This is a genomic window from Micromonospora sp. AMSO31t, from assembly GCF_008868175.1.
Lineage (GTDB): Bacteria > Actinomycetota > Actinomycetes > Mycobacteriales > Micromonosporaceae > Micromonospora.
Window position 1 is genome coordinate 1 of the sequence record NZ_WBKT01000029.1, and the last position, 49,434, is coordinate 49,434.

A 49,434-nucleotide genomic window follows, 5' to 3' on the forward strand; every position below is an offset into this window, starting at 1 on the left:
CGGGGGCGGTGGCGGGTGCGGCGGATGACCGCCGGACCGTCCGGTGTGGGCATCGGGTGGCGGCCGGAGATCGCCGGCTTCGTGGCCGGCCTGCCCGGCCTGCGCTTCGTCGAGGTGGTCGCCGAGACGGTCGCCCCGGGCGGGCCCCTCCCCGACGGCCTGGCCGAGCTGCGCGGGCGGGACGTCACCGTCGTACCCCACGGGGTGAAGCTCTCCCTCGGCGGCGCGGAGCCGGTCGACCCGGCCCGGGTGGCGCACCTGGCCGGTGTGGCCGCGGCGCTGGACGCGCCGCTGGTCAGCGAGCACATCGCGTTCGTCCGGGCCGGTGGTCTGGAGGCCGGTCACCTGCTGCCGCTGCCGCGCAGCCGCGAAGCGGTGGCCGCGGTGGTGGCCAACGTGCGCCGGGCGCAGGCGGAGCTGCCCGTGCCGCTGGCCCTGGAGCCGATCGCCGCGCTCTTCGACTGGCCGGACGACGAGCTGGACGAGGCCGACTTCCTCACCGAGATCCTCGACGCCACGGGGGCGCTGCTGCTGCTCGACGTCGCCAACGTGCACGCCAACGCGCGCAACCGGGGCGGCGACCCGGCCGACCTGCTGGACCGGCTGCCGCTGGACCGGATCGCCTACGTGCACGTGGCCGGCGGCGCCGAGCAGGGCGGCTTCTACCACGACACGCACACCGACCCGGTCCCCGCCGAGGTGCTCGACCTCGTTCGCGAGCTGTGCGACCGGCGCCGGCCTCCGGCGCTGCTGCTGGAACGCGACGGCCACTATCCGCCCGCCGCCGAGCTGCGCGGCGAGCTGGACGCCCTGGCCGCCGCCTCCTCGTACCCGGTGGTCACGTGACCGGCGGCGACCTGGCCGCGCGCCAGGCGGAGCTGGTCGCGGCGCTGGTGGCCGGCGGGCCGCTGCCGCCCGGGTTCGCCGCCGCGCCCGTCGAGGCGGCCCGGCGGGCGCTGCTGCGCAAGCGGGCCGGCGACGTGGCCAGGCACTGGCCGCTGCTCGCGGCCGGCCTCGGCGGCGCCTGGCCGGCCACCTTCGCCGGCTGGGCGGCCGGCCGCCCCACCAACGGCTCGCTGCGCGACGGCTGGGACCTGGCCCGGGAGCTGCGCGACCGGGGCACCCTGCCGCCGCTGGGCGCGGAGGAACTGGCCGCCCGCGAGGCGGCGAGCCGCTACGACGGCCGCACCGCACCCCGGCCCCGCCGGCTGCCGGCCGTCGCCCGGGCCGGCGGCGCCGTCGCGGCCCAGCTCGCCGGCCGGGTACGCCTGCTCCGGCCCGCGCCGCGCTGAGAGCGGGTGGCAGGCGCCCCCGGGGTACGGCAGGATCGGCGGCATGGATCTCGGACTCGCCGACCGGGTGTACGTGCTGACCGGCGCCTCGGGCGGCCTCGGCTTCGCCACCGCCGAGCAGCTCGTCGCCGACGGCGCCCGCGTGGTGATCTCGTCGCGCGTCCCGGAACGGGTGGCCGCCGCCGTCGACGCGCTCGGCGGGCCGCAGCGGGCCATCGGGCTGACCGCCGACCTCACCGACGCGGGCACCCCGGAGCGGCTCATCGCGGCGGCGCGCGAGGAGTTCGGCCGGCTCGACGGGGCGCTCGTCTCGGTGGGCGGCCCGCCCCGCGGCACCGCCGCCCAGATCACCGACGAGCAGTGGCGCGAGTCCTTCGAGACGGTCTTCCTGGGCAGCGTCCGCACCGCGCGCACGGTGGCCGCCGCGCTCACCGACGGGGGCGCCATCGGGCTCGTGCTGTCCACCTCGGTCCGCAGCCCGCTGCCCGGGCTGGGCATCTCCAACGGCCTGCGCCCCGGCCTGGCCGGGGTGGCCAAGGACCTGGCCGACGAACACGGTCCCCGCGGCGTACGGGTGGTCAGCCTGCTGCCGGGGCGGATCATGACCGACCGCAACCGGGAACTCCTGGCCGCGAGCGGCGACGCGGAGCGGGCCCGCGCCGAGGCCGAGGCGTCGATCCCGCTGCGCCGGGTCGGCGACCCCGCCGAGTTCGGCCGGGTGGCCGCCTTCCTGCTCTCCCCCGCCGCCGGCTACGTCACCGGGGTGACCGTGCCGGTCGACGGCGGCGCGCTGCGCGGCCTGTGACACGGTGAGCCGGTGAACGAGCGACGGCGCCGACCCGGGGACACCCGGCCCGGGGCGGCCGCGCCCGGCGCAACGCGGCCCGGACCGGCCGAGCCGGACCCCACGCCGGCCGGGGCGGCCGGGCCGGACCCGGCGGCGGCCGGGCGCCGGTATCCCCGGCCGACCAAGGAGCAGCTCGCGGAGGCGGCCGACAAGCTGCTGCCGGACCTGATCGTGCCCGGGCTGGACGTGCTCTTCGTCGGCATCAACCCGGGCCTGTGGTCGGCGGCCACCGGCTGGCACTTCGCCCGCCCGGGCAACCGGTTCTGGCCGGCGCTGCACCGGGGCGGCTTCACCCCGCGCCAGCTCCACCCCAGCGAGCAGGACGAGCTGCCCGGCCTCGGGCTGGGCATCACCAACATGGTGGCCCGGGCCAGCGCCCGCGCCGACGAGCTGACCGCCGAGGAGCTGGTCGAGGGCGCGCGGGAGCTGACCGCCAAGGTGGCGCGCTACCGGCCGCGGTGGGTGGCGGTGGTCGGGGTCACCGCGTACCGGATCGGGTTCGCCCGGCCCAAGGCGGGCTTCGGGCCGCAGCCGGAACCCCTCGCGGCGGCCCGCCTCTGGGTGCTGCCCAACCCGAGCGGGTTGAACGCCCACTTCACCCCGGAGACGCTCGGCGCCGCCTTCGGTGAGCTGCGCGCCGCGGTCACCGCCTGACCGGAGGTCAGCCGGGCCGCTCCGCCAGCCGCTCCATGCGGTTCCACCCGCCCCACCCGCGCTCGCGCAACAGCGCCACGAGCCGCTCCACCCGCGGATCGGCCTCCACGGCGAGCGTGTCCAGCAGGTCGTGCGGCAGATCGTCGTACGCCTCCTCGCCGAGGCTGTTCTCGCCGCAGGCGTACGCCTGCTCGGCCAGGCCGGCCATCAGGTCGGCGGCTTCCTCCAGACGCGGGTCGTCGCCCGCGTCGTCGTCGTCGAAGATCTCCGACAGGACCCGGTAGAGCCGAACGACGTGCGGGTCGTCGAGCTGCGCGAACTTCCCCGGGATGAACTCGCGGACACGATCGGGCCAGCGGGCCGCCAGCAGGATCCACCCGTCCCGCTCACCCTCCACCATCCGCTCCGACACCCCCAGCTCCCGCAGCCGATCGAGATAGGCGATCACCTCCGGCGGGAGCGCCAGGGCGTCCCCGGCGGCGAGCTGCGCGATCTGCCTGCGGCTGGTCTCCAGCCGTTCGATCTCGTCCCGCAGGTGGCTGTCGATCCGCTGCACCGCCTCGGCGAAGGCCGCCGCCTCGGCGTCGAGCATCTGAGCGATCCGGGACAGCGGCACGCCGGCGTCGGCCAGAGTGCGGATCTTGATGAGGGACACGACCGCCGCGGCGCGATACCGCCGGTAACCCGACGCGTCCCGCTCCGGCTCGGGCAGCAGCCCGATCTGGTGGTAGTGCCGCACCGCCCGCACCGTGACGCCGGCGTACGCCGCCAGTTGCCCGATCGTCAGCATGCTCTGATCCTGCCCCCGACCGCCCGACGCCGGCTCAGGAGATCCTGCGACGGTAGGTGATGTCGGCGAACACGTAGGCCACCACGAGGATGCCGACGCACCAGCCGAGGGCGATCCAGATGTCGGTGCCGACCTCCTGTTCGGTGAACAGGTCCCGGATCGCGTTGACGATGGAGGTCACCGGCTGGTGCTCGGCGAACGCGCGCACCGGGCCGGGCATGGACCCGGTGGGCACGAAGGCCGAGCTGATGAACGGCAGGAAGACCAGCGGGTAGGAGAACGCGCTCGCGCCGTCCACCGACTTCGCGGTGAGTCCGGGGATCACCGCGATCCAGGTCAGCGCCAGGGTGAACAGGACCAGGATGCCGGCGACCGCCAGCCACCCCAGCACGCCCGCCCCGGTGCGGAAGCCGATGAGGAGGGCGACGCCGACCACGACCACGAGCGAGATCAGGTTGGCGACCAGCGAGGTGAGGACGTGCGCCCACAGCACGGCGGACCGGGCGATCGGCATGGACTGGAACCGTTCGAAGATGCCGCCCTGCAGGTCCAGGAAGAGCCGGTAGGCGGTGTAGGAGATGCCCGAGGCGATCGTGATGAGCAGGATGCCGGGCAGCAGGTAGTTCACGTACGAGTCGGATCCGGTCTCGATCGCGCCACCGAAGACGTAGACGAACAGCAGCAGGAAGGCGATCGGCATGATCGCGGTCGTGATGATGGTGTCCGGGCTGCGGGCGATGTGGCGCAGCGAACGTCCCAGGAGCACGGCGGTGTCGCCGAGGAAGTGCTTGTTCATCGCTGTTCCTTGTCCGTTCCGGCGCCGACGAGGGTGAGGAAGACGTCTTCGAGGGTCGGCTGCTTCTCGACGTACTCGATCTCGGCGGGTGGGAGGAGCCGCTTGAGTTCGTCGAGGGTGCCGTTCACGATGATCCGACCCTCGTGGAGGATCGCGATCCGGTCGGCGAGCTGCTCCGCCTCGTCGAGGTACTGGGTCGTGAGCAGCACGGTCGTGCCGCCCCGGGCGAGTTCCCGGACGGCCTGCCACACCTCGATGCGCGCCTCCGGGTCCAGCCCGGTCGTCGGCTCGTCGAGGAAGATCACCGGCGGATTCCCGATGAGGCTCATCGCGATGTCCAGCCGGCGGCGCATGCCACCGGAGTACGTCGCCACCCTCCGGTTGCCCGCGTCGGTCAGCGAGAAGCGCCGCAGCAGGTCGTCCGCGATGGCGCCCGGGTTCTTGAGGTGCCTCAGCCTGGCGACCAGGACGAGGTTCTCCCGCCCGCTGAGGATCTGGTCGACCGCCGCGAACTGCCCGGTGAGGCTTATCGACTCGCGTACGTCGGCGGCCTGCGTCGCGACGTCGAAGCCGTTGACCCGGGCGGTCCCGGCGTCGGCCTTGAGCAGCGTGGACAGGATCCTCACCACGGTGGTCTTACCCGCCCCGTTCGAGCCGAGCAGGGCGAAGATGCTGCCCCGTGCCACGTCGATGTCCACGCCACGCAGCACGGTGAGCTGCTTGAACGACTTCTCCAGGCCGCGCACGCGTATCGCGGGCTGCTCGACCTGATGGTCCGTTGGGGGAATGCTCATGACGGCAGCATGGAGGGTTGACGCAGCGTCAGGGTCAAGCCCGCGGGGCGGATTGCCCGACGACAGTCGGTCGGACCGGGCTGGTTGGTCGGCGGCCGGGCTAGTTGGCGGCGGCCGGCGGTAGCGCCTCCTGCGCCACGTAGGTGCCGACCGGCACCGTGGTGACCACCGGCTCCGGCTGCTCCGGCTCCGCGTAGAGGGCCGGCGAGTCAGTGACCGCGAACTGGGTGCGGTAGAGCTCGGCGTAGAGGCCGCCGACGGCGACCAGCTCGTCGTGCCGGCCGCGCTCGACGATCCGCCCCTCGTCGAGGACGAGGATCTGGTCGGCGTCGCGGACCGTGGAGAGCCGGTGCGCGATGACCAGCGCGGTGCGCCCGGTCAGCGCCACCGACAGCGCCCGCTGCACCGCGGCCTCGCTCTCCGAGTCGAGGTGCGCGGTGGCCTCGTCGAGGATCACGATCGACGGGGCCTTGAGCAGCAGCCGGGCGATGGCGATGCGCTGCTTCTCGCCGCCGGAGAAGCGGTAGCCGCGCTCGCCGACCGTCGTGTCCAGCCCGTCGGGCAGGGCGCGGACCAGGTCGGCGACCTGCGCGCCGGCCAGCGCGGCCCAGATCTCGTCGTCGGTGGCGTCCGGCTTGGCGTAGCGGAGGTTCTCCCGGATGGTCTCGTGGAACAGGTGCGAATCCTGCGTGACCACGCCGATCTCGTCGCGGAGCGAGGCGAGCGTGGCGTCCCGCACGTCGACCCCGCCGACGAGCACCTGGCCGTCGCTCACGTCGTAGATCCGCGAGATCAGCATGGAGAGCGTCGACTTGCCGGCGCCCGAGGGGCCGACCAGGGCCACCATCTGGCCGGGCTCGACGGCGAACGAGACGCCCTTGAGCACCGGCTCGTTGACCGTGCGGTCGAGCGCGGCGACCTCCTCCAGGGAGGCCAGCGAGACCTCGGCGGCGCTCGGGTAGCGGAACCGCACGTCGCGGAACTCGACCCGGCCGTTGCCCCGCGGCACCGGCTGGGCGCCGGGCTTCTCCTCGATGCCGGGGCGCAGGTCGAGCACCTCGAAGACCCGGTCGAAGGAGACCAGCGCGCTCATCACGTCGACCCGGACGTTGGAGAGCGCGGTGAGCGGGCCGTAGAGGCGGGTGAGCAGCAGCGCCAGTTTGACCACGGTGCCGGCGCTGACCGCGCCGGTGACGGCCAGCCAGCCGCCGAGCCCGTAGGTGAGGGCCTGGGCGAGGGAGGCGACCAGCAGCATGGCCACGAAGAAGGTGCGCGAGTACATGGCCGACTGGATGCCGATGTCGCGGACCCGCTCGGCCCGGCCGGCGAACCGGGTCGCCTCCACCTCGGGCGAGCCGAAGAGCTTGACCAGCAGGGCGCCCGAGACGTTGAACCGCTCGGTCATCGTCGCGTTCATCTTGGCGTCGAGGTTGTACGACTCGCGCGTGATCTCGGCCAGGCGCCGGCCGACCCGGCGGGCCGGGATGATGAAGATGGGCAGCAGCACCAGCGCCAGCACCGTGATCTGCCAGGACAGGATGAGCATCGCCCCGGCGGTGAGCACGAGCTGGATGACGTTGCTGACCACGCCGGACAGCGTCGAGGTGAACGCCCGCTGGGCGCCCAGCACGTCGTTGTTGAGCCGGCTGACCAGCGCGCCGGTCTGGGTGCGGGTGAAGAACTGCAGCGGCATCCGCTGCACGTGGTCGTAGACCCGGGTGCGCAGGTCGAGGATGATGCCCTCGCCGATCCGCGCCGAATACCACCGCTGGGCCAGCGAGAAGAGCGCGTCGGCCACGGCCAGCACGGCGATGATCAGGGCGAGCCGGACCACGGTGGCGCCCGCGTCGGAGCCGCCGCCGGCGATCGCGTCGATCACGTCACCGGCGAGCAGCGGCGTGGCCACCCCGATCACCGCGGCGATCACCACGGTCACCAGGAAGACGAGGATGTCGCGCCGGTAGGGCTGGGCGAACGCGACGATCCGCCGCGCCGTGCCGCGCTTGAGCTGGTGGGTGGAGATCTCGTCGCGGTTGCGCATCGACCGGAGCATGCTCCAGCCGCCCATGCCGCCACCGGCCATCGGGTTGGACACTCGTCACCTCCGGGTCGTCGGCAGCCGTGGACCGTCGGAATCAATTCTCCCGACGACTACGACAACCTCGCGAGTAACCCGGATCTTCCCGAACGGTCCTTACTATTCGCCCCGCCCGGCCAGGTCGCGGATCCGCCGCGTCTGCGCCTCCCGCTCGGCCCGCTGCTGCTCGGCGTGGGTACGCCCGCCCGCGCCGGCGAGCAGCGCCTTGATCTCCACGATCGCGTCACGGTTGTTGGCCAGCAGGCCCGCCGTCAGGTCGCGCACCGCGCCGTCGAGCTCACCGGCCGGCACCACGAGGGTGGCCAGGCCGATCCGGTCCGCCTCGGCGGCGTCCATCCGGCGGCCGGTGGCGCAGATCTCCAGCGCGCGGGAATAGCCGACCAGCTCGGCGAGGCGCTTCGTGCCGGCCAGGTCGGGGACCAGGCCGAGGGTCACCTCGGCCATGGAGAGCCGGGCATCCTCGGCGAGCACCCGCAGGTCGCAGGCGAGGGCGAGCTGGAAGCCGGCGCCGATGGCGTGGCCCTGCACGGCGGCGATCGAGATGACGTCCGGCCGGTGCAGCCACGTGAAACCGCCCTGGTACTCGGCGATCCGGTCGGCGCACTCCTGCTCGGGCAGGGTGGACAGCTCGGCGAAGGAACCCGGGCCCGAGGAGCCGGCGACCGAGAGGTCGAGGCCGGCGGAGAAGGCCCGCCCCTCACCGCGCACCACGACGACGCGGACGTCGCCGGGCAGCTCCCGGGAGAAGTCGCTCATCGCGCGCCACATGGCCGGGGTCTGCGCGTTGAGCACGTCGGGCCGGCACAACGTCACCGTCGCGACCGGCCCGTCGCAGTCGAGTCGTACTCCGGTCGTCTCGGGGGTCACCGGACCGCCCGGAGCACAGCGCTGATGGACGACGCTGGGGGGCGGGTCACGCCTTCTTGCGGCGCCGGGCGCCGCCACGCTGCCGCAGCTGCACCCCGGACTCGGTGAGCACCCGGTGGATGAACCCGTAGGAACGGCCGGTCGAGGCCGCGAGCGCACGGATGCTCTCACCCGAGGTGTACCGCTTTACCAGGTCCTTGGCGAGCGTCTGCCGCTCGGCCCCGACGATCCGGCGACCCTTCTCAGTGCTGGTGGCTGTGCCGGTGGCTGCCATGCTGATTCCTCACGTCCCAGACTGTGCGGTTCGGATACGGTCCCACCTATTAGACCGCCTCGGACGATCATGCGCCAGATATCAACTATTCGCCAACCGACACGCTATGCAATGTCAGCTTCCCGATAGAGTGATCCTTCTGACCGGCCCAGCCGGCGTCGGCCGGCCGGATCATGAGAGGCCGACCGGCCGGCCCACCCGTACGCTCCTCGGGTGATCGACCTGCTGCCCGCGGCGGCCGCCGCCGCGGGCGTCTTCGCCGCCACCAACGTCGACGACATCGTCGTGCTCACCGTGTTCTTCGTGGCGGCCCGGGCCACCGGGCGGCCCCGCCCCTGGCAGATCGTCGCCGGCCAGTACGCGGGCATCGGCGCGCTGGTCGGGGTCGCCGTCGTGGTCGCCGCCGGGCTGCTCGTGGTGCCCGACCCGTGGACCGGCCTGCTCGGGTTGCTGCCGATCGCGCTGGGCGTCCGCGCCCTGCTGGCCCGCCGGAGCGACGACGAGCCGCCGGCCGTGGTCGGCAGCCTGCCGTGTTCATCGCGCTCGGCGCGATCATCCTGACCACCTCCGGCGTCCTCCCCCACCTGCTCCCCTGACCGGGGTCAGGCCAGTTCGACCAGTTCCAGGAGGTCGTCGGACCAGGCGTCCTCGTCGCCGTCGGGGAGGAGGATGGCGCGGTCGGGCTTCAGCGCGAGGACGGCGCCCGGGTCGTGGGTGACCAGCACGATGGCGCCCGGGTAGCGGGCGATCGCGTCGAGCACCTGCTCGCGGCTGACCGGGTCGAGGTTGTTCGTCGGCTCGTCCAGCAGCAGCACGTTGGCGCCGGAGCAGACCAGGGTGGCCAGGGCCAGCCGGGTCTTCTCACCGCCGGAGAGCACCCCGGCGGGCTTGTCGACGTCCTCGCCGGAGAAGAGGAACGCGCCGAGGATGCGGCGCAGGTCGGTGTCGGTCTGGTCCGGCGCGGCGCTGCGCATGTGCTCCAGGATGGTCCGCTCGACGTCCAGCGTCTCGTGCTCCTGGGCGTAGTAGCCGAGCCGCAGCCCGTGCCCGGGGCGCACCTCGCCGGTGTCCGGTTCGAGCAGGCCACCGAGCATCCGCAGCAGCGTGGTCTTGCCGGCGCCGTTGAGGCCCAGGATGGCCACCCGGGAGCCGCGGTCCACCGCCACGTTCACGTCGGTGAAGATCTCCAGCGACCCGTACGACTTCGACAGGCCGGAGGCCGTGAGCGGCGTCTTGCCGCACGGCGCCGGGGTGGGGAACCGCACCTTCGCCACCTTGTCGGCGACCCGGACGTCCTCCAGGCCGGACAGCAGCTTCTCGGCCCGGCGGGCCATGTTCTGCGCGGCGACGGTCTTGGTGGCCTTGGCGCGCATCTTGTCCGCCTGGGCCATGAGCGCGCCGGCCTTCTTCTCGGCGTTGGCGCGCTCCCGGCGGCGGCGCCGCTCGTCGGTCTCCCGCGCCTCCAGGTACGCCTTCCAGCCCAGGTTGTAGACGTCGACGACGGAGCGGGTGGCGTCCAGGAACCAGACCTTGTTGACCACGGCCTCCAGCAGGGACGCGTCGTGGGAGATCACGATGAGGCCGCCCTTGTGGTTGCCGAGGAAACTGCGCAGCCAGGTGATCGAGTCGGCGTCGAGGTGGTTGGTCGGCTCGTCGAGCAGCAGGATGCCGCCGCCGTTCTCGCCGGCGTCGCGGAACAGGATCCGGGCCAGCTCGATGCGGCGGCGCTGGCCGCCGGAGAGGGTGCCGATGGTCTGTGCCAGGGCCCGGTCGGGAAGCCCGAGGTTCGCGCAGATCCGGGCCGCCTCGGCCTCGGCCGCGTAGCCGCCCAGGGAGGCGAACTGGTCCTCCAGCGCGCCGTAGCGGCGGACCAGCCGCTCGTCGTCGGCGCCCTCGGCGAGCTTCTCCTCCAGCTCCTTCATCTGCGCCATGAGCACGTCCAGGCCGCGGGCGGAGAGCACCCGGTCCCGGCCGGTGACGTCCAGGTCACCGGTGCGCGGGTCCTGCGGCAGATAGCCGATCGCGCTGCGCCGGTCGATCTGCCCGCCGTACGGCTGCCCCTCCCCCGCCAGCACCTTGAGGGTGGTGGTCTTGCCGGCGCCGTTGCGGCCGACCAGGCCGATCCGGTCACCCGGCTGCACCCGCAGCGTGGTGTCGGACAGCAGGATCCGGGAACCGGCGCGCAGCTCCAGGCCGGTGGCGTTGATCATGTCGGGGTACTCGCTCTCGGGGTTCGGCGAAGGGCTGACTCAGGGCACGCGAAAGCGCCGGCGGGTCATCAGTTCCCGTCGGCGCGGGGCCGTTCAGCCTTCGCAGCGCAGCACGCGCCAATTGTACCGGGCGCTCCCCGGTCGGCCTCCCGGATTACCGCACAAGATCATCGGGTACCGAAAACCCCGTCCGGACCCGGTCCGGTACCGCAACCACCACACACGGACTAATCGGTGATCGGGGTCAACATGGAGCTGAACGAGAACGCGCGGGTCGACACCAGCCAGGTGGATGACCGGCGAGGGTCCGGCGGAGGCGGCGGGATGGGCATCCCGATCCCGATCGGCGGCGGCCGGGGCGGGATCGTGGGCATCATCATCGCCGTCCTGGTCGCCCTGGTGGGCGGCGGATTCGGCCTGAACGCGGCCACCAACGGCGGCGGCTCCGAGCAGGGCGACAACACCTCGCTGGAGCAGAAGTGCTCCGCGCAGGACGCGCTGAAGCAGCTCGACTGCCGCAACACCCTCTACGTCAACTCGATCCAGGCCTACTGGCGGACCGCCATGCCGGAGGTCTTCGGCGACCAGTACCGGCCGTCCAAGACCGTGTTCTTCAGCCAGAACGTGAACACCGGCTGCGGCGCGGCCGACTCCGGGGTCGGCCCGTTCTACTGCCCGGCCGACGACCTGGTCTACATCGACCTCACCTTCTACCGCCTGCTCGCCGACCAACTCGGCGCCGAGGGCGAGTTCGCCCAGCCGTACGTGCTGGCCCACGAGTACGGGCACCACGTGCAGGACCTGCTCGGCACCGAGGCGCAGATGCGCCGCCAGCAGCAGCGCGACCCGCAGAACGCCAACACCCTGTCGGTGAAGCTGGAACTCCAGGCCGACTGCTACGCCGGCGCCTGGGCGAAGAACGCCACGGGCACCTCCGACGAGCAGGGCCAGAAGATCTTCAAGAGCATCACCGAGCAGGATATCCAGCAGGCGATCGACACCGCCGAGAAGATCGGCGACGACGCGATCCAGCAGCGCTCCGGCCGGCCGGTGAACCCCGACGAGTTCACCCACGGCACCTCCGAGCAGCGCAAGCAGTGGTTCACCAAGGGCTTCTCCACCGGCGACCCGAAGGCCTGCGACACCTTCGGCGCCGCGCAGTAGGCCGGGACAGCTCCCGCCCTCGGGCCGTCGGCCTGCACGCCGAGACATCCGGCGGGCAGGACGACGGCCCGATGTCGTGACCCCGGCGGGTCAGGCCGGCAGGGTCACCTGGCCCGGGGTGGGCCGTTGGGTGGTGGAGCCGTCGCCCAGCTGCCCCCCGCTGTTGTCGCCCCAGCACCACAGGCCGCCGTCGGTGCGGATCGCGCAGCTGTGGTCGGCGACGGCAGGGCCGCCCGTCCAGGTGGTGGCGTCACCGACGCGGGTCGGCGCGGTCGGGTGGGTGGTGGTGCCGTCGCCCACCTGACCCGTCATGTTCTTGCCCCAGCACCAGAGGCTGCCGTCGGTGCGGGACGCGCACGACGTGTCGCCGCTCGCGCCGGCCCGGCTCCACGTGGTGGCCGTGCCGACCTGGACCGGCGCGGTCTGGTAGCTGCCGCTCGCGCCCAGTTGCCCGTACCCGTTCTCGCCCCAGCACCAGAGGGTGCCGTTCCGGACCCCGCAGGTGTGGGCGTAGCCGGCCGTGACGCCGGTCCAGGTGGTCGCGGTCCCGACCTGCGCGGGCGTCGTCTGCGAGCCCAGGGTGCCGAGACCGAGCTGCCCGTCCGAGCTGTAGCCCCAGCACCACAGCGTGCCGTCGGTGCGGACGCCGCAGGTGTGCGCGAAGCCGGTCGAGACGCTCGCCCAGTTGGTCGCCGTGCCGACCTGCACCGGGGTCGTCGCGACATAGGGCGAGCTGCCGACGCCCAACTGCGAGGTCCGGTTGAATCCCCAGCACCACAGCGTGCCGTCGGTCCGCACCGCGCAGGTGTGCGCGGGGCCGGCGTCGACCCTGGCCCAGGAGTTGACGGTGCCGACCTGGACCGGGGTCCTGCGGCTGGTGGTGGTCCCGTCACCGAGCTGGCCCCGGAAGTTCGAGCCCCAGCACCACAGCGTCCCGTCCGTCCGGACCGCGCAGGTGTGCCCGGAGCCGGCGTCGACGCCGGTCCAGGTGGCGGTGCCGACCCGCGTCGGGGTGCTCCGGTTCGTGGTGGTCCCGTCACCGACCTGACCACTGTAGTTCGAGCCCCAGCACAGCAGTCCCCCGTCGCTACGGATCGCACACGTGTGTGCGGCGCCCGCGGTGACGCTGGTGACCGCCGGGGCGGCGAGCGCGCCACGCTGGGGGGGCGGGGCTCGCGGCCGCGGCGCCCGTCGTCAGCGCGGCGGTGAGCACGGCACTTCCGATGGACATCGCCGCCACAGCGGCGAGAAGCCTTGTCGCACGGCGCCACCGGGTCCGCAGCCGTCCGTCCTGATGTCCGCTCATGGAGTTGTTCTCTCCCAACGATGTCGGTGCCTGAGTAGCGGAGACGAAGCTGCCCCGGTGGGTCGCCCGGAGACCCACCACTTCGTGGCACCGACCCTATGCATCGCTGCGCTTCAATGCACCATCGGCGAGCCGGACTGACCGTCTCGATGGGATCTTTCGCGTTCAGCGGACCAGGATGTGGACCGCCCGGGCCGCCGAGACGGCAGCGACCAGGACCGCGTGTCGAGGCTCGGGCACGTCGAGGAGGCGGCCGGCGCGCAGCGTTGTGAGCGGGGCGAGCCGGCGGTCGGCCAGCACCGTGTCCACCGCCCGCCGGTCACCGCCGCAGACCAGGGCCGTCAGGGTCGACGCCTCCGGCAGCAGCAGGCGTACGGCCAGCTCGGCCGCGTCGCCCAGGGCCGCCTTCGCCTGGTTGTCGCGCCGCCGGGCGAACCGCTGCTGGGACCAGCCGCCGGCCGCGGTGCGGCCCTGCACGTACCGGGTGTCCACCTTGGAGACGACCAGCTCGGTGCCGTCGGCGACGCCGAGCGCCACCGCACCCTTGCGGGCCAGCAGCAGACCGATCCGGCGGGGAGCGGCGGCGACGCCGACGAACGCGGGCAGGTCCGGTGTGGGACGCGCGCCGGGCGGGGTGTGCAGTTCGGCGGTGGCGCCGTCCGGGGCGGTGAGCAACAGCCCGTACCCCTGGACGGTCGTCACGGGCGGGCCATGCCGGTCGGCGAAGCCCTCGACCCAGCGGGTGACGCGGGCCGGGTCGACCTCGACCCACCGGCCGCCCCCGGCTGCGGGTCGGCTGCTCATGGTCCGACCGTACGACACCGCCGGATCGAGCGCGCCGCGCGGCCCGGCTCAGCCGGACAGCAGGGTGGCCGTCGCGAGGCCCGCGATCAGGGCGCTGGAGACCAGGCCGGTGACCAGGCGGCCGCGCGGCCCGGCCAGCGCCCGGCCGACCATGGTGCCGCCACCGGCGACGACCAGCTGCCAGCTCGCCGAGGCCAGGAACGCCCCCGCCACGAAGAGCGCTGCGGTGGCCGCGTCCGCGTCGGCGGTGTCCTGGCGGCCGAGCACCAGCGCGGCGAAGTAGAGCACCGTGGCCGGGTTCAGCAGCGTGAGGCCGAGCAGCGCGGCGTACGCGCGCCCGGGGCTGTTCAGACCCCGCCCCACCGGCGCCTCGGCGACCTCCCGGGTCCGGCGGGCGGACCAGGTCCGCCACAGCCCGTGGCCGGCGAGCCCGAGCAGGACCAGCGCGGCCACCACCCGCAACGGGCCCGCGACCGGCGCGATGAGCCCGGCCAGGCCGGCGCCGCCGAGCGCGGCGACCGCCGCGTAGAGCCCGTCGGCGGTGGCCACGGCGAGCGCCGCGGCCGCGCCGACCCGGAAGCCGGTCCGCGCGCTGAGCCCGAGAATGAGGATCGCGATCGCGCCGACCGGGACGGCGACGCCGTAGCCGGCCACCAGGCCGGCGAGGAACGCCCCGGTCACGACGGTGGGCGGCGGGTCGAGGCGGCCGGCGGCAGGGTGCGCTGTCGGCGTGCGGCAGTGGCCGCACGGACAGGGACCTGCTTCGGGTACGCCTCGATCACGCGCCCATCCTGCACCCGCTCCCCCGGGACCGCCACCGGATTTCCCGCCCGCGATCCTGGACGCATACTGGTGCGCCATGGACCTGGATGCGTATCAGCGCGGCGCCCTCCGGACGGCCGCTCCCCGTGACAAGAGGAACGAGCTGCTCCACCTGGTGCTCGGGCTGGTCGGCGAGTCAGGTGAGATCGCCGAGAAGTTCAAGAAGTGGGTCCGGGACCTCGACAGCGACGAGTCGCGGATCGACCGGGCCGACATCGCCAGGGAAGTCGGTGACGTGCTCTGGTACGTGGCGGTGCTCGCCGACTACCTCGACCTGTCGCTGGACGACATCGCGGCGGCCAACCTCGCCAAGCTGGCCAGCCGCCAGGGCCGTGGCGTGCTGGGCGGCAGCGGCGACAACCGCTGAAACGAGTCGAGCGCGGCACCCCCAGGGGGTGTCGCGCTCGACGGGGACCGGGAATCGGTCAGACGTTGAAGCCGAGGGAGCGGAGCTGGTCCCGGCCCTCGTCGGTGATCTTGTCCGGGCCCCACGGCGGCAGCCAGACCCAGTTGATCCGGATGTCGTTGACCAGGCCGCCGCCCGGGCCGGTGGTCAGCGCCTGGCGGGCCTGATCCTCGATCACGTCGGTGAGCGGGCACGCCGCCGAAGTCAGCGTCATGTCCAGGGTGGCGACGTTCTGGTCGTCGACGTGGACGCCGTACACCAGGCCGAGGTCGACCACGTTGATGCCCAGCTCGGGGTCGACGACGTCCTTCATCGCCTCTTCGATGTCGTCGATCGCGGCCCTGCCGCCGCCGGCCGGGGCCGCGCCGTTGGCCGTCGCGCCGTCGGTCGCCACGGCGCCGGTCTCTGGCGTCGAGGTGGTCTCTTCGCTGCTCATGCCTTCACCTCCGGGCTCACGCCCACCCCGGCGCGTGTCGCGGCGTCCTTGAACGCCATCCACGACAGCAGCGCGCACTTCACCCGGGCCGGGTAGCGCGCGACACCCGCGAACGCCACCCCGTCTCCGAGCACGTCCTCGTCCGGCGTGACCTGGCCACGCCCGGACATCAACTCGACGAACGCCTCGTGCACCACGGCGGCGTCGTCGGCGGCCCGCCCGCGCAGCAGCTCGTGCAGCACGCTGGCCGACGCCTGGCTGATCGAGCAGCCCATCCCGTCGTACGAGATGTCGGTGAACACCTTGCCGTCGGTGGTCACCCGCACGGTGATCTCGTCGCCGCAGGTCGGGTTGACATGGTGCGCCTCCCCGACCCGGGCGACCGGGTCCGTCGCGTCCCGCAGGCCGCGGCCGTGCGGGTGCTTGTAGTGGTCCAGGATGATCTCCTGGTAGAGCTGGTCGAGCTGCATCAGTCGAACACCTTCCGCACCTGTTCCAGACCGGCCACCAGCGCGTCGATCTCCTCGGTCGTGGTGTACAGGTAGAACGACGCCCGGGTGGTGGCCGGCACGCCGAACCGGGTGCACACCGGCTTGGCGCAGTGGTGCCCGACCCGGACCTGCACGCCGAGCGAGTCGAGCACCTGCCCGACGTCGTGCGGGTGCACGTCGCCGAGCGCGAAGGAGATCGTCCCGCCCCGGCCGACCGGCACGTTCGGGCCGAAGACGCGCAGCCCGGGCACGGTGGCGAGGGCGTCCAGCGCGTACGCCGTCAGCTCCTTCTCGTGCCACTGGATGGCCGGCATCCCGATGCTCGTGAGGTAGTCGACCGCCGCGCCGAGCGCGACCGCCTCGGCGATCGGCGGCGTGCCCGCCTCGAACCGGGCCGGCGGCGCGGCGAACGTCGAACGCGCCATCGTCACGGTCTCGATCATCGAGCCGCCGCCGAACACCGGGGGCATCGCGGCGAGCAGCTCGCCCCGGCCCCACAGCACACCGATGCCGGTCGGGCCGCACATCTTGTGGCCGGTGAAGACGATGAAGTCCGCGTCGTAGTCGACCACGTCCATGGGCAGGTGCGGCACCGACTGCGAGCAGTCGAGCAGCAGCAGGGCGCCCACCTCGCGGACCCGCTGGGTGATCCGCGAGGTGGCGTTGACCGTGCCGAGGATGTTGGACATGTGCACCAGCGAGACGATCTTCGTCCGCTCGGTGACCAGGTCGTCCAGCCCGGACTCGTCGAGCCGGCCGTGGTCGGTGACCGGGAACCAGCGCAGGGTCGCGCCGGTCCGCTCGGCGAGGAGCTGCCACGGGACGATGTTCGAGTGGTGCTCCATCTCGGAGATGACGATCTCGTCACCGGGGCCGATCCGGAACCGGGGGTCGGCGTCCGGACGCAGCGAGGCGTTGGAGAACGCGTACGCCACGAGGTTGATCGCCTCGGTGGAGTTCTTGGTGAAGACCACCTCGTCGACGCTGGGCGCGTTGATGAACGCGGCGATCTTCGCCCGGGCCCCCTCGTACGCCTCGGTCGCCTCGGTGCCCAGCGTGTGCACCGAGCGCGACACGTTGGCGTTGTGCCGCGCGTAGTGCTCGGCGAGCACGTCGAGCACCTGCCGGGGCTTGTGCGAGGTGTTGGCGCTGTCGAGGTAGACCAGCGGGTGCCCGTTGACCTCCCGGTCCAGGATCGGGAAGTCGGCCCGCACCCGTGCCACGTCGTAGCGGGGCACGTCGTCGTACTGCGGCATGCCCGACGGGATCGCGATGGAGGTCATCGGTGCTCAGGCCCGCGCCGAGCCGGCCCCGGCGACGTACCGCTCGTAGCCCTCTTCCTCGAGCTTGTCGGCCAGCTCCGGGCCGCCCTGCTCGACGATCCGGCCGGCCACGAAGACGTGCACGAAGTCGGGCTTGATGTAGCGCAGGATCCGCGTGTAGTGGGTGATCAGCAGCAGGCCCGTGTCGCCGGTGTCGCGCACCCGGTTGACGCCCTCGCTGACCACGCGCAGCGCGTCCACGTCGAGACCGGAGTCGGTCTCGTCGAGGATGGCGATCTTCGGCTTGAGCAGCTCCAGCTGCACGATCTCGTGCCGCTTCTTCTCACCGCCGGAGAAGCCCTCGTTGACGTTGCGCTGGGCGAACGCCGGGTCCATCTGGAGCTTCTCCATGGCGCCGCGCAGCTCGCCGGCCCAGGTGCGCAGCTTCGGCGCCTCGCCGTCGATGGCGGTCTTGGCGGTGCGCAGGAAGTTGGCCACCGAGACGCCAGGGACCTCGACCGGGTACTGCATGGCCAGGAAGAGGCCGGCGCGGGCCCGCTCGTCGACGGACATGGCCAGCACGTCCTCGCCGTCGAGGGTCACCGAACCGCCGGTGATCTCGTACTTGGGGTGGCCGGCGATCGAGTACGCCAGGGTCGACTTGCCAGAGCCGTTCGGGCCCATGATCGCGTGGGTCTCACCCGACCGCACGGTCAGGTCGACGCCGGCCAGGATCGGCTTGAGCTCACCCTCGGGCAGCTTGACCGACACCTTCAGGTCGCGGATCTCCAGGGTGCTCATCAGCGGGTCACTCCATTGCTCGGCATCGGGCGGCCGTCGTCGCCCACAGGAAGGAAGATGTCGCCGTCGCGGACTTCGACGGGATAGACGGGAACGGGTTCGGTGGCGGGCAGCCCGGTGGGCTCGCCGGTCCGTAGGTCGAAACGGGATCCGTGCAGCCAGCATTCCAGCGTGCACCCGTCGACCTCGCCCTCGGAGAGGGCCACGGCGGCGTGCGAGCACTCGTCGTACACGGCGTAGAACGCGTCGTCCTCGCCGTGCACGATCGCGATCTGCGTGCCGTCGACGTCGGCGCTGATCGCGGTGCCCTTGGGCACGTCCTCGGTCGAGCAGATCCTGATCATCAGGCGCCGGCCTTGGTGAGGCGGGCCTCGATGGCGTCGCCGAGCCGCTCGCGCAGCTCCTCGACCGGGATCTTGTTGATCAGCTCGGCGAAGAAGCCGCGGACCACCAGGCGGCGGGCCTCGCCCTCCGGAATGCCCCGGGCCATCAGGTAGAAGAGCTGCTCGTCGTCGAAGCGGCCGGTCGCGCTGGCGTGCCCGGCGCCGGCGATCTCGCCGGTCTCGATCTCCAGGTTGGGCACCGAGTCCGCCCGCGCGCCGTCGGTGAGCAGCAGGTTCCGGTTGATCTCGTACGTGTCGGTGCCGGTCGCCTCGGCCCGGATCAGCACGTCACCGACCCAGACGGTGTGCGCGCTCGCGCCCTGCAGGGCGCCCCGGTAGCCCACGTAGCTGCGGCAGTCCGGCACGGTGTGGTCGACCAGCTGCCGGTGCTCCAGGTGCTGGCCCGAGTCGGCGAAGTAGACGCCGTACAGCTCGGCCTCGCCGCCGCGCTGCGTGTACTCCACCGAGGTGTACTGCCGGACCAGGTCGCCGCCGAGGCTCACCTGGACGTGGATCACCTTGGCGTCGCGGCCCAGCCTGACCTTGAGGTGCTGCGCCTGCACCGCGTCGTCGGCCCAGTCGGCGACGGTGACCAGGGTGAGCTTCGCGCCGTCGCCCACCGCCACCTCGACGTTGTCGGCCAGGGTGGCCGACCCGACGTGCTCCAGCACCAGGGTCACCTCGGCGAACCGGCCCACCTCGACGAAGGTGTGGCCCAGCGCGAGCGCGTCGGCGCCCCCGCCGACCACCCGCAGGCTCACCGGCGCCTCCACCACGGCGTCCCGGGCGACCTGCACCAGCAGCGCCTCGTCGACCCCGCCGTACGCCAGCGCGCTGATCCGGTCGACCGGGGTGAGCACGCTGCCCACCCGCGGGTCGTCCTTGCCGATCCGGCCGACGGTGACGCCCTCGGGCAGGTCGCCGTGCTCGTGGCGGACCGTGCCGGTCGCGGCCTGCGCCTCGCCAGCAGCCAGGCCGCGCAGGCGCTTGAGCGGGGTGAAGCGCCACTCCTCCTCCAGGCCGGTGAGGGCCGGGAAGTCGGCGACGTCGTACGAGCGGAGCGCCTGCGACTTGGTCGTGGGCGGCGCGGAAGCCTGGGTAGTCATCTCGTCCTTGGTCTGTTCTGCGACGACGGTCTGGTGCGGGGCGGGCGGGGCGGCGTCAGCCGACCGCACCCTCCATCTGGAGCTCGATCAGGCGGTTGAGCTCCAGGGCGTACTCCATCGGGAGCTCCTTGGCGATCGGCTCGATGAAGCCGCGCACGATCATGGCCATCGCCTCGTCCTCGCTCAGGCCCCGACTCATCAGGTAGAAGAGCTGGTCATCGCTGATCTTGGAGACGGTCGCCTCGTGCCCCATCGACACGTCGTCCTCGCGGATGTCGACATAGGGGTAGGTGTCGGAGCGGGAGATGGTGTCGACCAGCAGGGCGTCGCACTTGACCGTGCTCCGGCTGCTGTGCGAGCCCTCCAGCACCTGCACCAGACCCCGGTAGGAGGTGCGGCCGCCGCCCCGGGCGATCGACTTCGACACGATGGTCGAGGAGGTGTGCGGCGCGGCGTGCACCATCTTGGCGCCCGCGTCCTGGTGCTGGCCCTCGCCGGCCATGGCCACCGAGAGCACCTCGCCCTTGGCGTGCTCGCCGGTCATGTAGACCGCCGGGTACTTCATGGTGACCTTGGAGCCGATGTTGCCGTCGACCCACTCCATGGTCGCGCCCTCGTGACAGACGGCGCGCTTGGTCACCAGGTTGTAGACGTTGTTCGACCAGTTCTGGATGGTCGTGTAACGGCACCGGGCGTTCTTCTTGACGATGATCTCCACGACCGCGCTGTGCAGCGAGTCCGAGGAGTAGAGCGGCGCGGTGCAGCCCTCGACGTAGTGCACGTACGCACCCTCGTCGACGATGATCAGCGTCCGCTCGAACTGGCCCATGTTCTCCGTGTTGATCCGGAAGTAGGCCTGCAGCGGGATCTCCACGTGCACGCCCTTCGGCACGTAGATGAACGAGCCACCGGACCAGACGGAGGTGTTCAGCGCGGCGAACTTGTTGTCGCCGACCGGGATCACCGTGCCGAAGTACTCCTTGAAGATGTCCTCGTGCTCGCGCAGCGCGGTGTCGGTGTCCAGGAAGACGACACCCTGCTCCTCGAGGTCCTCACGGATCTTGTGGTAGACGACCTCGGACTCGTACTGCGCCGCGACGCCGGCGACCAGCCGCTGCTTCTCCGCCTCGGGGATGCCCAGCCGGTCGTAGGTGTTCTTGATGTCCTCGGGCAGGTCCTCCCAGCTGGTGGCCTGCTTCTCGGTGGACCGCACGAAGTACTTGATGTTGTCGAAGTCGATCCCGGTGAGGTCCGCGCCCCACGCTGGCATCGGCTTGCGGCCGAACAGCCGCAGGCCCTTGAGGCGCAGGTCGAGCATCCAGGCCGGCTCGTTCTTCTTGGCCGAGATGTCCCGCACCACCGCCTCGTTGAGGCCGCGCTGGGCGGACGCCCCCGCGACGTCGGGGTCGGCCCAGCCGTACTCGTAGCGACCGAGGGCGGCGAGCTGCTCCTCCTGGGTCAGGGGCTGGACGATCTGCTCGGTCATCTATCTGTCCTCACAGTGGTGACGGTGTTACCGGACTGGGCACGCGGCTGGGTGGGGATGTGCGTGGTGCACACCCCGTCGCCGTGCGCGATGGTGGCCAGGCGCTGCACGTGGGTGCCGACCAGACGGGAGATCACCGCGGTCTCGGCCTCGCACAGCTGGGGGAACTCGGCGGCCACGTGCGCCACCGGGCAGTGGTGCTGGCACAGCTGGCCGCCGGAGGCGATCGTGGACGCGTTGGCAGCGTAGCCCTCGGCGGTCAGCGCCCCGGCGAGCGCCTCCGCCCGGGCGAGCGGTTCGTCGCCGGCGTCCTCCATGGCCGCGCGGCAGCGCTCCTCCAGCGCGGTCACCTGCTCGGCGGCGAACGCCTCGACGGCCCGCGAGCCGCCCGTGCGGGCGATCCAGCGCAGGGCGGCGGTGGCGATGTTGTCGTAGTGGTGGGTGCCGCAGCGGACCCGGGCCGCCTCGGTGAGCACGAAGACCTTGGCCGGCCGGCCGCGGCCCCGGCTGCCCCGCACGACCTGCTCGCGGGCCTCCACGTCGCCGTCGGCCAGCATGGCGTCGAGGTGCCGGCGGATCGCGGCCGGGCTGAGCCCGAGCGCCGAGCCGAGCTGGGCCGCGGTGGTCGAGCCCCGCTCCAGCAGCAGCTGGGTGACCCGGTCACGGGTGGAGAGGTCGGTGGACGCGGCAGCACCGGCGACCGGGACGGTCGCCGACTCGTGCCCGGGGAGGGCCGCCGCGTTTTTCACAACAGCAACGTTACGTAATTCGCCGGAGGCCCGCAAACCCGGGGTCCGGTGATCCCGACCACCGGTGTGGCGGAGTCACCCGATCGGGTTCCACTACGGTGCGTAGGATTCCCCCCGTGAAGGCTTCCGTCCGGTTTCCGGTGTCCCCCACGCTGCTGCGCCGCCTCGCGTACACCTCGATCATCGCGAACGTGGCGATCGTGGTCACCGGCGGGGGGGTCCGGCTCACCCGCTCCGGGCTCGGCTGCCCGACCTGGCCCCGGTGCACCGACGAGTCGTACACCACCACCCCGGAGATGGGCATCAACGGGGTGATCGAGTTCGGCAACCGGCTGCTCACCTTCGTGGTGGGGATCATCGCACTGGCCGTGGTGCTGGGCGTGCTCGCACAACGCCCCCGCCGGCGCGGGCTGCTGCCGCTGGCGATCGGCGTGCTGTTCGGCATCCCCGCCCAGGCCGTGATCGGCGGCTTCACCGTGCTCACCAACCTCAACCCGTGGGTGGTCGGCCTGCACTTCCTCGCCTCGATGGTGGTGATCGGCGCCGCGTACGCGCTCTGGAAGCGCACCACCGAGCCGGACGGGCCGGTGACCCCGACCGTGCCGGCGCCGCTGCGTACCCTCGCCCTGCTCACCACCGTGGTGAGCGCGGCCGTGCTGGTGGTCGGCACCTGGGTGACCGGCAGCGGGCCCCACGCGGGCGACCAGGGCGCGGCCCGCAACGGCCTGGACCCGGAGGCGATCTCCCAGGTGCACGCCGACGGCGTGTTCCTGCTGGTCGGCCTCTCGGTGGCGCTGCTCTTCGCGTTCCGCGCGGTGGGCGCCACCCGGGCGGCCCGGGCCGCCGGGATCCTGGTCGCGGTCGAGCTGGGCCAGGGCCTGATCGGCTTCGTGCAGTACTTCACCCACCTGCCCGCCGCGCTGGTCGCCGCGCACATGCTCGGCTCCTGCCTGGTGCTGCTGGCGACCCTGGGCGTGCTCTGGGCCACCCGGGAGCGGCATCCGGCCCCGCCGGCTCCGGTCGCCGCCGCGCCGGCCGGTCAGCCGGTCACCACCGCCGCCTGAGCCCCGCCGCCTGAGGCGCGCTCCCCCGGCGTTACCCCCGGCCGGCAACGGGAAAGCGGTCCGCCACGGATCGTCCGCCCGAGGGGAGCCGCCGGTGTCGCGCAAGGGCCTGTCCACGACCGTCCCGCAGCGGCTGACGCCGGTGGCCGGCGCGCCGCTGTGGTGCGACGCCCTCGACTTCGGGCTCACCGGCGACGGCGTGACCAACGACCAGCCGGCGCTGGCCGCCCTGGTGGACCGGCTCGGTGACGGGTACGCCGCCGACGGCCGGGCGCGGGTCATCCACTGCCCGCCGGGCATCTACTCGATCCGGGACGCCGGCACCGTCTGGCGCAGCGGCGTGTCGCTGATCGGCGCGGGGCCGGCCGCGACCCGCTTCCTGCTCAGCAACGAGGGCAACCGGAACGATCCCGTCCCGCTGGCGTTCTGGACCACGGTGCAGCACGGCGCGGACCGGGACCGGCACATCGCCGACTGCTCCTTCGCCGACTTCGAGATCGACGGCTCCGGTGTCGGCATGACCCAGTACAACTACCTGGCCAAGGGCCTCGGCCTCCAGTACGTGGTGCGCGGTGTCTTCCGGAACCTCTACATCCACCACACCGGCGCGACCGGGCTGGGCTGCGACTTCCTCCAGGACAGCCTCATCGACGGGGTGGTCGTGGTCGGCTGCGGACGGCTGGACAACGGCGAGCAGATGGGCGGCGCGGGCATCGGCGTCGGCATCGGCGGCTGGGGCGACGTGGAGCGGCTCACCATCGCCAACTGCACCACCCTGGGCAACGGGACCAACGGGATCTTCCTGGAGCTGCAGAAGGACTACTGGGCGCCGCCGCGCGGCTTCCGCATCGTCGGTTGCCACAGCCAGGCGAACCGGTTCGGCATCTCCGACTGGGGGGCCGACGGGCTGATCGTCTCGGCCTGCACGCTGACGAACAACCTGGAGGCGGGCTTCGACGTCTCGGCCAACGGCACCGCCGGGATCGCCGGCCGCGGCGGGCTGCTGACCGACTGCGTGATCGACCGCAACGTCGGCGACGGGATCAGCATGGGCAACACCCCCGGTCCGTACGTGATCCGGGGCAACCGGATCAGCCGCAACGGCGGCTACGGCTACCACGAGCACGACCTGGGCCACGGGTACCGGGGCGCCGCGGAGGACGTGGTGATCCAGGCGAACCACATCTGGGACAACGCGTTGGACGGGATCCGGATCGACCGGCCGATGACCGACGCCGCGGTGGTGGACAACCGGATCCGGGACAACGGGCGCCGGTCCGCGCCCGCGTGCCACGGTTCCGGTGCCACCGTGCGCTACGCCCTGCGCCGGGTCACCGACGGGACGGCGGACTGGCCGCCCGGCGGGCACCGGGGCAAGGTCCTGCGGGTCGACTCGCGGACCGCGGTGGTGGCCGACAACACCGGCAACGAACTGTCCCTGGCCGAGGTGCGGCCCGACGGGGCCACCGGCTGGAACGAGGCCACCCCGGCGCCCGGGACGCCATACGAGCTGCCCGCCGGCCCGGCGGAGCGCGCCGGGATCGCCATCAACGCCCCGTTCGACTCGGCCACCGTGCGGGGCAACCGGATCTGGCACCGCGACGAGCACACCCAGACCTACGGGCTGTGGATCACCGAGGCGGGCAGTTGCGTGTCCTGCCGGGTGGCGGACAACGACGTCACCGGGAACGAGGCGGCGATCCGGCTGGACACCCCGCCCATCGGCGGCCGCTGGGAACGCAACCACTGCGACGAGGAGTGACGCCTGCCCCGGCCCGCGCGGTGCGGGCCGGGGCGCGACGTCAGGCCCGCCGGGCCAGGTGGGTGGCGATCGCCGCCGCGAGCCGGTCCGGGGCGCCGTCGGCGTGGCCGACGAACAGGCTCGGCTCGGTCAGCTCCAGCTCGACCAGGACGGGCGAGGTGTCCGGGCCGGGGATGAGGTCCACCCGGGCGTAGAGCAGCCGCTCGGTGCCACCGGGCACGACGGCCAGGGTCTTCTCGGCCGTGTCCAGCTGCTCCGGGGTGGCCGTCCGGGCCTCGATCCGCTCCTCCCGGTACAGCTCGGCCACACCGCGGTCGGGGCCGGTCAGCATCGGCCCCTTGCGGATCGCGTGGCTGAACGCCAGGCCGTCCGGCCCGGCCAGGAAGAGCAGCGCCGTCTCCCCGGCGGTGTCCACGGCCGTCAGGTACGGCTGGACCATGGCGACCCGCCCGGCGGCGGAGAGCCGCCGCACGTGGGCCACGGCCAGCTCCCGGTGCTCCGGGTCGGCCAGGTCGTACCGGCCGGTGTCCTGGCTGCCGGCGCTGACCGCCGGCTTGATCACGTACTCCCCGGCGTCGGCCGGCGGCGCCCAGTCCGCCCCGGGCTCGACCCAGGCGGTCGGCACGGTGGGCACGCCGGCCGCGGACAGCTCGGCCAGGTAGCGCTTGTCGGTGTTCCAGGCGACCACGTCGGCCGGGTTGACCAGGGCGGGCACCGTGCGCGCCCAGGCGACGAACTCGTCGCGGCGCAGCGCGTAGTCCCAGGGCGAGCGGAGCACGGCCAGGTCGTAGCGGGACCAGTCCACGGACGGGTCGTCCCAGACGACCGCCTCGGCGGCGACGCCGCGGGCAGCGAGCGGGGCGAGCACGAGCCGGTCGTCCGGGTCGAGGTCGGGAAGGGCGGTGCAGGTGACGAGAGCGACCCGGGGTTTCCCCCGGGTCGACTGGTGGTGGTTGGTCAATTTATGTCAACGGGCCATCGTGCGCCGGGCCATCGACCGCCAGAGGTCGTTGCTCGGACGCATCTGGTCCATCAGCTCACGCTCCCAGGCGTTCTCGACGGTCACTCCTGCCTTGGCGCAGGCCTGCCGCGCGACGTCGGTGCCGTCGGCGAACTGGTCGGCCCACGCCCCGTCGGAACCCACGAGGACGATCCGTGCGCCGCGCTTGCCGACGTACTCGATGACCGCCTTCGCTCCGCCGTGTCCGGCGGCGAACGACTTGATGCCCGCGACCAGGCCGTTGGGGGCCTGCTCGGCGGTCTTGTCAGCCGTCAGCGTCGTATCGGAACCATCTGCCATGACGCGAAGCCTAAGCAGACATCCACTCGGATGTGCGAGAACGATGAACTGAATGTGATGCCAATTACCTACTCGTTTAAGGAAGACCACAGGTAATTCGACCGGCTATGTCGCCTATGCCCGCCCAAAACGGGCGAGGGAGATCGCCCCGCTCTGTCCGGGTTGAGCCCGTCCGGCTCAGGCCGAAAAAATTTCTGATGAAATCCGCGACACGGGGAACCCATCCACTCCGGTGAGCACCGGAAACGGGACTAGAGCAGGGCGTCGAGGGCGACGGCCGCGAACAGGATGGTGAGGTAGGTGGTGGACCAGTGGAAGAGCCGCATGGGCTTGACCGCCTCGCCGCGCGCCGCGCGCCGGCAGAGCTTGTGTGCCTCGACGACGAAGATCCCGCCGACCACCAGCGCCGTGACGCCGTAGATCGGGCTCATCCCGAGCGGCCAGACGGCCAGCGAGGAGAGCAAGGTCAGCCAGGAGAAGAGGATGATCTCCGCGTTGACCCGGCGGACCGAGGCCACCACCGGCAGCATGGGGATGCCGGCCCGCGCGTAGTCCGCCTTGTACTTGATCGCCAGGGCGTAGAAGTGCGGCATCTGCCAGAAGAAGACCACCGCGAACAGGCCCCAGGCGGCCGGCGCCAGGGAGCCGGTGACCGCGGCCCAGCCGATCAGCACCGGCGCCGCCCCGCAGGCGCCGCCCCAGAAGGTGTTGGCGGCCGTGGTGCGCTTCAGCCAGAGCGTGTAGACCAGGTCGTAGTAGGCGATCGCCGCGAGGGTCAGCCCGGCGGCCAGCCAGTTGGTGGCGGCGGCCATCAGCGCGACCGAGATCACCGCGAGCACCAGGCCGAAGATCAGCGCGTTGCGCGGGGACACGGTGTGCGCGGGCAGCGGCCGGCGCTTGGTGCGCCGCATCAACTGGTCGATGTCGCGGTCGATGTAGCAGTTGAGCACGCTGGCCGCGCCCGCGGCGAGCGAGCCGCCGACCAGCACCACGGCCACCAGCCAGAGCGCCGGCATGCCGCCGTCGGCCAGCATCATCGCCGGCACGGTGGTGACCAGCAGCAACTCGACGATCCGCGGCTTGGTGAGCGCCACGTACGCGGCCACCACGGCCCGCACGTCCCGCCGGCCGGTCGCCGGCGCCTCCGTCACCGTGCCCACCGGCGGCTGCCCGGCAGAGTCGCTGACGGGGCGCTCGGTGATCATGCTCACGGATTGCCACCTTCCGGCTTCGGCGGGGGAGGTCGGGGTCGGCTCGGACCCCTCCGGGCCCACACACCGCCCCACACACTACGCGGCGTCGTTTTGGCTGCCCCGCAGACCCGGCAACGGTGCGGGCCGTCACATCCCGGGTTGAACGGCTGATCCGGTCGGAGACGTACAGACCAGCATGCAGAGATCCCCGGGCGGACGTTTAGGGCCGCTCGATAGGGTCATCAGTGAGGGTTCCGCCCATCTGCCGAGGAGCACAACCATCGTGGCTGCCAACCGACCCGAGCTTCCCGCTCTCAACTGGTCCGACCTCGACCGCAGGGCCGTCGACACGGTCCGCGTGCTGGCCATGGACGCCGTGGAGAAATCCGGCAACGGCCACCCGGGCACGGCCATGAGCCTCGCCCCCGCGGCGTACCTGCTCTTCAACCGGGTCATGCGGCACAACCCGGCCGACCCGAACTGGCCCGGCCGGGACCGGTTCGTGCTGTCCGCCGGGCACTCCAGCCTGACCCTCTACATCCAGCTCTTCCTCTCCGGCTACCCGCTGGCCCTGGACGACCTGAAGGCGCTGCGGCAGTGGGGGTCGCTCACCCCGGGCCACCCCGAGCACGGCCACACCCCGGGCGTCGAGACCACCACCGGCCCGCTCGGCCAGGGCCTCGGCAACGCGGTCGGCATGGCCATGGCGGCCCGCCGCGAGCGCGGCCTGTTCGACCCCGAACCGGATCGGGCCGACTCCCCGTTCCGCCACGACATCTGGTGCATCGCCTCGGACGGTGACATCGAGGAGGGCATCAGCCACGAGGCGAGCGCCCTCGCCGGCCACCAGCAGCTCGGCAACCTCTGCGTGATCTACGACGACAACGAGATCTCGATCGAGGACGACACCCGGATCGCCAAGAGCGAGGACGTGGCCGCCCGCTACGAGGCGTACGGCTGGCACGTCCAGACGGTCGACTGGCGCCGCGGCGACGCCGACCAGGGCGACTACCACGAGGACGTCGAGGCCCTCCACGAGGCGCTGCTGGCCGCGAAGGCGGAGACCGGTCGGCCCTCCTTCATCGCGCTGCGCACCATCATCGGCTGGCCCGCGCCCAACAAGCAGAACACCGGCAAGATCCACGGCTCGGCGCTGGGCGCCGACGAGGTGAAGGCCACCAAGCGGATCCTCGGCTTCGACCCGGAGCGCACCTTCGAGATCGACGAGGAGGTGCTCAAGCACGCCCGCCAGGTGCTGGACCGGGGCGCCGAGGCGCAGGCCGCGTGGACCACCGCGTTCGACGCCTGGGCCGAGGCCAACCCGGAGCGCCGGGCGCTCTGGGAGCGGATGTCCACCCGGACGCTCCCGCAGGGCTGGGCCGACGCGCTGCCCACCTTCCCGGCCGACGCCAAGGGCGTGGCCACCCGGGCCGCCTCCGGCAAGGTCCTGGAGGCCCTCGCCCCGGTGCTGCCCGAGCTGTGGGGCGGCTCCGCCGACCTGGCGGAGAGCAACAACACCACCATGAAGGGCGAGCCGTCCTTCGTCCCGGCCGAGCACGCCACCAAGGACTTCCCCGGCGACGAGTACGGCCGCACCCTGCACTTCGGCATCCGCGAGCACGCCATGGGCGCGATCCTCAACGGCATCGCCCTGCACGGCGGCACCCGCCCGTACGGCGGCACGTTCCTGGTGTTCAGCGACTACATGCGCCCCTCGGTGCGGCTCGCCGCGCTCATGAAGCTGCCGGTGACCTACGTCTGGACGCACGACTCGATCGGCCTCGGCGAGGACGGCCCGACCCACCAGCCGGTGGAGCACCTGACCGCGCTGCGGGCCATCCCCGGCCTCGACGTGGTCCGCCCGGCCGACGCCAACGAGACCGCCTGGGCGTGGCGGCAGGCCCTGGAGCACACCGACCGGCCCACCGCGCTGGCGCTCAGCCGGCAGGCGCTGCCGACGGTCGACCGCACCGAGCTGGCCGGCGCCGAGGGCACCGCGAAGGGCGGCTACGTGCTGGCCGAGGCGTCCAACGGGCAGCCGCAGGTGATCATCGTGGGCACCGGCTCCGAGGTGCAGCTCTGCCTCACCGCCCGGGAGCGGCTGGAGGCCGACGGCACCCCCACCCGGGTCGTCTCGATGCCCTGCCAGGAGTGGTTCTTCGCGCAGGACGAGGCCTACCGGGAGTCGGTGCTCCCGCGCGGGGTAAAGGCACGGGTGAGCGTGGAGGCGGGCATCGCCATGTCCTGGCGGGCGATCGTCGGGGACAGCGGCGAGTGCGTGAGCCTGGAGCACTACGGGGCGAGCGCGCCGCACACCGTGCTCTTCGAGCAGTTCGGGTTCACCCCCGACCGGATCGTGGCCGCCGCGCACGCGGCGCTGACCCGGGTGGGCGACATCACCGGTTTCACGACCGGCAACTGAGGGGAGCGTGGACAGCATGACGGACAGGCTGAGCGAGCTCCAGGCCGCCGGTGTGGCGATCTGGCTCGACGATCTTTCCCGGGTACGACTGAGCTCCGGTGGGCTGGACAAGCTCCGCCGGGAGCAGCACGTGGCCGGGGTGACCACCAACCCGACGATCTTCGCGAAGGCACTCAGCGACGCCGACGAGTACAACTGGCAGCTGCGCGACCTCGCCATCCGCGGCATCGAGGTCGAGGAGGCGGTCCGCATGCTCACCACGTACGACGTGCGGTGGGCCTGCGACGTGATGCGCCCCTCCTACGACAAGAGCGCCGGGGTGGACGGCCGGGTGTCGATCGAGGTCGACCCGCGGCTGGCCCACGAGTCCGACCGGACCGTCGCCGAGGCCAAGGCGCTCTGGTGGCTGGTCGACCGGCCGAACCTGTTCATCAAGATCCCGGCCACCGAGGCGGGCCTGCCGGCGATCACCGCGACCCTGGCCGAGGGGATCAGCGTGAACGTCACGCTGATCTTCGGCCTGGACCGGTACTCGCAGGTCATGGAGGCGTTCCTGGCCGGTCTGGAGCAGGCGAAGGCGAACGGCCACGACCTGTCGAAGATCGGGTCGGTCGCCTCGTTCTTCGTCTCCCGGGTCGACACCGAGGTGGACAAGCGGCTGGAGAAGATCGGTTCCGACGAGGCCAAGGCGCTGCGCGGCAAGGCCGCCGTCGCCAACGCCCAGCTGGCGTACGAGCGCTACGCCGAGGTCTTCGGCTCCGACCGGTGGAAGAAGCTCGCCGACGCGGGCGCCCACCCGCAGCGCCCGCTGTGGGCCTCCACCTCGACCAAGAACCCCGACTACCGGGACGTCATCTACGTCGAGGAGCTGATCGCCCCCGGCACGGTCAACACCATGCCGGAGGCGGTCATCCACGCCTACGCCGACCACGGGGAGACCCGCGGCGACACGGTCACCGGCGCGTACGACGCGGCCCGCAAGGTCTTCACCGACCTGGAGGCGGCCGGCGTGGACATGGCCGACGTGATCGCCACCCTGGAGCGGGAGGGCGTGGAGAAGTTCGAGACGAGCTGGCTGGAGCTGCTCGACGGGGTCAAGAAGTCCCTCGCCGAGGCGGCCAAGGGCATCGGCCAGCCGAACCGGGCCGCCAAGGGCAACGCGAAGGCGGCCGAGAAGGCCGGGGGCAACGCGTGACGGACGGCGCCGGTCGCGTCCCGGGACCGGTAACGAGCCCCGGGACGCGCCACGCCACGAGGACGGGGTGGTGAGGTGAGCGACCTGCTGGCCGGCCGGGCGGACATCGCCGCCGGGCTGGCCGTGCACGGCGCGGACGCGGTCGACGGGTCCGCGCCCGCGTCCGTGCGGGCCGCGCTGGTCGCCGCGGACCTCCCCGCCCGGCTCGCCGCCAAGGACCCGACCCTCTGGGGGCCGGCCGCCGAGGCGACGGCCCGGACGCGGCTGGGCTGGCTGGACACCCACGCCCGCGCCCGGGAGCTGCTCCCCCAGCTCGCCGAGCTGACCGAGGAGCTGGCCGACCTGGACCACGTGGTGCTGGCCGGGACGGGCGGCTCCTCGCTCGCCCCGGAGGTGATCGCCCGGACCCTCGGCCGGCCGCTGACCGTGCTCGACGGCACCGATCCCGGCGAGGTCCGCGCGGCCCTGGCCGACCGGCTGGACCGCACCGTGGTGGTGGTCGCCGGCGAGTCCGGCGCCACGGTGGAGACCGACAGCATCCGGCGGGCGTACTGGCAGGCGTTCCTCGACGCCGGCCTGACCGAGGCCGAGACCGCCCGGCACTTCGTGGTCGTCACCGACCCCGGTTCCCCGCTGGAGGGACTCGCCGACGAGCTGGGCGTGGTGGTCATCCAGTCCGACCCGGAGGTGGGCGGCCGGCACTCCGCGCTCACCGCGTTCGGGCTGGTCCCCGCGGCGCTGGCCGGGGCGCCGGTCGCCGACCTGCTGGACGACGCCGAGGCCCTCGCCGGTGCGCTCGACCGGCACCGGGACAACCCGGGCCTGGCCCTCGGGGCGGCGCTCGCCGCGGCGGCCACCACCGGCCGGGACACCGTCGCGCTGGTGTCCGACGGCACCGGGCTCGACGGGCTGGGCGACTGGGCCGAGCAACTGCTCGCCGGGTCGACCGGCAAGGCCGGCCGGGGCATCCTCCCGGTCGTGGTGGAGGCCCCGGACGCCCCGGGCGCCACCGGCCCGGACGTGCTGACCGTGGGCTACGGCGGCGCCCTCGGCCCGGGGGCCGCGCCCGGCCCGGCCGACGTGGCGGTCAACGGTCCGCTGGGCGCCCAGTTCCTCACCTGGGAGTACGCCACCGCGCTCGCCGCCGCCGTGCTCGACGTCGACCCGTTCGGCCAGCCGGACGTCGCCGAGAGCAAGGAGCACACGGCACGGCTGCTCGCCGACGGTCCACCGGCGGAGTCGCCGTCGGCCACCGAGGGCGCCATCGAGGTGTACGCCCCGGCCGGCGCCCCCGCCGACCTGGCCGGCGCGCTGCGCTGGCTGCTCGCCGGGCTGGGCGACGACGGCTACCTGGCGGTGACCGCCTACCTCGACCGGTGGGGCGACGCGGCGGTGGCGGGCCTGCGCCCGCTGCTGGCGCGGGCCACGGCGCGCCCGGTCACCTTCGGGTGGGGGCCGCGGTGTCTCCACTCGACGGGGCAGTACCACAAGGGCGGCCCACGGGCCGGCAGCCACCTCCAGCTGACCGGCGCGGTCACCGGCGACCTGCCGGTGCCCGGCCGCCCGTACACCTTCGGAGACCTTCAGGCGGCCCAGGCCGCCGGCGACCGGCGGGCCCTCGCCGGTCGCGGGCGGCCGGTGCTGCGCCTGCACCTGACCGAGCGGGCGGCGGGCGTCGCCCAGCTACTGGACGCGGCCGGACGGACACTGACGTGACGATGAACGACGTGACATCGGCGGAGCGAGGAGGCACCGTGAGCGCGAGGAGTGAGCCGGTCCTGCGAGCCCCGCAGTCGCGAACCGAGGACAGCACAGGGAACCCGCTGCGCGATCCTCAGGACCGCCGGCTGCCGCGGATCCCGGAGCCGTGCGCTCTGGTGATCTTCGGGGTGACCGGCGACCTGGCCCGCAAGAAGCTGCTGCCGGCGGTCTACGACCTGGCGAACCGGGGGCTGCTGCCGCCCGGCTTCGTGGTCCTGGGCTTCGCCCGGCGCGACTGGGGCGACGGCGACTTCGAGGGGCTGGCCCACGAGGCGGCCAAGAAGCACGCCCGCACCCCGTGGCGGGAGGAGGTCTGGGCCCGGCTCGCCGGCAACATCAAGTTCGTCGGCGGCTCGTTCGACGACGACGCCGCCTTCGACCAGCTCGCCGCGACCCTCGACGAGCTGCGCGACACCCACGGCATCCCCGGCAACGCCGCCTTCTACTTCTCCATCCCTCCGGCGGCGTTCCCCGTGGTGCTCAAGCAGCTCGCCCGCACCGGCATGGCCGACAACGCCAAGTCCGGCGGCTGGCGCCGGGTGGTCGTGGAGAAGCCGTTCGGCAACGACCTGCCCTCGGCGAAGGCGCTCAACGACCTGGTCGACGACGTCTTCACCAGCCAGGACGTCTTCCGGATCGACCACTACCTGGGCAAGGAGACGGTCCAGAACATCCTGGCGCTGCGCTTCGCCAACAACCTGTTCGAGCCGCTGTGGAACTCCAAGTACGTCGACTCGGTGCAGATCACCATGGCCGAGGACGTCGGCATCGGCACCCGGGCCGCGTTCTACGACTCGGTCGGCACCGCCCGCGACGTGCTCCAGAACCACCTGCTCCAGCTGCTCGCCCTGGTGGCCATGGAGGAGCCGACCAGCTTCGACGCCGACGAGATCCGCACCGAGAAGCTCAAGGTGCTCAAGGCCATCACGGTGCCGAAGGACGTCTCCCGCGACACCGTCCGCGGTCAGTACCTGCCCGGCTGGGTGGGCGGCGAACGCGCCGTCGGCTACCTCGACGAGGAGGGCGTCCCGGCGGAGTCCACCACCGAGACGTACGTGGCCGTGAAGCTGGGCATCCAGAACCGGCGCTGGGCCGGGGTGCCGTTCTACATCCGGGCCGGCAAGCGGCTGCCCCGGCGGGTCACCGAGGTGGCCATCGTGTTCAAGACGGCGCCGCACCTGCCGTTCAACCAGGCCGACATGGAGTCGCTCGGCCCCAACCAGCTCGTCATCCGGGTCCAGCCCGACGAGGGCGTGGTGCTGAAGTTCGGCTCCAAGGTGCCGGGCACGACCATGGAGGTCCGCGACATCGCGATGGACTTCCAGTACGGCGAGGCGTTCACCGAGTCCAGCCCCGAGGCGTACGAGCGGCTGGTGCTGGACGTGCTCATCGGTGATCGGACGCTGTTCCCGGACGCCGCCGAGGTGGAGCAGAGCTGGCAGGTGGTGGACCCGTTGGAGCACGCCTGGGACGGCACCAAGCCGGAGCCCTACCGGGCCGGCGAGTGGGGCCCCCGGGCCGCCGACGAGATGCTGGCCCGCGAGGGCCGGTCCTGGAGGAGAGCATGATCGGGCTGTGGGACACCACCGGGAACGAGGTGGTCAAGGCCCTCGCCGCCGAGCGGCGCAGCGCGGGCGGGGTGGCCAGCGGCATGGCGCTCACGCTGATCGTCGTGGTCGACGAGAAGCGCGTCCGGGAGGCCGAGGCGGCCGCGACCATCGCAGCCGCCGCCCACCCGTGCCGGCTGCTCGTGGTGGTCCGCTCCGACGTCGAGCGGGACCGCAACCGGCTGGACGCGGAGATCGTCGTCGGCGGCCGGCTCGGCCCGTGCGAGGCGGTGGTGACCCGGATGTACGGCCGGCTCGCGCTGCACGCCGAGTCGGTGGTGATGCCGCTGCTGGTGCCGGACGTGCCGGTGGTGACGTGGTGGCACGGCGAGCCGCCGGAGGAGATCGCCACCGACTTCCTCGGTGTGGTGGCCGACCGGCGGATCACCGACGCGGCGCAGGCCGCCGACCCGATCGCCGCGCTGCGGCAGCGGGCCGCGGACTACGCCCCGGGGGACACCGACCTGGCCTGGACCCGGATCACCCCGTGGCGCACCCTCGTGGCCGGGGCGTTCGACACCACGCAGGCCCGGGTCACCGAGGCGACCGTGGTGGCGCCGCCCACCGACCCGACGGCCGCGCTCATGCGCGGCTGGCTGACCGCCCGGCTCGGCATCGACCCGGTGTGGGAGCACACCGACAAGTTCCCCCGGATGCGCGAGGTGCAGCTGCGCTGCGCCAACGGCGACGAGCTGATGCTGACCCGCGACGAGAACGTGGCCATCTTCCGGCGCAGCGGCCAGGAGGACCGGACGCTGCCGCTGGTCCGCCGCCCGCTCGGCGACGAGCTGGCCGAGGAGCTGCGCCGGCTCGACGCCGACCAGGTCTACGCCGAGGCGCTCGGTGCGACCGCCGGGCTCACCGCACTCGACCAGCGGCCCGCCCAGCGGGTGCACGTGTGGAAGGATCCGGCGACCGCCCAGCGGGCCGAGGCCGGGGTCACCGCGCACGCCGGCGCGACCGCCAGCGAGTGAGCACACCGCACGGGCCGCTCGGCGGTCGGACAGCACAGGTGACCGCCGTGGGGCGGTCGGAGGACGAAGGCACGATGGATGAGTGAGGCGAGTGTCGCCGTACACGCCGACCCGGACCTGCTGGCGCAGGCGGTGGCGGCCCGGCTGGTGGTGAAGCTGCTCGACGCGCAGGCCGAGCGCGGCCAGGCGTCGGTGGTGCTGACCGGCGGGCGGATCGCCGCGGCGGTCTACCGGGCGGTGGCGCAGCTGCCGGCCCGGGACGCCGTCGACTGGTCCCGGGTCGACGTCTGGTGGGGCGACGAGCGGTTCCTGCCGGCCGGCGACCCGGAGCGCAACGAGACACAGGCCCGGGCCGCGCTGCTGGACGTCGTCCCGCTGGACCCGACGCGCATCCACCCGATGCCGGCCTCCGACGGGCCGGCCGGCAACGACCCGGAGGCGGCCGCCGCCGGGTACGCGCAGGAGCTGGCCCGGGCCGCCCGGCCGGGGACCGCCGCCCTCCCCCACTTCGACGTGCTGATGCTCGGTGTGGGTGAGGACGGGCACGTGGCCTCGGTCTTCCCGGAGCACCCGGTGCACCACGACAACCGCCCGGTCAGCGCCGTACGCGGCAGCCCCAAGCCGCCGCCGGTGCGCACCACCCTGACCCTCCCGACGATCAACACGGCCGAGGAGGTCTGGCTGGTGGCCGCCGGGGCGGACAAGGCCCGGGCGGTCGGGATGGCCCTGGCCGGGGCCGGGCCGGTGCAGCTGCCGGCGGCCGGGGTGCGCGGGGTGTCCCGGACCCTGTGGCTGCTGGACCGCTCCGCGGCGGCGAACGTGCCGCCCCGGCTGCGCAGCCTGCGCTGAACGACGGCGGAGCCCCGGCCCGGGCGGGTCGGGGCTCCCGCGTGCTCAGGCCCCGCCGCGCCGCCGGCGCAGCGTCTCCAGGGCCTCGGCGAGCAACGCCTCGCCCTGCTCCGGGGTGCGCCGCTCCTGCACGTACGCCAGGTGGGTCTTGTAGGGCTCGGCCCGGGCCGGGCCGGGCGGGTTGCCCCGGTCGGGGCCGGCCGGCTCGCCGCAGCGCGGGCAGTCCCAGGTCTCCGGGGCCTCCGCCTCGGCGGCGATGAGGAACTCGACGCGGTGGTCGTTCGCGCACCAGTAGGTGACCGGCCGGCGGGGCGCCGGCTCGATGCGCTGCTCGAACCGCTCGGGGGCGGACCCGATCCGGGTGCCGCGGATGACGTTGCCACTGGACACGGCTGCTCGCTCCTGTCGTCGGAGGGGACCGCCGCTGACGGGGGTGGGCGGCGGGCGACGCGCGGAGAAACAATCTGCGCGCGGTCCGTCACGGACCGCGCGCAGATTGTACGACTCGGAGCGCTCGCTCAGGCGCCGCTGCCCGTCTGGAGCCGGAGCCAGAGCCCGATCCCGACGATGCACGCGAACCAGATGATCCCCACCAGAACGGTGTAGCGGTCGAGGTTCTTCTCGGCCACGGAGGAACCGGCCAGGCTGGAGCTGACGCCGCCGCCGAACATGCTCGACAACCCGCCGCCCTTACCGCGGTGCAGGAGGATCAGCAGGGTGAGCAGGATGCTCGTGATGACCAGCAACACGATCATCGTGTAGGCGAACCAGATCGGCATGGCGGGGGTCAATCCTCTCGTTGCGATCACTGCCCGGTCCTGACGGGCACAGCGGCACCGGCCGGTGGGCGGGCAGCGTCAAGGATAGCGAGCGATCAGCGGGCGATGTGCTCCGGGAACCGGCAGATCTGCGCGAATTCCTCGGCGTCCAGGCTGGCGCCCCCGACCAGGGCCCCGTCCACGTCCGGCTGGGCCATGGTCGCCGCCACGTTCGACGACTTCACCGACCCGCCGTAGAGGATCCGGACCTGGTCCGCGGTGTCCTGGCCGAAGGTCTCCACCAGGCGCTTGCGCACCTCGCCGCAGACCTCCTGGGCGTCCTCCGGGGTCGCCGTCTTGCCGGTGCCGATCGCCCAGACCGGCTCGTACGCCACGACGACCTTGGTGACCTGCTCCGGGGTGAGCCCCCGGAGCGCGCCGTCGAGCTGGTCGCAGCAGTGCGGCACGTGCCGGAGCTGCTCGCGGATCTCCAGCCCCTCGCCGATGCACAGGATCGGGATGAGCCCGTTCGCCAGCGCGGCGGCCACCTTGGCGTTGACCAGCGCGTCGTCCTCGTGGTGGTACTGCCGCCGCTCGGAGTGGCCGACCACCACGTAGGTGCAACCCAGCTTGGCGAGCATCGCCCCGGAGATGTCCCCCGTGTACGCGCCCGACTGGAACGGCGACAGGTCCTGCGCGCCGTAGCCGATCAGCAGCTTGTCGCCGTCCACCGCGGTCTGCACGGTGCGCAGGTCGGTGAAGGGCGGCAGGACCACCGTCTCGACCTCGGTGAGCTGCTTCTCGGTGAGGCTCGCGGCCAGCTTCTGCACCAGCAGGTTGGCCTCGAGGTGGTTCAGGTTCATCTTCCAGTTGCCGGCCATCAGCGGCCGGCGGGGGGTGCTCGCCATTCAGTTCTCCAGGGCCGCGATGCCGGGGAGGGTCTTGCCCTCGAGGAATTCCAGGGAGGCGCCACCGCCGGTGGAGATGTGCCCGAACGAGGACTCGTCCAGGCCGAGCGCCCGCACCGCCGCGGCCGAGTCGCCGCCGCCGACCACGCTGAACGCGTCGGTCTTGGTGATCGCCTCGGCGACGCCCCGGGTGCCGTTCGCGAACGCCGCCATCTCGAACACGCCCATCGGGCCGTTCCAGAAGATCGTCTTCGCCTGGGACAGCGCGGCGGCGAAGCCGGCCACCGTCTCGGGGCCGATGTCCAGCCCCAGCCGGTGGCTCGGGATGCCGTCGGCAGGCACGGTGTCGTGCGCGGCGTCGGGCGCGAACGCGTCCGCGGCCACCACGTCGACCGGGAGCATGATCTTGCCGCCGGACCGCTCCAGCAGGTTGCGGCAGGTCTCGACCATCTCCTTCTCCAGCAGCGAGGTGCCCACCTCGTGGCCCCGGGCCTTGAGGAAGGTGAAGCACATCCCGCCGCCGATGAGCAGCCGGTCGACCGTGGGCAGCAGCGCCTCGATCACGGCCAGCTTGTCGGAGACCTTGGAGCCGCCCAGCACCACCACGTACGGCCGCTCCGGGGCGCCGGTGAGCTTGCTGAGCACCTCCACCTCACGCAGCACGAGACGGCCCGCGACGTGCGGCAGCCGGGCCGGCACGTCGTAGACGCTGGCGTGCTTGCGGTGCACGGCCCCGAAGGCGTCGTCCACGTACGCGTCGCCGAAGGCGGCGAGCTGGTCGGCGAAGGCGCCCCGCTCGGCGTCGTCCTTGCTGGTCTCACCCTTGTTGAAGCGCAGGTTCTCCAGCAGGGCGACCTGGCCGTCGGCCAGGCCCTCCACGCAGGCGCGGGCCGAGTCGCCGACGGTGTCCTCGGCGAAGCGCACCGGCGCGCCGAGCAGCTCGCCGAGCCGCCCGGCGACCGGGCGGAGGCTGAACTGCGGATCCGGCGCGCCCTTCGGGCGGCCCAGGTGCGAGCAGACGACCACCTTGGCGCCGGCCTGGACCAGCGCGCTCAGGGTCGGCAGCACGGCCCGGATGCGGCCGTCGTCCGTGATGTCACCGCTCTGCTTGTCGAGCGGGACGTTCAGGTCGGCGCGCACCAGCACGCGCCGACCCGACACCCCCTCGCCGAGCAGGTCGTCGAGGTTGCGGATGCTCACAGCGAGCTACCCACCAGCTTGACCAGGTCGACGAGGCGGTTCGAGTAGCCCCACTCGTTGTCGTACCAGCCGACGACCTTGACCTGGTTGCCGATCACCTTGGTCAGCGGCGCGTCGAAGATGCAGGACGCCGGGTCGGTGACGATGTCCGAGGAGACGATCGGGTCCTCGTTGTAGACCAGGATGCCCTTGAGCGGGCCGTCCGCGGCGGCCTTCAGCGCGGCGTTGACCTCGTCCACCGTGGTCTCCCGGCCGACCGTGACGGTCAGGTCGGTGGTGGAGCCGGTCGGGATCGGCACGCGCAGCGCGTAGCCGTCCAGCTTGCCCTTGAGGTCCGGCAGGACCAGGCCGATCGCCTTCGCGGCGCCCGTCGAGGTCGGCACGATGTTCAGGGCGGCGGCCCGGGCGCGGCGCAGGTCCTTGTGCGGCGCGTCCTGCAGGTTCTGGTCCTGCGTGTACGCGTGGATGGTCGTCATCAGACCCTGCTGGATGCCGAACGTGTCGTGCAGCACCTTGGCCATCGGGGCGAGGCAGTTGGTGGTGCAGGAGGCGTTCGAGATGATCGTGTGCTTGGCCGGGTCGTACTGGTCCTGGTTGACGCCCATGACCACGGTGACGTCCTCGTTCTTCGCCGGGGCGGAGATGATGACCTTCTTGGCCCCGCCGTCGACGTGCGCCTTCGCCTTGGTGGCGTCGGTGAAGAAACCGGTGGACTCGATGACGACGTCGGCGCCGACCTCGCCCCACGGCAGCTTGGCCGGGTCCTTCTCGGCGTACGCCTTGATGGTCTTGCCACCCACGGTGATCTCGTCGGCGGTGGCCTTCACCTCGTGCGGGAGGCGACCCAGGATGCTGTCGTACTTGACAAGGTGGGCGAGCGTCGCGTTGTCGGTCAGGTCGTTGACCGCCACGACCTCGATGTCAGCGCCGGACGCCAGCACTGCCCGGAAGAAGTTGCGGCCGATCCGGCCGAAGCCGTTGATGCCAACCCGGATGGTCACAGGTCCCATCTCCTCGCGTTCTGGTCCGCCGGCGTCAGAACCCGGCCGGCGGAGAGTGTTCGCCGACCGGTGGAGCCGGCCGTTGACGGTTCATCTCGGCCACCCCGCCGCGGTCCCAGGAGACCAGACCGCCCGAGGCGGTGAGCACGGCGAGGGATGCCTTTGCCGGCCCCCTTGCCGTACGCAGCGACCTTATCCGAGCGCGCGCCGCCGCGCTGCGGCGGGTGGTGATCCCCTCGCAGCCCGACGCCCCACCGGTCCTATCAGACCACGAGCATGTCGGGCGTGACGGCCGCTTCGGTATCCGGGATGCCCAGGTCGCGCGCCCGCTTGTCGGCGAGCGCGAGCAGCCGGCGGATCCGGCCGGCGATCGCGTCCTTGGTCAGCGGCGGCTCGGCCAGCGCGCCCAGCTCCTCCAGGGAGGCCTGCCGGTGCTCCAGCCGCAGCCGGCCGGCCGAGGTCAGGTGGTTGGGGGCGTCTTCGGCGAGGATCTCCAGCGCGCGGGTGACCCGGGCGGCGGCGGCCACCGCGGCGCGGGCCGAGCGGCGCAGGTTGGCGTCGTCGAAGTTGGCCAGTCGGTTGGCGGTCGCCCGCACCTCCCGGCGCACCCGCCGCTCCTCCCAGGCCAGCACGCTGGAGTGAGCGCCGATCCGGGTGAGCAGCGCGGCGATCGCGTCGCCGTCCTTGACCACCACCCGGTCCACCCCGCGCACCTCGCGGTTCTTGGCGGTGATGCCGATCCGGCGGGCCGCGCCGACCAGGGCGAGCGCGGACTCCGGGCCGGGGCAGGTGATCTCCAGGGCGCTGGACCGGCCCGGTTCGGTGAGCGAGCCGTGCGCCATGAACGCGCCCCGCCAGGCGGAGACCGCGCAGCAGACGTTGGCGGCCACCACGTGCGGGGGCAGGCCCCGCACCGGGCGGCCCCGGACGTCCAGCAGGCCGGTCTGCCGGGCGAGCGCCTCGCCGTCCTTCACCACCCGCACGATGAAGTGGCTGCCCTTGCGCAGCCCGCCGGAGGCGAGCACGTGGATCTCACTCGGGTAGCCGTAGACCTCGGCGATCTCCCGGCGGAGCCGCCGGGCCACCGCGCCGGTGTCCAGCTCCGCCTCGACCACGACGCGACCCGACACGATGTGCAGCCCGCCGGCGAACCGGAGCAGGGCTGCCATCTCCGCCCGCCGACAGCAGGGCTTGGGCACGTCGACCCGACTCAGCTCGTCCTTGACCGCCGCCGTCATCGCCATGTTGCGCGCCCCCTCAGGACCGGGTTCCGGCGTGTCGCCGGTGATTACGTACGTGTCTAACGATCGGCGCCCAGGACAGGCACCAACGCGGCGCCCAGGGCAGCCGGATCATGACGGGGCGTGCCGTCGGTGACGGCGACGGGAGCGAGGACCAGCCGGGCACCCAGCGATTCTGCCGCACGTTCGACCGCCACGGGATCACCCACCGCCTTGGAGTCGGCCAGCACCATGTCCACCTTCAACTCGGGCAGATAGCGCCGGAGGGTGTCCAGATGGTCGGGAAGGGAGAGACCGAGTGTCTCCTTCTCCGCCACCAGGTTGAGGGTGACCAGCCGACGGGCCGGGCTGGAGACGATCGCGTCGGCCAGGCCGGGCACCAGAAGATGCGGCAGCACACTGGTGTACCAGCTGCCCGGCCCGAAGATCAGCCAGTCGGCGGCGCGTACCGCGGTGACCGCCTCGGCGCACGCGGCCGGCGCGGCCGGCGTGAGCCGCAACGACTCGACCGTGCCGGAGGTGACCGCCACCTGGTGCTGCCCGCGCACCGTGCGGACCTCGTCCGGGCGGTCCGGGTCGGCGCCGCGCACCCGGGCCTCGATGCCGACCGGCTGCCGGGACATCGGCAGCACCCGGCCGACCGCGCCGAGCATCGCGCCCGCGTGGTCGAGCGCCACCACCGGGTCACCGAGCAGCTCGGTCAGTCCATGCAGCAGCAGGTTGCCGACCGCGTGGCCGGCGAGCGAATCGGCGCCGCCGGGCCCGCCCCCCGCGGCGGCGAAGCGGTGCTGGAACAGCGCCGCACTGCGCCGCGTGGCCGGGTGGTCCCCGGCCAGGGCCACGAGCGCCTGCCGCAGGTCGCCCGGCGGGAGGCCGCCGCGCTCCGCGCGCAGCCGCCCGCTGGAGCCACCGTCGTCGCCGACCGTCACCACCGCGGTGATGTCCAGATCCAGTCCGGGTACGCAGTGCCGCAGCGCCCGCAGCGACGCCGACAGCCCGTGCCCGCCGCCGAAGGCGACCACCCTGGTCGGCGTCATTCGCGCCCCAGGTCCCGGTGCTGGGGGTTGGCCGCGATGCCGGAGCGGCGCAGCCGGGCGGCCAGCTCCTCGGCGATCGCCACGCTGCGGTGCTTGCCACCGGTGCAGCCCACGGCCACGGTCAGGTAGCGCTTGCCCTCCCGCTCGAAACCGGCGGTGGTGGCGTTGACCAGGTCCGCGTACCCGGCCACGAACGCGTCCGCGCCCTCCTGACCCAGCACGTACGCGCTGACCGCCTCCTCGCGCCCGGTGTGCTCGCGCAGCTCCGGCACCCAGTAGGGGTTCGGCAGGAACCGGGCGTCCATCACGAAGTCGGCGTCCGGCGGCAGGCCGTACTTGAAGCCGAAGGACAGCACGGTGATCCGCAGCCGGCGGGAGTCCTCACCGCCGAACAGCTCCTCGACCCGGCGGCGGAGCTGGTTCACGTTCAGGTGGCTCGTGTCGATGATCACGTCGGCCTGGTCCCGGGCCTCCTCCAGCAGCGCCCGCTCGACGGCGATCCCGTCGGCCAGCCGCCCGTCACCCTGCAACGGGTGCGAGCGCCGCACGCTCTCGAACCGGCGGATCAGCACCTCGTCGTCGGCGTCGACGAAGACCACCCGGGGCTGGAAACCGCGCTCACGCAGCTCCCGGATCGCCCCGGCCAGGTCCGTCGAGAAGGCGCGCGAGCGGACGTCCAGCACCATCGCCGTACGCCGGGCCGCGCCGCCGGCCTTGAAGGCCAGCTCGGCCATGTCCAGCATCAGGGCCTGGGGCAGGTTGTCCACCACGTAGTAGCCGACGTTCTCCAACGCGCGGGCCACCGTGCTGCGGCCACCGCCGGACAGGCCGGTCACCACCACCAGGGTGGTGTCCGCCTCCGCCGGCGCCGGCCGCCCGAGAGCTGTCTCCGCGTTGGTCGGCACCAGGTCCCCCGCCGTCCGCGCCTCGCTCACCCGCTACCCCCAGCCGTGGCGCCGCGGCCGGTTGGCCGCGCATGGTCAGTCAGCGACTCTAACGGCTGCGACCCCGCCCGGGATTCCACGGGGTGACGACCGGAACAGGCCCTTGTCCGTTTTGTCGAGCTCCGGCTGCCGCTTTCACCGGGTCCGGGCTGCCGCTGTCCGGAGGCCCGGTTGCCGCCGTCCGGAGGCCCGGTTGCCGCCACACGGCCGTTCGGGGCGGGGTGGTGTCGGCGGGCGATCGTAGACTGCGCGGATGGTCTCCCCCACCGATGAGCGGACCGAGGACGCGCTGCGGGTGCTGCGCCGGGTGTTCGGCTACGACGCCTTCCGCGGCTTCCAGCACGAGGTCGTCGAGCACGTGGTGGCCGGCGGCGACGCGCTGGTGCTCATGCCGACCGGGGGCGGCAAGTCGCTCTGCTACCAGATCCCGGCGCTGATCCGCGACGGCGTGGCGGTGGTCGTCTCGCCGCTCATCGCGCTCATGCAGGACCAGGTCGACGCGCTCACCGCGGTCGGCGTCCGGGCCGGGTTCCTCAACTCGACCCAGGATCTCGCCGAGCGGCGGCGGGTCGAGGCGGCGTTCCTCGCCGGCGAGCTCGACCTGCTCTACCTCGCCCCGGAGGCGCTGGCGACGCGCGCCACCGTCGCCTTGCTGGAGCGCGGGCGGATCGCGCTCTTCGCGATCGACGAGGCGCACTGCGTCTCGCAGTGGGGGCACGACTTCCGCCCCGACTACCTCAACCTGTCGATGCTGCACGAGCGCTGGCCGGGAGTGCCACGGATCGCGCTGACCGCCACCGCCACCCAGGCCACCCGCGCGGAGATCGCCACCCGGCTCAAGCTCACCGACGCCCGGCACTTCGTGGCCAGCTTCGACCGGCCCAACATCCAGTACCGGATCGTGCCCAAGCGGGAGCCGCGCAAGCAGCTGCTCGCCCTGCTGCGCGACGAGCACCCCGGTGACGCCGGCATCGTCTACTGCCTGTCCCGCGCCTCCGTCGACAAGACCGCCGAGTTCCTGGTCGCCAACGGCATCGCGGCGCTGCCCTACCACGCCGGGCTCGACGCGGCGACCAGAGCGGCCAACCAGCAGCGCTTCCTGCGCGAGGACGGCCTCGTCATGGTCGCCACCATCGCCTTCGGCATGGGGATCGACAAGCCCGACGTCCGCTTCGTCGCCCACCTCGACCTGCCCAAGTCGGTGGAGGGCTACTACCAGGAGACCGGCCGCGCCGGGCGCGACGGGCTGCCGTCGACGGCCTGGCTCGCGTACGGGCTCCAGGACGTGGTGCAGCAGCGCAAGATGATCGAGACGTCGGAGGGCGACCTGGCCCACCGGCGCAACCTCGCCACCCACCTCGACGCCATGCTGGCGCTCTGCGAGACGGTCCGCTGCCGCCGGGCACAACTCCTCGAATACTTCGGCGAGGGCGGCACGGCCAACTGCGGCAACTGCGACACCTGCCTGGAGCCGCCGGAGTCCTGGGACGGCACGGTCGCCGCCCAGAAGCTGCTCTCCACCGTCTACCGGCTCGATCGCGAACGCAACCAGCGCTTCGGCGCCGGGCACTGCGTGGACATCCTGCTCGGCAAGCGCACCGACAAGATCGACCAACACGGCCACGACTCGCTGAGCACCTTCGGCATCGGCACCGACCTGCGCGATGCCGAGTGGCGGGGCGTGGTGCGGCAACTCCTTGCCGAGGGCCTGCTCGCCGTCGAGGGCGACTACGGCACGCTGGCCCTCACCGAGGCGAGCGCCGAGGTGCTCGGCCGCCGGCGCACGGTCACCATGCGGCGGGAGCCGGAGCGCCCGGCGTCCGGCCGGTCCGCCAAGCCCCGGGGCGCGGCCACCGTGGTGGCCGACCTGGCCCCGGCCGCCGTCCCGGTGTTCGAGCGGCTCCGCGCCTGGCGGGCGGCCACCGCCAAGGAACAGGGCGTCCCGGCGTACGTCATCTTCCACGACGCCACGCTGCGGCAGATCGCCACCGAGGCGCCCACCTCGCTGGCCGAGCTGTCCCGCATCAGCGGCGTCGGCGACAACAAACTGGCCAAGTACGGCGAGGGGATCCTCGCCGTACTCGCGGAGTCCTGAGCGGTCTGGAGACACGACGAAGGGCCGGCCCCTTGTGGGGGCCGGCCCTTCGTGCTCGCTCCTGTCAGCGGATAGCCGGTCAGGAGGCGCTGTAGCCGCGGGTGGCGATCCAGTCGGCGAGGTTGTCCACGCTCATCCGGTAGGAGGCCATGTTCGGGTCGGCCGAGTCCGCGATGGTCACGGTCTTCCCGCCGTCGCGGTAGCCCACGACGCTGATGTAGTGGCCGCCTTCGAAGGAGTGGGTGTTGCCGTCGGTGTCGGTGGCGGTGCCGGCGATGTTGGCGACCACGGCGCGGCCGTCGTCGACGGTGCGCACGATGTCGGCGCGCAGGGTGTCGGTCTGCTTGTCGTCGGCCTTGCCGTCCTTGATTTCGACGGAGTGGTAGGTCTTGCCGGTTTCCTTGTTCAGCACCGGGGTGATGTCGTTGATGCTGTTGGTGCCGTTCTCGGTGGTGCCCATCTCCTTGGCCATGGCGTCGACGTCGATGTTCTTGCCGAGCACGCTGATGGCGTTGCGGGCGGCGGCGGGGCCGCAGTAGTAGAAGTTGGGCTGCGCCTCGTAGCGGACGTCGAGTTCCCGCTCGCCGTGGCCCTTGCGGTCGGTGGCGACCTGGGCGGTCTTCTCGGCGGGGGTGGCCTGGGCGGCGATCGCGGGACCGGCGATACCCACGGTGGTGGCGGCGAAGCCGGCAGCGGTCAGAACGGTGTTCCGCAGCATGGTGTTGGTACGCATGATGAGATCAACGCCTTTCCGTTCGGGGGTGCACAGCACACGCGCAGGGGGGTGCGCAAAGAGTGCCGCTGAAAGGGGGGAAAGTCTTCGGGATGCCCGGCGATCAGCAGGTGACCTGCTCGGGCGGTCCGGGGATGTAACCACCGGCGGCGGGGAGGCATTCCCTGACTGGCCGGCGCGGACCAGTGGTGCACGGTCCGGGGGATGTAACGACCGGCGGGGCCGGTCATTCCGGCCGGGGCTGGCTCGCTCGGGAGCGGGCTGCTCCGCGGTCTGCCATGTACAACGACCCCGCACCCGCCATGATTCCGCCCCGACGGTGGCGCCGACCACCCGCAACAACCGGCCGAAACGGACACCCGACGCAACCGTCGGGCGCAAAACAGACACATACCCCAGGCCGCGCAAGTCACCGCCGCCGATCTTGGAGACTTCCCAGCGGGGTCGATCAAGAGGTTTGCGTCGCGGTCCGGCCCAATCCCGACGCAAACTTCTTGATCAACGCGGGTGGGGGCGTGCCACCATGTCGGGCATGGAGATCTGGAACAACCCGTCCTGCTCGAAGTGCGCCACCGCCCGTGCGTCCCTGGACGAGGCGCGGGTGCCCTACCGGCTGCGGGCGTACCTGGCGGAGCCGCCGAGCACGGAGGAGTTGACCGAGGTGCTGCGCCGGCTGGACGCCCGGGCGTGGGACATCTGCCGCACCGGCGAGCCGGCCGCGACCGCGCTGGGCATGGCGGACTGGCCCCGCGACGACGCCACGGAGCCGCGCTGGGTCGCCGCGATGGTCGCGCACCCAGAGCTGATCCAGCGCCCGATCCTGCTGCTGGACGACGGCAGCGCGCTGGTCGGTCGTACCCCGGAGGCCCTGGACGAGGCGGTGCGCCGCAGCGACCGGTGAGCCGGCGGTGGGTCAGGAGGGCCGGTCGCCGGCCTTCGCGTGCCGCTCGCGCAGCCGGTCCCGGATCTCCTCCGGGGTGTACGCCCGGCGCCGCCGTTCCGCCCGGGCCACGACCACACCGGTCGCCGCCACGCCGGCGAGGCCGGCCAGGCCGAGCAGCTTCCACCACCGCATCCGTTGCCGCTTCGGCATAGGGTGATCCTCCATGAGCATCAGCCTGGACGAGGCGGTGGAGCTGACCCGCACCGGCGACCTGTGGGTCTTCCGCGGGCGCAGCGTGCCGGACCGCGCCATCCAGCTCACTACGAACAGCCCAGTCAACCACGTGGGCATGGCCGTGGTGCTGGACGACATGCCGCCGCTGATGTGGCACGCCGAGTTGGGCCGCTCGCTGCCGGACCTGTGGACCGGCACCCACCAGCGCGGTGTGCAGCTGCACGACCTGCGGGACGCGGTCTGCGTGTGGGCCAACCGGTACGGCCAGCGGGCCTGGCTGCGCCAGCTCGAACCGCCGGCGGACACCACGATGGAGGAGGCGGTGCTGCGCACCGTGGCCCGCCTCGACGGCACACCGTTCCCGTCCACGGCGCAGCTCGCCTGGCGCTGGGCGCGCGGCCGGGTGCCGAACCTGCGTCCCGGCCGACCCTCCAGGGCCGACGGTGGCGGTGTGCCGGTCCGCGACCGGGCGCTGGAGACCGCGTACTGCGCGGAGGTGGTGGCCGTGACCTACGAGGCGATGGGGTTGCTGCCCGCGGGGCGCCGGCCCAACTGGTACGACCCGGGGCGGTTCTGGAGCGGCGACGACCTCGACCTCGCGGGCGGCGCCCAGCTCGGGGCGGAGATCGAGGTACGCATCCCACCCCGCTGACCAGGTTTGCCGGGTCCGCCGTCCGGCAATGGAGACGGGCGTGACGGCTTCCACGGACCTCGACACGCTCGCCGACTTCTTCGACCGGTACGGCGTGGCGCTGACCACCGCCGACGTGCCCGCCATCGCCGGCTGCTACGCGCTGCCGGGGCTGGTGGTCGCCGACACGTACAGCTTCTCGTTCGCCTCGCCGGCCGCCGTGGCGCTCAGCTTCGTCGGCGCCGCCCCCGACTACCAGGAGCGGGAACTGGTCGCCGCCCACGCGCTGATCGAGGACGTGCAGCAGGTCTCCGCGCTGCTCAGCGAGGTGGCGGTGCGCTGGGAGTTCCTGGACAGCCAGGGCCGGTCGGTGCCCGGCGAGCGCTACCGCTACCTGCTGCGGGCCACCGACGACGGCCCGGCCATCTGCACCGTCATCCGCACCGCCTGAACGCGGCGGCCAGCTCGACGCGCGGACGGCTCAGCGGACCAGCTCCGGGTGGCGGGGCACCGCGTCGAGCCGTGGGCCGCCGGCCGCCACGTCGGACACGAAGTCGTCGACGGCCTCCCGGGTGACGCCGGGCATGCAGATCAGGTGACTGCGGCCGGCGCTGCTGGCCAGCACCCACTTCGCCGTCACGGCCGGGGGCGGGGTGGGGAAGACGACCGTGAAGGCGTGCTCGTGCCGCCAGGCCGGCCAGCCCACCTCGTTGAGCCGCGCCACCGCGTACGCGGCCAGCTCCCGGGCCCGCTCGGCGCGCTGCCGCAGGCCGTCGTGGCCGAGGCTGCGGATCGCGTACCAGAGCAGCAGCGCGGAGTGGCCGCTGCGGGAGCCGCTGATCGTGGTGTCCACCGTGCCGGTGTAGTTGGCGTACGGGGCGAGCTGCTGTTGGAGGGTGCGGCGGGTCAGCACCACCCCGCACGGCACCGGGGTGCCGAGGAACTTGTAGCCGGAGACGGAGATGCTGTCGACGCTCGCGTCCAGCCGCAGCGTGGGCCGCCCGGCGGCCAGCGCCAGCGGGACACCGGACCACCACCGAAATCCAGGCCGAGGATGTCGACGCACTTGGGCAGCGAGTAGTGGGCGTCGGCGGAGTGGTAGACCAGCGCCTCGGGAAGCCGGGCCCGGGCCAGGTAGAGGCCGTAGAGGTTGCCCTCGGTGCCGCCGGAGGTGAGGTAGCCCCAGCGGTCGCCGGCCGGGGCCCGGAACAGGTCGCCGAACCAGTCGAGCACCTCCCGCTCGTACCGCTTCGTGTGGTTCGCGCCGTCCGGGTCGGTCCACGGGTCGCCGATGTTGTTGAGGAGGGAGCCGAACAGGGGCGCCAGCGGGCTGTAGTCGATGTCGGTGGCGACCGGGAAGCCGACGTGCGTCCGCCGCCCGGCGACCGCGGCCGATCCGACCGCGGTGAGTTCCGCGAGGAGCTCCTCGGGACGCGCGACGGAACCGTCACGGCCTGGGTCGGCTGGCAACACGGCGCTCCCTCGTCGTCCCGGTGGACAGCGCACAGAGTGGACCATGAGTCACGGAGAGCGGGCAAGCGTTACCAACGTGGCCACCAATTGTCCATATTGGCCGCATCCGACCACGGTGGACGCCACCGCCGACTGACTGATCAGTCAGTGGACCGGGCGCCGAAATGCCTGCGGACAGTTGATAACGCGTGCACTCAGTGAAATCATCGGCCGGGCTCATTCCCGTCAGCCAGGAGCTGCCACGTGTCGCAGGACCACCGGTCACCGTTGCCGCGCCCGCCCTATGAGGACACCTGTGACGGCGGCACGGCCGACCGGCCGCCGTACCCGC

General features: G+C 72.7%; 52 protein-coding genes and 1 pseudogene. 19 read left to right on the forward strand and 34 right to left on the reverse strand.

Annotation, left to right across the window (positions count from 1 at the left end; all coding sequences use genetic code 11):
- The first annotated feature begins 24 nt into the window (after nucleotides 1–24).
- The 4 genes from F8274_RS09620 to mug all read left to right on the forward strand — a co-directional run bounded on the left by F8274_RS09620 (nucleotide 25) and on the right by mug (nucleotide 2,793).
- On the forward strand, nucleotides 25–846 hold the full coding sequence (locus tag F8274_RS09620; protein ID WP_151461942.1) for a DUF692 domain-containing protein: 822 nt from the start codon (nucleotides 25–27) through the stop codon (nucleotides 844–846).
- Nucleotides 843–1,292, forward strand: a complete 450-nt coding sequence (locus F8274_RS09625; RefSeq protein WP_151461943.1) for a hypothetical protein — start codon at nucleotides 843–845, stop codon at nucleotides 1,290–1,292. Before F8274_RS09620 ends, F8274_RS09625 begins: the two co-directional genes overlap by 4 nt.
- A 43-nt stretch (nucleotides 1,293–1,335) precedes the next feature.
- Nucleotides 1,336–2,097, forward strand: coding sequence for an SDR family oxidoreductase (locus F8274_RS09630; RefSeq protein WP_151461944.1), 762 nt, complete (start codon nucleotides 1,336–1,338; stop codon nucleotides 2,095–2,097).
- A gap of 195 nt (nucleotides 2,098–2,292) precedes the next feature.
- Nucleotides 2,293–2,793 (forward strand): G/U mismatch-specific DNA glycosylase, encoded by a 501-nt coding sequence (mug, locus tag F8274_RS09635; RefSeq protein WP_151461983.1) that lies wholly within the window; start codon nucleotides 2,293–2,295, stop codon nucleotides 2,791–2,793.
- A gap of 7 nt (nucleotides 2,794–2,800) precedes the next feature.
- On the opposite strand, the gene F8274_RS09640 is transcribed toward mug, so the two are convergent.
- From F8274_RS09640 to F8274_RS09665, 6 genes are all read right to left on the reverse strand, one after another.
- Nucleotides 2,801–3,583 carry a MerR family transcriptional regulator gene (locus tag F8274_RS09640; RefSeq protein ID WP_151461945.1) on the reverse strand — a complete coding sequence of 261 codons (783 nt, stop codon included), beginning with the start codon at nucleotides 3,581–3,583 and terminating at the stop codon, nucleotides 2,801–2,803.
- 34 nt (nucleotides 3,584–3,617) lie between these two features.
- A complete protein-coding gene (locus tag F8274_RS09645; RefSeq protein WP_151461946.1) occupies nucleotides 3,618–4,379 on the reverse strand; it encodes an ABC transporter permease in 762 nt (253 codons plus the stop codon).
- Nucleotides 4,376–5,173 carry an ABC transporter ATP-binding protein gene (locus tag F8274_RS09650; protein WP_151461947.1) on the reverse strand — a complete coding sequence of 266 codons (798 nt, stop codon included), beginning with the start codon at nucleotides 5,171–5,173 and terminating at the stop codon, nucleotides 4,376–4,378. Before F8274_RS09650 ends, F8274_RS09645 begins: the two co-directional genes overlap by 4 nt.
- A 100-nt stretch (nucleotides 5,174–5,273) precedes the next feature.
- Nucleotides 5,274–7,256: an ABC transporter ATP-binding protein gene (locus F8274_RS09655; protein ID WP_151461984.1), complete on the reverse strand. Its 1,983-nt coding sequence runs from the start codon at nucleotides 7,254–7,256 to the stop codon at nucleotides 5,274–5,276.
- A 114-nt stretch (nucleotides 7,257–7,370) separates the two neighbouring features.
- Complete coding sequence (locus F8274_RS09660) at nucleotides 7,371–8,138, reverse strand: enoyl-CoA hydratase/isomerase family protein (RefSeq protein WP_151461948.1); 768 nt, start codon at nucleotides 8,136–8,138, stop codon at nucleotides 7,371–7,373.
- Nucleotides 8,139–8,184: 46 nt separating this feature from the next.
- Entirely contained in the window at nucleotides 8,185–8,412 is a 228-nt protein-coding gene (locus F8274_RS09665) for a helix-turn-helix domain-containing protein (protein ID WP_007462679.1), read from the reverse strand.
- 213 nt (nucleotides 8,413–8,625) lie between these two features.
- Between F8274_RS09665 and F8274_RS09670 the strand changes: the two genes are divergently transcribed.
- A complete protein-coding gene (locus tag F8274_RS09670; RefSeq protein WP_225853698.1) occupies nucleotides 8,626–8,973 on the forward strand; it encodes a cadmium resistance transporter in 348 nt (115 codons plus the stop codon).
- A 41-nt stretch (nucleotides 8,974–9,014) separates the two neighbouring features.
- On the opposite strand, the gene F8274_RS09675 is transcribed toward F8274_RS09670, so the two are convergent.
- Nucleotides 9,015–10,622: an ABC-F family ATP-binding cassette domain-containing protein gene (locus F8274_RS09675; RefSeq protein WP_151461949.1), complete on the reverse strand. Its 1,608-nt coding sequence runs from the start codon at nucleotides 10,620–10,622 to the stop codon at nucleotides 9,015–9,017.
- A 249-nt stretch (nucleotides 10,623–10,871) separates the two neighbouring features.
- On the opposite strand from F8274_RS09675, the gene F8274_RS09680 reads away from it, so the two are divergent.
- Complete coding sequence (locus F8274_RS09680; protein ID WP_151461985.1) at nucleotides 10,872–11,786, forward strand: neutral zinc metallopeptidase; 915 nt, start codon at nucleotides 10,872–10,874, stop codon at nucleotides 11,784–11,786.
- Between the two features lie 90 nt (nucleotides 11,787–11,876).
- On the opposite strand, the gene F8274_RS32585 is transcribed toward F8274_RS09680, so the two are convergent.
- From F8274_RS32585 to F8274_RS09695, 4 genes and pseudogenes are all read right to left on the reverse strand, one after another.
- Nucleotides 11,877–12,584, reverse strand: coding sequence for an RCC1 domain-containing protein (locus F8274_RS32585; RefSeq protein WP_370518209.1), 708 nt, complete (start codon nucleotides 12,582–12,584; stop codon nucleotides 11,877–11,879).
- 57 nt (nucleotides 12,585–12,641) lie between these two features.
- Nucleotides 12,642–12,881, reverse strand: a pseudogene (locus F8274_RS32590) (RCC1 domain-containing protein); the annotation flags it as partial.
- A 376-nt stretch (nucleotides 12,882–13,257) separates the two neighbouring features.
- Nucleotides 13,258–13,896, reverse strand: coding sequence for an acVLRF1 family peptidyl-tRNA hydrolase (locus tag F8274_RS09690; protein WP_151461950.1), 639 nt, complete (start codon nucleotides 13,894–13,896; stop codon nucleotides 13,258–13,260).
- 48 nt (nucleotides 13,897–13,944) lie between these two features.
- Nucleotides 13,945–14,577 carry a LysE family transporter gene (locus tag F8274_RS09695; RefSeq protein WP_151461951.1) on the reverse strand — a complete coding sequence of 211 codons (633 nt, stop codon included), beginning with the start codon at nucleotides 14,575–14,577 and terminating at the stop codon, nucleotides 13,945–13,947.
- A 178-nt stretch (nucleotides 14,578–14,755) separates the two neighbouring features.
- Between F8274_RS09695 and F8274_RS09700 the strand changes: the two genes are divergently transcribed.
- A complete protein-coding gene (locus F8274_RS09700; RefSeq protein ID WP_151461952.1) occupies nucleotides 14,756–15,085 on the forward strand; it encodes a nucleoside triphosphate pyrophosphohydrolase family protein in 330 nt (109 codons plus the stop codon).
- Between the two features lie 58 nt (nucleotides 15,086–15,143).
- Here F8274_RS09700 and F8274_RS09705 read toward each other — a convergent pair whose 3' ends face one another.
- The 8 genes from F8274_RS09705 to F8274_RS09740 are packed head-to-tail and all read right to left on the reverse strand — an operon-like array spanning nucleotide 15,144 to nucleotide 21,838.
- Nucleotides 15,144–15,560 (reverse strand): metal-sulfur cluster assembly factor, encoded by a 417-nt coding sequence (locus F8274_RS09705; protein WP_151461953.1) that lies wholly within the window; start codon nucleotides 15,558–15,560, stop codon nucleotides 15,144–15,146.
- Nucleotides 15,557–16,030, reverse strand: coding sequence for a Fe-S cluster assembly sulfur transfer protein SufU (gene sufU, locus F8274_RS09710; RefSeq protein WP_151461954.1), 474 nt, complete (start codon nucleotides 16,028–16,030; stop codon nucleotides 15,557–15,559). Before sufU ends, F8274_RS09705 begins: the two co-directional genes overlap by 4 nt.
- Nucleotides 16,030–17,334, reverse strand: a complete 1,305-nt coding sequence (locus tag F8274_RS09715) for a cysteine desulfurase (RefSeq protein WP_151461955.1) — start codon at nucleotides 17,332–17,334, stop codon at nucleotides 16,030–16,032. Before F8274_RS09715 ends, sufU begins: the two co-directional genes overlap by 1 nt.
- A 6-nt stretch (nucleotides 17,335–17,340) precedes the next feature.
- Nucleotides 17,341–18,114 carry a Fe-S cluster assembly ATPase SufC gene (sufC, locus tag F8274_RS09720; RefSeq protein WP_151461956.1) on the reverse strand — a complete coding sequence of 258 codons (774 nt, stop codon included), beginning with the start codon at nucleotides 18,112–18,114 and terminating at the stop codon, nucleotides 17,341–17,343.
- Nucleotides 18,114–18,458, reverse strand: coding sequence for a non-heme iron oxygenase ferredoxin subunit (locus F8274_RS09725; RefSeq protein WP_151461957.1), 345 nt, complete (start codon nucleotides 18,456–18,458; stop codon nucleotides 18,114–18,116). The genes sufC and F8274_RS09725 overlap by 1 nt, the downstream gene beginning before the upstream one ends.
- A complete protein-coding gene (gene sufD, locus F8274_RS09730) occupies nucleotides 18,458–19,603 on the reverse strand; it encodes a Fe-S cluster assembly protein SufD (RefSeq protein ID WP_151461958.1) in 1,146 nt (381 codons plus the stop codon). Before sufD ends, F8274_RS09725 begins: the two co-directional genes overlap by 1 nt.
- A 55-nt stretch (nucleotides 19,604–19,658) precedes the next feature.
- Nucleotides 19,659–21,089, reverse strand: coding sequence for a Fe-S cluster assembly protein SufB (sufB, locus tag F8274_RS09735; protein ID WP_151461959.1), 1,431 nt, complete (start codon nucleotides 21,087–21,089; stop codon nucleotides 19,659–19,661).
- Nucleotides 21,086–21,838 (reverse strand): metalloregulator ArsR/SmtB family transcription factor, encoded by a 753-nt coding sequence (locus F8274_RS09740; RefSeq protein ID WP_151461960.1) that lies wholly within the window; start codon nucleotides 21,836–21,838, stop codon nucleotides 21,086–21,088. The genes sufB and F8274_RS09740 overlap by 4 nt, the downstream gene beginning before the upstream one ends.
- 98 nt (nucleotides 21,839–21,936) lie before the next feature.
- Here F8274_RS09740 and F8274_RS09745 point away from each other — a divergent pair, with 98 nt between their 5' ends.
- Nucleotides 21,937–22,902, forward strand: coding sequence for a heme A synthase (locus F8274_RS09745; protein WP_192579768.1), 966 nt, complete (start codon nucleotides 21,937–21,939; stop codon nucleotides 22,900–22,902).
- Nucleotides 22,903–22,996: 94 nt separating this feature from the next.
- Nucleotides 22,997–24,664: a right-handed parallel beta-helix repeat-containing protein gene (locus F8274_RS09750; RefSeq protein ID WP_151461962.1), complete on the forward strand. Its 1,668-nt coding sequence runs from the start codon at nucleotides 22,997–22,999 to the stop codon at nucleotides 24,662–24,664.
- Between the two features lie 40 nt (nucleotides 24,665–24,704).
- On the opposite strand, the gene F8274_RS09755 is transcribed toward F8274_RS09750, so the two are convergent.
- From F8274_RS09755 to F8274_RS09765, 3 genes are all read right to left on the reverse strand, one after another.
- Nucleotides 24,705–25,625 (reverse strand): RimK family alpha-L-glutamate ligase, encoded by a 921-nt coding sequence (locus F8274_RS09755; RefSeq protein ID WP_151461963.1) that lies wholly within the window; start codon nucleotides 25,623–25,625, stop codon nucleotides 24,705–24,707.
- A 6-nt stretch (nucleotides 25,626–25,631) separates the two neighbouring features.
- On the reverse strand, nucleotides 25,632–25,964 hold the full coding sequence (locus F8274_RS09760) for a hypothetical protein (protein ID WP_151461964.1): 333 nt from the start codon (nucleotides 25,962–25,964) through the stop codon (nucleotides 25,632–25,634).
- A 251-nt stretch (nucleotides 25,965–26,215) separates the two neighbouring features.
- Complete coding sequence (locus F8274_RS09765) at nucleotides 26,216–27,175, reverse strand: heme o synthase (RefSeq protein WP_151461965.1); 960 nt, start codon at nucleotides 27,173–27,175, stop codon at nucleotides 26,216–26,218.
- A gap of 265 nt (nucleotides 27,176–27,440) precedes the next feature.
- On the opposite strand from F8274_RS09765, the gene tkt reads away from it, so the two are divergent.
- The 6 genes from tkt to pgl all read left to right on the forward strand — a co-directional run bounded on the left by tkt (nucleotide 27,441) and on the right by pgl (nucleotide 35,965).
- The gene (tkt, locus tag F8274_RS09770; RefSeq protein WP_151461966.1) at nucleotides 27,441–29,579 is read left to right on the forward strand and encodes a transketolase; all 2,139 of its coding nucleotides are present in this window, start codon (nucleotides 27,441–27,443) and stop codon (nucleotides 29,577–29,579) included.
- A 16-nt stretch (nucleotides 29,580–29,595) separates the two neighbouring features.
- Entirely contained in the window at nucleotides 29,596–30,774 is a 1,179-nt protein-coding gene (gene tal / locus F8274_RS09775; protein WP_151461967.1) for a transaldolase, read from the forward strand.
- Nucleotides 30,775–30,849: 75 nt separating this feature from the next.
- Nucleotides 30,850–32,490, forward strand: coding sequence for a glucose-6-phosphate isomerase (locus F8274_RS09780; RefSeq protein WP_151461968.1), 1,641 nt, complete (start codon nucleotides 30,850–30,852; stop codon nucleotides 32,488–32,490).
- Between the two features lie 2 nt (nucleotides 32,491–32,492).
- Complete coding sequence (gene zwf / locus F8274_RS09785; protein ID WP_225853699.1) at nucleotides 32,493–34,103, forward strand: glucose-6-phosphate dehydrogenase; 1,611 nt, start codon at nucleotides 32,493–32,495, stop codon at nucleotides 34,101–34,103.
- Complete coding sequence (locus F8274_RS09790; protein WP_151461969.1) at nucleotides 34,100–35,116, forward strand: glucose-6-phosphate dehydrogenase assembly protein OpcA; 1,017 nt, start codon at nucleotides 34,100–34,102, stop codon at nucleotides 35,114–35,116. The genes zwf and F8274_RS09790 overlap by 4 nt, the downstream gene beginning before the upstream one ends.
- Before the next feature lie 78 nt (nucleotides 35,117–35,194).
- Complete coding sequence (gene pgl, locus F8274_RS09795; protein ID WP_151461970.1) at nucleotides 35,195–35,965, forward strand: 6-phosphogluconolactonase; 771 nt, start codon at nucleotides 35,195–35,197, stop codon at nucleotides 35,963–35,965.
- A gap of 45 nt (nucleotides 35,966–36,010) precedes the next feature.
- Here pgl and F8274_RS09800 read toward each other — a convergent pair whose 3' ends face one another.
- From F8274_RS09800 to rapZ, 8 genes are all read right to left on the reverse strand, one after another.
- Nucleotides 36,011–36,355 (reverse strand): RNA polymerase-binding protein RbpA, encoded by a 345-nt coding sequence (locus tag F8274_RS09800; RefSeq protein ID WP_151461971.1) that lies wholly within the window; start codon nucleotides 36,353–36,355, stop codon nucleotides 36,011–36,013.
- A gap of 128 nt (nucleotides 36,356–36,483) precedes the next feature.
- Nucleotides 36,484–36,744, reverse strand: a complete 261-nt coding sequence (gene secG / locus F8274_RS09805; RefSeq protein WP_151461972.1) for a preprotein translocase subunit SecG — start codon at nucleotides 36,742–36,744, stop codon at nucleotides 36,484–36,486.
- Between the two features lie 95 nt (nucleotides 36,745–36,839).
- Complete coding sequence (gene tpiA, locus F8274_RS09810) at nucleotides 36,840–37,631, reverse strand: triose-phosphate isomerase (RefSeq protein ID WP_151461973.1); 792 nt, start codon at nucleotides 37,629–37,631, stop codon at nucleotides 36,840–36,842.
- The gene (gene pgk / locus F8274_RS09815) at nucleotides 37,632–38,831 is read right to left on the reverse strand and encodes a phosphoglycerate kinase (RefSeq protein WP_151461974.1); all 1,200 of its coding nucleotides are present in this window, start codon (nucleotides 38,829–38,831) and stop codon (nucleotides 37,632–37,634) included. It abuts the gene before it with no gap.
- Nucleotides 38,828–39,832, reverse strand: a complete 1,005-nt coding sequence (gene gap / locus F8274_RS09820) for a type I glyceraldehyde-3-phosphate dehydrogenase (RefSeq protein ID WP_107075683.1) — start codon at nucleotides 39,830–39,832, stop codon at nucleotides 38,828–38,830. The genes pgk and gap overlap by 4 nt, the downstream gene beginning before the upstream one ends.
- Nucleotides 39,833–40,095: 263 nt before the next feature.
- Nucleotides 40,096–41,076 (reverse strand): DNA-binding protein WhiA, encoded by a 981-nt coding sequence (gene whiA / locus F8274_RS09825; RefSeq protein WP_151461975.1) that lies wholly within the window; start codon nucleotides 41,074–41,076, stop codon nucleotides 40,096–40,098.
- A 56-nt stretch (nucleotides 41,077–41,132) separates the two neighbouring features.
- On the reverse strand, nucleotides 41,133–42,110 hold the full coding sequence (yvcK, locus tag F8274_RS09830; protein WP_151461976.1) for a uridine diphosphate-N-acetylglucosamine-binding protein YvcK: 978 nt from the start codon (nucleotides 42,108–42,110) through the stop codon (nucleotides 41,133–41,135).
- Complete coding sequence (rapZ, locus tag F8274_RS09835; protein ID WP_151461987.1) at nucleotides 42,107–43,015, reverse strand: RNase adapter RapZ; 909 nt, start codon at nucleotides 43,013–43,015, stop codon at nucleotides 42,107–42,109. Before rapZ ends, yvcK begins: the two co-directional genes overlap by 4 nt.
- A 292-nt stretch (nucleotides 43,016–43,307) precedes the next feature.
- Between rapZ and recQ the strand changes: the two genes are divergently transcribed.
- The gene (recQ, locus tag F8274_RS09840) at nucleotides 43,308–45,149 is read left to right on the forward strand and encodes a DNA helicase RecQ (RefSeq protein WP_151461977.1); all 1,842 of its coding nucleotides are present in this window, start codon (nucleotides 43,308–43,310) and stop codon (nucleotides 45,147–45,149) included.
- A gap of 79 nt (nucleotides 45,150–45,228) precedes the next feature.
- Here recQ and F8274_RS09845 read toward each other — a convergent pair whose 3' ends face one another.
- Nucleotides 45,229–45,882 carry a C39 family peptidase gene (locus F8274_RS09845; RefSeq protein ID WP_151461978.1) on the reverse strand — a complete coding sequence of 218 codons (654 nt, stop codon included), beginning with the start codon at nucleotides 45,880–45,882 and terminating at the stop codon, nucleotides 45,229–45,231.
- Nucleotides 45,883–46,414: 532 nt separating this feature from the next.
- Between F8274_RS09845 and F8274_RS09850 the strand changes: the two genes are divergently transcribed.
- Nucleotides 46,415–46,783, forward strand: coding sequence for an ArsC/Spx/MgsR family protein (locus F8274_RS09850; protein WP_151461979.1), 369 nt, complete (start codon nucleotides 46,415–46,417; stop codon nucleotides 46,781–46,783).
- Nucleotides 46,784–46,795: 12 nt separating this feature from the next.
- Here F8274_RS09850 and F8274_RS09855 read toward each other — a convergent pair whose 3' ends face one another.
- Complete coding sequence (locus F8274_RS09855; RefSeq protein WP_192579771.1) at nucleotides 46,796–46,990, reverse strand: hypothetical protein; 195 nt, start codon at nucleotides 46,988–46,990, stop codon at nucleotides 46,796–46,798.
- Between F8274_RS09855 and F8274_RS09860 the strand changes: the two genes are divergently transcribed.
- Together F8274_RS09860 and F8274_RS09865 are read left to right on the forward strand one after the other, a co-directional pair.
- Entirely contained in the window at nucleotides 46,989–47,651 is a 663-nt protein-coding gene (locus tag F8274_RS09860; protein ID WP_151461980.1) for a hypothetical protein, read from the forward strand. The genes F8274_RS09855 and F8274_RS09860 overlap by 2 nt on opposite strands.
- A gap of 40 nt (nucleotides 47,652–47,691) precedes the next feature.
- On the forward strand, nucleotides 47,692–48,081 hold the full coding sequence (locus F8274_RS09865; protein WP_151461981.1) for a hypothetical protein: 390 nt from the start codon (nucleotides 47,692–47,694) through the stop codon (nucleotides 48,079–48,081).
- Nucleotides 48,082–48,111: 30 nt separating this feature from the next.
- Here F8274_RS09865 and F8274_RS31195 read toward each other — a convergent pair whose 3' ends face one another.
- Both F8274_RS31195 and F8274_RS31845 read right to left on the reverse strand, forming a co-directional pair.
- Entirely contained in the window at nucleotides 48,112–48,546 is a 435-nt protein-coding gene (locus F8274_RS31195) for a hypothetical protein (RefSeq protein WP_255474566.1), read from the reverse strand.
- Entirely contained in the window at nucleotides 48,537–49,100 is a 564-nt protein-coding gene (locus F8274_RS31845) for a hypothetical protein (RefSeq protein ID WP_225853700.1), read from the reverse strand. Before F8274_RS31845 ends, F8274_RS31195 begins: the two co-directional genes overlap by 10 nt.
- Between the last annotated feature and the right edge of the window lie 334 nt (nucleotides 49,101–49,434).

Excerpts from the sequence above, each read along its gene's own strand:
- secG (WP_151461972.1), bottom strand. The coding sequence starts at position 36,744 with ATGCCGATCTGGTTCGCCTACACGATGATCGTGTTGCTGGTCATCACG.
- F8274_RS09620 (WP_151461942.1), top strand. The coding sequence starts at position 25 with ATGACCGCCGGACCGTCCGGTGTGGGCATCGGGTGGCGGCCGGAGATC.
- F8274_RS09650 (WP_151461947.1), bottom strand. The coding sequence starts at position 5,173 with ATGAGCATTCCCCCAACGGACCATCAGGTCGAGCAGCCCGCGATACGC.
- F8274_RS09690 (WP_151461950.1), bottom strand. The coding sequence starts at position 13,896 with ATGAGCAGCCGACCCGCAGCCGGGGGCGGCCGGTGGGTCGAGGTCGAC.
- sufC (WP_151461956.1), bottom strand. The coding sequence starts at position 18,114 with ATGAGCACCCTGGAGATCCGCGACCTGAAGGTGTCGGTCAAGCTGCCC.
- F8274_RS09630 (WP_151461944.1), top strand. The coding sequence starts at position 1,336 with ATGGATCTCGGACTCGCCGACCGGGTGTACGTGCTGACCGGCGCCTCG.
- F8274_RS09645 (WP_151461946.1), bottom strand. The coding sequence starts at position 4,379 with ATGAACAAGCACTTCCTCGGCGACACCGCCGTGCTCCTGGGACGTTCG.
- tal (WP_151461967.1), top strand. The coding sequence starts at position 29,596 with ATGACGGACAGGCTGAGCGAGCTCCAGGCCGCCGGTGTGGCGATCTGG.
- F8274_RS09715 (WP_151461955.1), bottom strand. The coding sequence starts at position 17,334 with ATGACCTCCATCGCGATCCCGTCGGGCATGCCGCAGTACGACGACGTG.
- zwf (WP_225853699.1), top strand. The coding sequence starts at position 32,493 with ATGAACGACGTGACATCGGCGGAGCGAGGAGGCACCGTGAGCGCGAGG.
- F8274_RS09790 (WP_151461969.1), top strand. The coding sequence starts at position 34,100 with ATGATCGGGCTGTGGGACACCACCGGGAACGAGGTGGTCAAGGCCCTC.
- F8274_RS09855 (WP_192579771.1), bottom strand. The coding sequence starts at position 46,990 with ATGGAGGATCACCCTATGCCGAAGCGGCAACGGATGCGGTGGTGGAAG.
- F8274_RS09760 (WP_151461964.1), bottom strand. The coding sequence starts at position 25,964 with ATGGCAGATGGTTCCGATACGACGCTGACGGCTGACAAGACCGCCGAG.
- F8274_RS09860 (WP_151461980.1), top strand. The coding sequence starts at position 46,989 with ATGAGCATCAGCCTGGACGAGGCGGTGGAGCTGACCCGCACCGGCGAC.
- F8274_RS09705 (WP_151461953.1), bottom strand. The coding sequence starts at position 15,560 with ATGAGCAGCGAAGAGACCACCTCGACGCCAGAGACCGGCGCCGTGGCG.
- whiA (WP_151461975.1), bottom strand. The coding sequence starts at position 41,076 with ATGGCGATGACGGCGGCGGTCAAGGACGAGCTGAGTCGGGTCGACGTG.
- yvcK (WP_151461976.1), bottom strand. The coding sequence starts at position 42,110 with ATGACGCCGACCAGGGTGGTCGCCTTCGGCGGCGGGCACGGGCTGTCG.
- F8274_RS09700 (WP_151461952.1), top strand. The coding sequence starts at position 14,756 with ATGGACCTGGATGCGTATCAGCGCGGCGCCCTCCGGACGGCCGCTCCC.
- F8274_RS09845 (WP_151461978.1), bottom strand. The coding sequence starts at position 45,882 with ATGCGTACCAACACCATGCTGCGGAACACCGTTCTGACCGCTGCCGGC.
- sufU (WP_151461954.1), bottom strand. The coding sequence starts at position 16,030 with ATGCAGCTCGACCAGCTCTACCAGGAGATCATCCTGGACCACTACAAG.
- recQ (WP_151461977.1), top strand. The coding sequence starts at position 43,308 with ATGGTCTCCCCCACCGATGAGCGGACCGAGGACGCGCTGCGGGTGCTG.
- F8274_RS09665 (WP_007462679.1), bottom strand. The coding sequence starts at position 8,412 with ATGGCAGCCACCGGCACAGCCACCAGCACTGAGAAGGGTCGCCGGATC.
- sufD (WP_151461958.1), bottom strand. The coding sequence starts at position 19,603 with ATGACTACCCAGGCTTCCGCGCCGCCCACGACCAAGTCGCAGGCGCTC.
- F8274_RS09655 (WP_151461984.1), bottom strand. The coding sequence starts at position 7,256 with ATGGCCGGTGGCGGCATGGGCGGCTGGAGCATGCTCCGGTCGATGCGC.
- F8274_RS09725 (WP_151461957.1), bottom strand. The coding sequence starts at position 18,458 with ATGATCAGGATCTGCTCGACCGAGGACGTGCCCAAGGGCACCGCGATC.
- F8274_RS09640 (WP_151461945.1), bottom strand. The coding sequence starts at position 3,583 with ATGCTGACGATCGGGCAACTGGCGGCGTACGCCGGCGTCACGGTGCGG.
- F8274_RS09680 (WP_151461985.1), top strand. The coding sequence starts at position 10,872 with ATGGAGCTGAACGAGAACGCGCGGGTCGACACCAGCCAGGTGGATGAC.
- pgl (WP_151461970.1), top strand. The coding sequence starts at position 35,195 with ATGAGTGAGGCGAGTGTCGCCGTACACGCCGACCCGGACCTGCTGGCG.
- tpiA (WP_151461973.1), bottom strand. The coding sequence starts at position 37,631 with ATGGCGAGCACCCCCCGCCGGCCGCTGATGGCCGGCAACTGGAAGATG.
- sufB (WP_151461959.1), bottom strand. The coding sequence starts at position 21,089 with ATGACCGAGCAGATCGTCCAGCCCCTGACCCAGGAGGAGCAGCTCGCC.
- F8274_RS09675 (WP_151461949.1), bottom strand. The coding sequence starts at position 10,622 with ATGATCAACGCCACCGGCCTGGAGCTGCGCGCCGGTTCCCGGATCCTG.
- F8274_RS09850 (WP_151461979.1), top strand. The coding sequence starts at position 46,415 with ATGGAGATCTGGAACAACCCGTCCTGCTCGAAGTGCGCCACCGCCCGT.